Genomic DNA, 57671 nt, shown 5'->3' on the forward strand with positions numbered 1-57671 from the left:
ATGCACCAAGCCAACTCATTCGAGCCGCACGCTCGCGTTCCTCAGAACGACCGACCGCGCCCCCTCCACCAAGAGACGGGCGCGGCGAGCGTGGACGGTCCCGCGCTCCGCGCCGAAGCTGCAGGCGAGCTCTCGATCGAAGGGCTTCCCGGCGGTGATCCCCACGGCGCACACGACCACGATGGCGGGCAAGTCCCCGCTCAGCACCTCGACGCGATCTGGGCCGACATCCAAGGCGTGCTCCAAACGTTCATCCAACGGGAGCAGTTCGACACGTGGTTCCGTCGCGCCGAATTGCGTGGCCTCGATGCGAAGACGGCCACGGTTGCCGTGCAGAACGGCTTCACCCGCTATTTCATCGCCAACTTCTACACCGACGTGCTCGAACGTGCGGTGAGTGAGGTCGTGGGCTCGTCGCGCGAGGTCATCTTCGAGGTCGATGCCGAGTTGACCATCACTCCCCGACGTGCCATGCCCCCGACGGGTGACGGCCCGGCGCCGCCAGCACACGCCAGCGGCGCTGCGGCCGTCCTCCCGCCCTCGCCCGAGACCCCCATCGACGGGATCCGCGCGGCATCGACGCAGAGCCGACAGCGCGGGGCCGCATCGCCGCGGCGGACCGATGGGCCCGAGCAGCCCGACCGACCGTCGACCGGTCAGACCCACACGCGCGCGTCGTTCGAAATGACCCCGGCGCCGCGCCGGCATCGCGGTCTGCTCTCCGCCAGCGACGTCGGTCTGAACCCCGGCTACCGCTTCGACGCGTTCGTGGTCGGGCCGTGCAACCGCTTCGCACACGCCGCCGCGGTGGGCGTCTCCGAGTCGCCGGGTCAGCAGTACAACCCGTTCTTCATGCACGGCAACGTGGGTCTGGGCAAGACCCACCTGATGCAGTCCCTGTGCCACGCGCTCCTGGAGCGGAATCCGGACGTCCGGATCCTGTACCTCTCCTGCGAGACGTTCGTGAATCACTTCATCAGCGCGCTCGAGAACGGCGACCTGCACGAGTTCCGCAACAAGTACCGCAACGTCGACGTGCTGGTCGTGGACGACATCCACCTGCTCGCGAACAAGGAGCGAACCCAGGAGGAGTTCTTCCACACCTTCAACACGCTCTACAACGCCGGCAAGCAGATCGTGCTCTCGTCGGACAGTCCGCCGAAGGACATCCCGACCTTGCAGGGCCGCCTGGTCTCGCGCTTCAAGTGGGGCCTCGTCACCGAGATGGAGCCGCCCTGCTACGAGACACGCATGGCGATCCTCAAGCGCAAGAGCCGCGAGCGCGGGCACGAACTCCCGGAAGAGGTCGCACGTCTGTTGGCCGAGCACATCGACACCAACATCCGCGAGCTCGAGGGCGCCGTCACCAAGGTTCTCGGCTACGCCGCCCTGGCCCAGCGACCCGTCAGCGAAGAGTTGGCGCGCGAGTGCCTCAGCGAAGTCTTCGACGCGCGGCCGAGTGCCCCGAACATGGAGGACGTGCTGCGGGTCGTCACCCAGCACTTCAGCATGCGCCTGTCGGACATCCAGTCCCGCAAGCGGACGGCGGCCATCGCCTACGCACGGCAGGTCGGCATGTACCTCGCGCGGCGCGTGACGCGCCTGTCCCTCGAGGAGATCGGCGGATACTTCGGCGGTCGCGACCACTCCACGGTGCTCTACGCGATCCAGAAGATCACACGCCTGTCGAAGACCGACGCCGAGTGCCTGTCGTCCGTCCGCGAGCTGCAGCGTCAGCTCGACTCGCCCGCGTCCCGTTGAGCCCGTTGGCTGATCGAGAGCCTGCTCTGGCCTTGGAGATCCCGGCGGTCGCCAAGGTCGGCCCTCGGGGCGGCTGAGGCCCCTGGACGGCTCCAGGCTCCCCCCACGCGGCCCCTGGGAGCCGCCAACAGGATGTCGCCGCAGTCATCCACTGGCCCCTGCCTCTCGCCCGCCCTGCCTCGCCTCAGCTCGGGTCCCACTCGCTTCCAGGCGAGCTGCGACAGTCAATCTGCCTGACTCTCTCTGGGCTCTCCCTGACCGAGCCCACCCACGGTGCGAGCGCACGGGGACGGCTGTGGTACGCCGTCCCCGCCGTTCCCCGCCGCGGCAACGGGGTTCGATCTCGATCAGCCCTGACCAAGCCTTACGCGGGCCCTTCGAGGCTCGCCATCGGCCGCGCGCCGACAGGCCCGAACAAGGCCTCGATTGGCTGCCTCCCGGGCCTGCCGGAGCCCCCTGCGAGCCGCTATGATGGGCCGACGTTAATTCAGGGGACCTCCCACGCGGTACGCCCGTCCCCCCGTCAGACAGGTCGAGCCCGAGCAACGCAGACCCCCCAACCGAGGCGCGGCTCCGGTCCAACCTGCGCTCAACGTCGAGTCCCCACTGCCGAACGCGCAACCGATCCACGCGCCACCGCCCGACACTGGATGTGAACAAGTCCGGGAGAAGACCCTGACAACCGACTCACAAGCCGCTCACGGGCTGCGCGCAAGCCGTTGACCGATCGACGATCTCTCCACTGCCGTCCACCAAACTCCGCCAGCCGCACGAAGCGGCCTTGAGAACTACCCCGGATCTCCACACTTCGTCCACGCGACTGAACAGCCCGCCGGCTGTTACCAAGGCGCCTGCGACCGATCCAAGTCTCTCGAGAAACAGTGGTTACAAGCACGACCCTGCACTCTCTCCCCGATTCGAGTCGTCCCTTATTAAGACGAAGAAGAATACAACTGCCTCCGAGCACCCCTGCGCGCGTCGGGGCCCCGGCTCCGATGGGCCGGGCCCCGCGCGAGGAAGCAGTCCGAGAGAGCGACACACCACCGTCGAACGCCTTGCGCTCGACAACAACCGCATCAGCCCCGAGACGACGAAGCGATGAAAGTCCTCTGTGACCGAGAACGCCTGCGCGAAGGCCTCGCGCTCGTGCAGAGCATCGTGCCGACCAAGAGCACGCGCCCGGCCATCGAGAACATCTACCTCGCCGCGACGGACGATGCTCTCGAGCTCGTCGGCACGGACTTGGAGGTGTCGATGCGCTACCGCCTCGACGATGTGAAAGTCGCCGAGACAGGCACCGCCCTCGTGCCAGGACGAGTGACTGCCGACTTCGTGCGCGATCTGGCTAGCGACACCGTCGAGCTGAGCACCGACGGTGAGCACCTGACCATCGTCGGTGGTGCCGACACCTGCACCCTGTCCACGACGGACCCGGACGAGTTCCCGACCGCCGCCCTCGTGCGCTTCGAGAGCACCGGCGCCCTGTCGATCCAGGGCGGCAACTTCGCCAAGTTGGTCAGCCGCACCTCCTTCGCCGCCGCGAAGGAGCAGGGACGCTACGCCATGCACGGGATCCTGACCCTGGTCGAGGACCAGGTCCTGCGCATGGTCGCCACCGACGGTCGCCGACTGGCCGTGGCCTCGACGCCCATCGACGACACCGGTGCGCCCAGGCGGGCGATCGTCCCCACCAAGGCCATGCAGGCCATGTGTCGGGTGATCGACGACACCCTCGAGCAGATCTCGCTGCAGTTCTCGGACAACCAGGTCGGCCTCAAGACCCGCGCGGCAGAGATCTTCGCGCGAGTCATCGATGGTGAATTCCCCCGCTACGCCGCGGTGATCCCCGCCGAGACGAGCAAGACCGTCGAAGCGGATGCGGACCTCATGGCCAAGAAGCTGAAGCTGGTCTCCAACGTGACCACCGCCGACGCTCGCGCCGTGAAGCTCACCGTCGCCGAGAAGACCATGTCGATCCGAGGACGGTCTTCGACCAGCGGCAAGGCCGAGTCTCAGCTCGACATCGACTACAAGGGCGAGGAGGCGGAGATCGCTTTCAACCCCGACTTCCTGCTCGACGGTCTGCGCAACTGCGAAACCGACCTCGTGCGCCTGGAGTTCAACGACCGGACCAGCCCCGGCAAGTTCACCCTGGGCGAGAACTACATCTACATCGTGATGCCGATCACGGCCGACGCCTGACGGTTGCGACAGGGCGATCCGTCCGCAGCCTGACCGACCGCAGCGTGTCGCTACCGGCACCTCGATCACTACGGAGCCTGACTTGACGAACGGAAGGCCTGGACGGGGTGGCTCCGAGCCCACGAGCTTCGGTGAGCTCCTGGGTGAGATCACCCACGCCGCCGGCCTCGATCGACCCAAGCGGACCGATCCCGTCTTCGACGCCTGGAACGAAGTGGCGGGCGTCTCGCTGGCTGCGGTCGCCCGTCCCGTCCGCTTCCGACAGGGCGAGCTTTCCATCGACGTCTCCTCTGCCAGCCACTACCACGAGCTCGTCGCCTTCCACGGCGAGGGGTTGCGCAAACGCCTCAACGAGGTCCTCGGCGACGAGCGCGTGAAGCGCCTGGTCTTCAAGCACCAAGCCGGAACCTGAACGCGGTGGATCCCGAGCCGATCGGGACCGCCTGTACCGACACCGACTGCATCGAGCCTGCCCGCTGCGTCGTCGACGCTCAGCCTGACAGCACTGTCTCTCGCTGAGCCTCGGTCGACTGGGTCTATTCCGACTGACCCCCGTCCGCCCGCGCCCAGGCGCACCCAACCATGAGCGAGTCCAAGCAACCGACCGAATACGGCGCCTCCGCAATCACCGTTCTCGAGGGGCTCGAGGCAGTTCGAGTGCGTCCGGCCATGTACATCGGTGACACCGATGTGCGCGGGGTTCACCACCTGATCTGGGAGGTCGTCGACAACTCCATCGACGAGGCCCTGGCGGGCTTTGCCACCCGTTGCGACGTGACCATCGAGGTCGACGGTTCGATCCGAGTTTCCGACGATGGGCGGGGCATCCCCACGGACATCCACGAGAAGGAGGGCATCTCGGCGGTCGAGCTGGTGCTGACCAAGCTGCACGCTGGCGGCAAGTTCGACAGTGGTGCCTACAAGGTCTCCGGCGGCCTGCACGGCGTCGGCGTCTCCTGCGTCAACGCCCTATCCGAGTGGCTCGAGGTCGAAGTCCACCAGAAGGGCAAGGTCTTCGGCATGCGCTTCCAGCGCGGCAAGCGACAGGGACAGCTCGAAGTCATCGGTGAGTCCGACAAGACCGGCACGGTGATCCGCTTCAAGCCCGACGCGACGATCTTCACCACGGTCGAATTCGAATGGGACCGGATCGCGCGGCGCATGCGCGAGACCGGCTACCTGATGGGATCCCGCGGCATCGCCCTGTTCCTGCGCGACGAGCGGACCTCCCAGGAGGAGGAGTACAACTTCCCCCAGGGTCTGGTCGCCTTCGTCGAGCACCTGAACAAGAACCGCACGGCTATCACAGCCGACGTGGTGCACTTCAGCCGTGAGGTCGAGGTCCCTGACTCCGGTGGGAACACCTACTTCGTCGAAGTCGCGCTGCAGTACAGCGACGGCTACCAGGAGTCGGTCTCGACCTTCGTCAACAACATCAACACCCACGGCGGCGGAACCCACTTGGCCGGTTTCCGCGCGGGTCTGACGAGCACCCTGAACACCTACGGCAAGAACTCGAAGCTGTTCAAGGATGACAAGGTGCCCTCCGGCGACGACTTCCGTGAGGGACTCTCGGCGGTGGTCTCGCTCTACATCAGCGATCCGCAGTTCGAGGGTCAGACCAAGGACAAGCTCGGCAACCGCGATGCCCAGGGCATCGTGCAATCCGTCGTGTCCGAAGCCCTGGGCACGTACCTCGAAGAGCATCCGCAGCAGGCCAAGTCGATCCTGCAGAAGGCCCAGCGCGCCATGCAGGCGCGCGAAGCGGCCAAGCGGGCGCGAGACCTGGTCAGGCGCAAGACGGCCTTGGCCAGCGGCAACATGCCCGGCAAGTTGGCCGACTGTCAGAGCACCGACAAGGAAGCGACCGAGATCTACCTGGTCGAGGGTGATTCGGCCGGTGGTTCCGCGAAGGAAGGTCGCGATCGGCGCTTCCAGGCGATCCTGCCGCTGAAGGGCAAGATCCTGAACGTCGAGAAGGCCACGCCGGACAAGATGCTGGCCCACTCCGAGATCCAGATCATCATCTCGGCCCTCGGTTGTGGCATCGCGGACGAGTTCGACCTCGAGAAGCTGCGCTACGGCAAGACGATCATCATGACGGACGCGGACGTGGACGGCTCCCACATCCGCACCCTGCTGTTGACGTTCTTCTTCCGCCACATGCGCGAGCTGATCGACAACGGTCGCCTCTACATCGCGCAGCCGCCGCTGTACAAGGTGACGCACAAGAAGAACGAGCGTTACTTGGCGACGGACTCGGAGCTGCGACGGCTGCTGGTCGAGTACGGCCTGGGTTCGACGGTGATCGAGGACCGGGTCGCCGGTCGGACCTTCTCGGGCCCCGAGCTGCGGGAAGTGGCCGACGACCTGCGCAAGGTCGAGGACCTCTGCGATCGACTGCTGCCCATCTGGGCCGGGGTCAACGTGCGCCAGATCATCGCTAGTTGGGACGGTGTGCAGGTCCCCGAGCATTGGGCTTCGGTCGAAGGCGTCGACCACTTCTTCGAAAACGGTCAGGAGCTGCGCAACTTCATGGAGCTGCGCAAGGGTCTCACCGATGGCGAGCTCAAGGTCTACCGCGGACCCGAGAGCAAGATCGACCGGGCCGACGCTCACGTCGCCACGCACAACCTGATCGGGTACAGCGAGCTGGCCGCCGTACTCAAGCGGCTCGAGGACCACGGATTGAAGTTCCGCGGCGGCGGAGACTGGCTGATCAGCGGCAACAAGGCCGAGCAGCAGGTTCCCGATCTCCTGAGCCTGGCGCAGGCCGTGCGCGAGGGTGCCCAGGGCGAGGTTGACATCCAGCGCTACAAGGGTCTGGGTGAGATGAACCCCGACCAGCTCTGGGAGTCGACGATGGACCCGACGCGTCGGCGCCTCTACCAGGTGCGACTCGAAGACGACATCAAGGCCGACGAGATCTTCACGATCCTGATGAGCACCGGGGTCGAGCCGCGGCGCGAGTACATCGAGCGCCACGCACTCGAAGCGACGAACCTCGACATCTGACGGCCTCGACGGTCGGTGGGAGCGGCGAAACGCCCGTGCCGGGAGCCTCGACCTTCGTCGGGGCTTCCGCGCGCGGAGGGGTCAGAGGTCTTCTTGCACCGCTGCGTCGCCGGCGTCGAAGATCCCGCCCCACTCACCACCCTCGGCCACGTCGCCGAACTCGCTGGAGAGGTCCGCCAGCGACGCCGCGGGGAGGTGGCGCTCGAGCCACGACTGGTTGCTGCCGACCGAGCCGACCAGGCCGAGGATCTTGACCTTGTGGCGGTCCTCGAGCTCCTGAAGGATCTCGGAGGGAACCATCGCCGGCATGGCGATCGTGACCAGGTCGCCGAATCGGTCCAGAGGTACCAGGCAGTACTGGCGCAGGTACTCCGAGTCGAACAGCCCGATCAGCTCCTCGTTGGGCTCGTAGAGGTCGACCGGCACGAACGCCAGGTTGAAGACCTCCGAGGCGATGCGGCACAGCTCCCAGTCCGAGAGCAGCCCCTGTCGCACGAGCAACTCGGTGAACAGAGCACCGGTCGACAGGGCTTCGTGGAGCGTGTGACGAATGGTCTCGCCGTCAATGATCTGACGGTCGCGGATACTGTCCGCCAATCGCTCGTAGTCGAGGCGCTGAGTCTGCTTCACGGGGACGCCCCCTTGGGTACAGGGGACTCCGGTCCCTTCGGTCGTCGCCCCCAGGCCCCTGAAGGAAGCTCTGTCCATTTCTCGAGACGAGGGGCGACCCCGGGACCCCCGCCGGCAAGAAGATCCGGTCTGGGGTGTAACCGGGGGCCCATCGAACCGTCCAAATCGCTGGGCCCACCCGGGCGGGTGGGGGCGGTGGTGGCCGACGACAGGGGTGTTGGCGAGTCCGAGGACAGAGGCTCCGAGGACAGAGGCTCCGAGGACAGAGGCTCCGAGGACAGAGGCGAAGGCAGAGGAGGAAGCCGAGACCAGGACCTACCTCGCGAAGCCCCTCGCCATGAAGCGCCGGGGAGGCGCCATGAGGCCCCGGGTGTTCAGGAAGCCAGGAGGCCGAGCCCCGGAGGCCAGGCCGAGTTCCCGAGCCGGGAGGCTAGGGACGGCTCGCGAGGTCGCCGTCGTCGCCGGACTCCTCGCTGGAGGAATCCTCCGAGCCCCCGTGCGGGCCGTCGTCGGGGCCACCGGGGGGCGGGACTGCCGGCTCCTCGAGCTTGTCGCCAACGCGATCGTTCGCGCGGCCCCGGTTGTCCATGTCCCGGGGATCGATCACGGTCGTGCCCCCTTGGGGGCCGTTGGGATCGAGGATGCCGCGCTCAATGCCTCGGCCGGCGGGGTCTTCGAGGCCCCCGGGCAGGTCGCCTCGAGTTCCCGATGCGGCGCTTCGGCCCACGGCGCCGCCGGAGCTGGGGGGCTGGATACGCGGTGCGGCGGGGTCTCGTTCCGCGGAGAACTTGGCGTCGTGGATGGCGGACTCGAAGTTACGCCGCGCCCTACGCATCTCCTCGTCGATGCCGGTCTCGCGTTTGAGGTCGTTGAAGGCACGCCGGGCCTGCTGGACTCGCCCGGCGACTTGGCCGGCGACCTCGGGCAGGCGGCGCCCGAAGATCAGGACCGCGACCACGGCGATCAAGAGCAGCTCGGTCGGGTTGATGTTCTGGATGAACGCGAGCACGGCGGTCACATGCTATCCGGCTGGGGGGGCGCCAGGTCAGTCGGCGAATTCGCCCGAGGGCAACAGGACGGGCGGGCGGCGTCTGGCAGTGATCGCCGGGGAGAGGCTGATGCCGAAGGAGGTCCCGCCCTCGCCGGAGCGCTTGTAGACGAAGAACTCGACCACCATGTCGTGGCCGTAGCGGCGGATCGTCCCGCGCGCGCTCAGGGACTTCGAGCCCTGCAACTCGAGGGTCTGGCGGGCTTCGAACTCCCACTTCGGGGTGAAGCGGTAGAGGGCGCCAAAGGTCGCCGCCTCGAAGACCTTCTGGTTGCTCGGCGGATCATCGCGGGCCATGGTGAAGCCAGCCTCGATGTCGAGCAGCTCGATCGGGCTGAACTTGAGCCTGGTGCGCGAGTACTCGGTCAAGCTCGACGCGAGGTCGTAGCGTCCGTCGTGGATCACGGCCACGGGCACCGGACCGAGCTTGGTCGTCATGCCCGCCAAGACGTCGACGGACTGCCAACTCGGGCCCTCGACGTCGGGTGAGTCGAACACTCGCCGCGATCGCACCTCAGCGTCGAGGTTGAAGGGAAATCGAGCCGCTTCGAGCCGCGCCCGCAGTCCAACGTCAAGGAAGGTGCCCTCGATCGGCTGCTCGAGCTCATCGATCGGGATCAGCGACCCGCCCCCGTCGGCCACCGCGACGTCGCGGCTGACGCCGATCGTCGGCGCGAACTCGGCGAGCCCACCCTGACGGCTACGCTTCCAGAGGTTGGACGTCAGCTTGGCGCCGACGATCAGGGCGCTGCGCGAGGGCGCATCGCCGTCGTCGGCCGCGTCGGTCCAGGCCGCGCCTTGGATGTCGGCGTAGGGAATCAGCCGGGCCGCCCCCTGCGCGACCGGGATCGGAAGCTCGAAACGGTGGGTCATGGCGACCCGCGCCGTCTCCTTCTCGCCGAACCCGTCGGTGAATCCGACCTCGTACTCGGGGTCGCCCTCGAGTCGCCGGTACCAGCCCGAGCTGGCCTGGGAACTCCAGACCAGGGGCGCGGCGGCCACGTGACCGATGGTCGTGCGCTGGCGGGCGTACAGCGCCTCGGGCAACTCCTCCACGTCCGTGCGCCAATTGTCGACCAGGACCGAAGCGCTCGCGCTGGCGTAGTTGGCGCCCCAGGCCTTACGCCAGTGGACGTAGGTCTCGCGTTGTTCGAACTGCAGATAGTCCTTCTCGAAGAACTCGGCCTGGACCCCCGGATCGCTCTGCTTGGAGACGACCACGTCGATCCACTCGCCGGGATCGATGTTGAATCGGCCGCGGGTTCGGAACCAGGTCCGCAGGGTCTCGCGATCGGCCTCGTCGACCCGCACCAACCCGCGGTCCTCGGCGCCGTCGGGGATGATCCCGAAGTTGGTGTCGATGCGGTAGTGGCCCTCGGACTGCAGGCGCAGGCCCAGGTCGAGCAGCAGGCCGCGCGAGCCCAGGTAGGAAGCATCGACCCTGAACTTGGCCCGGAAGTTGTCGGGATCACCAGACAACCAACGGTTCACGCCGCGGCCGAACTCACGCAGGTCCCTTGCGTAGCCCACACCTACCGTCGGACCGTAGCGCGCCGAGTCCCCCACCGTCAGGTTCCGCAATGCCGGCTCGCCGTCCTCGTCCGCCACGTAGTTGATCGGCGGCAGGGGCAGGGTCAAGCGGTCCGCGATCCGCAGGCGGTTGCCCTTGAGGCTCACGCGCCAGGGGTACTCCGGATCGCCGGTGGGCGCCATCCGCAGCTCGTCGGTGCGCAGGTAGTAGTGCGGGACCTCGTGCTCGCAGGTGGTGATCTGCGCGTTGTCGGACCGCAGGGAACCGTCCGAGCTGATCCGCAGCCAGTCCGCGCGAACCTTGAACACGAAGCGGCTGCCGCCGATCTTTTCACGCACATGGATCCGGCCCTCTGAAACCCAGCCGTGGCCATCGATGCGGTCCACGTACAGGGCGCCGGCCGAAGCCACTCGCTGGCCCCCCTGGTAGAACTCGACCGGCCCCTCCAGGTAGAGCTCGCGTACGGAGGACAACTCCGGCCGCTTCAGCATGTCGCCGAAGCTAGTCTGGGCCACCGGGCCCTCCTGCCCCTGCTCCACCGCAGCCGGGGCGCCGACCCTCAGGTCGCCTGGCTGTTGCGGGTTCCACAACTCGCCCCCATCCCGGTCGAGCCAGGCGATGGCCCAGGTGGCGTGGACCTCGCGATCGTCGTAGCGAAAGACGGGCGATTGCATGACCACCAACCGCGCATCGCCGTCGAGCAGGTTGCGCGTGTAGTCGTAGGTGATCGGCGGGAGACCGACCACGGCCGGATCCTGCTGGACGGGGCCTCGGGCGAAGGCGGACGTCCCCGTTGTGGCGGCGAGCGTCGCCGCTAGGGCCACGAGCCGACCCGACCGCGGTGCTGCGCCACGGCCTCTGGCCTGGTGGTGGGCGATCACCGCTGTGGCCTCTGCTTCCCGCCGATGCCGTCCGCCCACCCGGTGCCTCCCGGACCGGACTCGATCAAGTACTCACGCGCGTCGATCTTGAACCACTCGGCTTCCGAGCGGAGGCCGCCAGGTTGTTGGATGATTGCCGGCCGGCCCAAGAGGTGAATCACGCCGGACCAGGTGCGGGCGGTCAAGCGATCACCCTCGGCAGTGGGTCCATCCGAGAACGCCAGTCGCACCGCGCCATCGGCCACCATCCGCGCCAGGCGCGGCTTGGACGGGTCGCTGGATGGATCGCCGATGAAGTCGGCCTCGTTCGCACGCAGGGTCCAGGTGGATCCGCTCGGCATGCGCCCGACGAAGGTCACGTTGCCCTTGAAGGACAACTTCTCCGGTCGCGCGACCAAGCGCGCGGCGGTGGCCTTGAGCCCGTCGAGGGGCGACGGCTCGAGGCCGGCGTCGGGCATGTCCAGCACGAGATTCGGCCGGTCGGCGATCAATCCATCGGGGGCGAACTGCAAGGCCAGGGCCTCGAGTGCAAAGGGGCGACCTGTGCCTGGCAGGCGCCCCTCGGCCAGGACGATGCCGTCCTCGCCAGGGTCGAGGGTGCCGACGCCGCCTTCGAGCAGCACCAGGCGTCCGCCCTGCGCGGTCAGCTCGGGAGTGCCCAGGCTCTCCAGGTGCACGTGACCCTCGGCCACCAACTCACCCTGCGAGTCCTGGCCCACGCCTTCCTCGAGGGCCTCGCCGTCGCGGGCGTAGAGCAAGCCGTCGAGCTGGTCCGAGTGCAGTTCGTAGTCGCCGTAGGCGCCGCGCGTGATCGCCTCGACCGACCCGGTGACCCGCAGCTCGGTCATGACCAAGTCGGGTTCCCCCACCGGCACCCGCAGGATCCTCAGGGCGTCGCCCGACAGGTCGAAGTGCGAGCCGCTCTGGTCCAAGCTCGCGCTCACCGCACCGGCGGCGTTCAACTCGGTCCGCCCCAAGCTCTGGACGGTCGTGTCGCGGTCGAAGTCGCCCAGGATCTCCACGCGCCCGGCCAGGACGCGACCGGTGAGGTCATCGAGGGTGAGCTCGGCGTCCACGTCGCCTTCGGCCAGGATGCGCCCTGGGACGCGCGTGATCTGATGGGCAAGCACCTCCCCGCGGTCGGAGACGTAGACCACCCGTTGCTCGCCGCCGGAGCTGATCGTGATGTCGTCGATGCCCTTGGCCACGACCTTCTCGCCCCGCAGCAAGTCGCCCCGAGTGATCAACTCCACGCTGCCGTCGGCGACGAAGTCGAGGGTCTCGGGGTCGAAGCCGGTCAGGTGGTCGGCGCTGGCAGCGACCGGCGGGTCGGAGAGCAGGCTCAGGGCGATGCGGCCGGCCGAGGGCACGGTCCAGCGATCCTCGCGGGCCTCGAAGGTCAGGCTCTCGTAGGCGATCAGCTTCAACTCCTCGCCCTCGCGCGTGACGCCGGTGACCTCACTCTCGCCCAGGGTCGTGACCTCCAGTCGCTCGGCGTCGATCTTGCCGTCGAGTTCCAGGGTCTTCAGGGTCCAGCCGGCGAAGTGCACCTCGACCCCCGACCAGGCCCGGAAGCTGGCCGGAAGGTCGTCGGTGGCCGGCCTTCCGGCGAGGCCGCCGGCAGCCCACAGCTCCGTGTCGCGCCAATCGAGCTGCGCCGGCCCGGCCACCGTGACGGAGACATCGGGCGAGAGGGTCAGGTCCATGGAACTCTCGCCCCAGACCCGCAGGATCTCCGGCTCACCGGCTGGCCCGGCACCCTCGGTCGGCGGCTCGAGCGCCAGGTGGGCCTCGGGTCCGCCGGTCAGGCGCGCCGACCCCAGCCGACCATCGGGGGACATCTGGAAGTCCACCCGCTGGCCCTGGAAGCGGTGGCCATCCATTCGCAGGGTGCTCTCGCCCTCGGCGAAGAGGGACTCGAAGACCAGGGCCTCGTCCTCTTCGGTGTCCGCGTCCGCATCCGCGGTGCCCTCGGTCGTGTCGGCGTGGCCGACGATCTCGATCCGGCGCGCGTCCAAGGACAAGGCGTCGTCACCCTCCACCACCAACAGGGCGCGCCGCTGGGCAACGACCTTGAGCCGAGTCTCGTCGCTCGGGTCGAAGCGCTCGATCAACATCGGACCCGAGCTGACCAGCCGCCCGCGACCGTTGGGACCGGCCACGACGGTGCAGCGCGCGTCGCTCGCGAACTCGATTCGCCCAGTGCTCAGGTCCAGGTCGAGGGCCGAGCCCTCGGCGTCGAGCCCGCTGCCCTTCACCAGGGCCCGCGTAGTCGTCGTGAAGCGGCTCCGTTCGAGGTCTCCCACCAGGTGGTCGGAGGTCATCACCAGCGGCACCAACCGCGATCCCCGCACCAGCTTGACCTCCACGTCCTCGAAGGAGATCTGGTTCGAGAGGCTCGGCTCGACGCCACCGTCGTCGGATTCCAACCGCGTGCGACCCCGCGCCGCCGTCAGCAGGACCGTCAGCTCCCCGTCGTCTTCGTCGAACAGTTCGAGCACCAGGTCCTCGAGCACCACCGAGCCGTCGTCGCTGGTCTCCGAGTCCTGGGCCACGAGCCGGTAGAGCGGGACGCCGCGGCCGCCGAGCGGCACGTAGCTGCTGAACACCGTGGCCCCGCTGAGCAGCAGCCTGGCAGCGCCGAACTCCTCTCCTGTGACCACGGCGCCGCTGCGGCCGCGCTCGGGGAACGAGCGCTGGGGTTTGGACCAATCAGCCACGAGCTCGACCCCGAAGAACTGCCTGAGGGCCAGCAGGCCCCCGCCGAACAGCAGCAGGAAGGCGATCGTTCGACGGATCACCGGGTGTACCGTCCGACGATGGCCGGCCACTCGCCGCGGGCCTTCAGGAGAGCCTCGCAGACCTCCCGCGCGGCTCCGCGACCACCGGGCAGGCTGCAGGGCAGGTTGGCTCGCTCGATCAACTCGGGCGCGGCGTCCACCGGGCAGGCCCGCACGGCGGCCCCCGCGAAGAGCGCCAGGTCGGGCAGGTCGTCCCCCATGGCCAGGGTCGCCTCGGGGCCGACGCCCGCGCGACGCTGAACCTGTGCCAGGACCTCGGCCTTGCCCCCCCGACGCAGGTGCACGTGCGTCACGCCGAGCTCCGCGGCCCGTCGCTCGGTGGCCGCACAGCCCCTACCACTGATCCAGGCCAGCTCGATCCCCGCTTGACGCAGCCACACCAGGCCCTGGCCGTCTCGCACCGAGAAGGACTGCAGCTCGGTCCCATCGCCGTAGACCACGGAGCCATCGGTCAGGGTTCCGTCCACGTCGAAGACTGCGAGCCGCACCCCGGCCAGGGTGCGTCGCAACTCGGGTTCCAGTTCGGGATCCGTGGCGGTCAAGGGAAGGGCTCGACAGGTCAGAGGCGCAGGTCGAGCACGTCCTGGACGTCCAGGAGGCCGACCGGGCGACGGTCGTCGTCGAGCACCGGAAGCTGGTCGACCTTGTATTCGTGGATCAAGTGCATAGCTTCTTCCACCAGCTGGTCGGGGTGGACCGACTTGGGGTTGCGACCCATATGGGCTGCAATGGGCTCCGCTCCCGGAGGCCCTCCAGCGGCCAAGAGCAAGCGCCTGAGGTCCCCATCAGTGAAGATGCCGACCATTTGTCCCTCATCTCCAACCACCAAAGTGGCCCCCGGGTGGCGGCCAGGGACTTGACTCGCCAGCTCGAGCGCCTCGGACAGGGTCGCCGACTCCTTGATGAGTGGAAGTTGATCCCCCGAGCGCATGACTTCCGCCACGCGCAGCAGCTTGCGGCCCAGGGCCCCGGCCGGGTGGAAGCGGGCGTAATCCTCGCGGCTGAAGCCACGCGCCTTGGCCACCACCATCGCCAGGGCGTCGCCGATGGCCATCATCGCCGAGGTGCTGGCCGTGGGCGCCAGCCCCAAGGGGCAGGCCTCCCCCACCGGGCCCAACTCGAGCACACAGTCCGAGCGCTGCCCCAAGGTCGACTCGCGGCTCTCGGTGATCGCCACCAGGTTGGCGCCGATGCGCCGCGCCGCCGGGATCAGGGCCTTGATCTCCGCCGTCTCGCCCGAGTTCGACAGGGCCACGACGACGTCGTCGGCGCGGATTCGCCCCAGGTCACCGTGCAGGGCCTCGCCCGGGTGCAGGGTCAAGCTGGGCGTGCCGGTCGAGGCCATGGTGGCGGAGAGCTTGGCGCCAACCAGGCCGGCCTTGCCCATGCCCGTCACCACGACCATCCCCTTGCAGCCCAGGATCAAGTGCACGGCTTGGACGAAGTCGGAGCCGAGGCGATCGGTGAGCCGCGTGATGGCCTCGGCCTCGGTACGGATCACCTCGGCGGCGTGGGCCAACAGATCCGCTGCCGCCCGCGACCCGTGGTCGGGATGGTTGGATCCGGGCTCCTGCTGACGGGCCTCGTGCATGGTGGTCGTTCCTCGCAAGCGTCCTCGTGCGGCCTGGCGCCGGGCAATTTACGGGCTGCGGGGCTCTCGCTCGACGACCACCCGTGCCAAAGACTCGGGGCGACTCGCCGGTCCCATCGACGGGGGTCGTGGGACCGCCGTCGCCCGCGCGCTAACCTGCTCACGCGCCCGGCCCAGGTTCGGCGCCCAGACCCTCAACGTGGCAACCCTCTCCATCCATCTCGCCGGCGCCCTCGACCCCCTGGGGCCGGTCGCGTTCATCTCCCAGAGGCTGCGCGACTACCCGGCCGGACTGGTCGTGGTGATCGCGGCGCTGGTGCTGTCCCTGGCCTTCCACGAGGCCGCCCACGCCTGGACCGCCCACGCCTTGGGCGACGACACCGCCAAGCGCATGGGTCGCCTGACCCTGAACCCGATCGCTCACATCGACCTGGTCAACACGATCCTGCTGCCGGCCGTGATGATCGCGACCATGGGTTGGATCTTCGGTGGCGCGAAGCCGGTCCCGGTCAATCCGGCGAACTTCAAGAACCCCCTGCGGGACAACGCGATCGTCGCCATCGCCGGCCCGGCCTCCAACCTGCTGTTGGCCTTCCTGACGATGATCGCGCTCCACGGGGTCCTGAAGTCGGGGGCCTGGGAGGGCAAGATGCTGCCGGACCTGTTGGCCGCGATCGTCGGTTTCAACGTCCTGCTGGCGGTCTTCAACCTGGTTCCGATCCCCCCCCTCGACGGCTCGCGGGTGGTGACCTGGCTGCTGCCCCGCGACGCGCGCCACCTGTACGGAGCGATCGAGCAGTATGGGATCCTCGTGATCTTCGGCCTGATCCTGTTCGTGCGCCCGTTCCAGGTCGCGCTGTGGAACACGCTCAATTTCGTGGAGTCTTTCCTCTACGAACTCGTGACGCTGTGGGGGCTGTGGTGATGCTCGAGGGCACCGACAAGCCCGAGGACGACGAGCTTCGAACGCAAGAGGCGTCGGAGGCAGAGGCCAGCGGGGGAGCGGAGTCGACGTCGGAAGCGTCGGTGAGGGACGATGTCGCCCAGGGTGAGGTCGTCGACGCGGTAGAGGCTGGCAATGCTGCGGAAGCGGCGCATCCGGGCGATGCGGGCAGTTCGGATGAGTCTGCCGCCACCGCTCCCGCCGCGGATTCTCCGGCCGATTCCACCCCTGCGGACACCGCGGCCTCGGCTGCAACGCCGGCGGCAGCCACCGCCAGCGCCGAGCAGGGTCACGACTACACGGTGCGCCTCGAGCGCGTCTTCTCGGGCCCCATGGACCTCTTGCTGCATCTGGTGCGCGAGCAGGAGGTGGAGATCCACGAGATCGAGATCCACACGATCGTGGGGGACTACCTCGGCTACCTGAGAGCCCTCTCGCAGGTGGACATCGAGTCCGCCGGGGACTTCGTCGTGATGGCCGCCACGTTGATGGCGATCAAGTCGCGCTCGCTGCTGCCCAAGGAGGAGCTGGACCTGGAGGCCGAGCTCGATCCGCGCGACGAGTTGATCCAGCGCCTGGTCGAGTACCGCCGCTTCCGCCAGTCCTCCGAGCTGCTCGAGGCGCGTTGGGTCGATCGCAACCTGCTGCACTCGCGCGGCTGGACCGGCGAGCTGGCCCGCTCGCGCGTGGAGCCGACCCTCGACCTGGGCGAGGTCACCGTCTTCGACCTGCTCGCGATCTGGTCGCGCCTGCAGCGTGAGACCCTGGCCAACAGCCCGCACCGGATCGCCGGCGACCCGCACCCGATGCGCTTCTACGTCGACCGTTTGGTCGATCGACTGCGTTCCGACGGCGGCTTCTCGCTGCGGCGCATGGTCGAGTCGGGCTACGACGAGCCCGCCACCCGCGAGCACCTGGTGGGGTCCTTCTGCGCGATCCTCGAGCTGGTCAAGTTGGGCGTGGCCAGCGTGATCCAGGAGAGCACGGCCGGGGACATCGACATTCGCATGCGCGACGACCTGGAGGCCCCGATCGAGGACCTCCTGGCCGGGGTCGAGTTCGAGGAGCTCGACGAGGCCCGCGCCGCCTCGGCCGAGGCCGAGCTGGCCGCTGCCGGGATCGAACTGCCCGGCGAGGGCGCCGACGCCCCCTGAGTCCGGTCCCAGTCCTGCCAGATCGCCGTACTCCCCTGACCGGTTCGAGTCCCGGGGCCCGCCGTGGACCCCGCCCGCCAGATAGACTCTGCGGCCCGAACCCGACTCCGAACCCTTCGAGAGCCCTACCGGTACCCACCATGAGCAACGCAGCCGACGTCACCGACGCCCAGTGGAAAGAGACCGTCCTCGACAGCGAGACTCCCGTCCTGGTCGATTTCTGGGCCGAGTGGTGCCAGCCCTGCAAGGCCATGAGCGAGCCCATCGATCGGCTCGCCGCGCAGTTCGGCGATCGCCTGCGGGTGGTCAAGATCAACATCGACGAGAACCCCAAGACGCCGGCCGAGTACGGCGTGATGAGCATCCCGACCTTCCTGGTCGTCAAGGGTGGCAAGGAAGTCGGCCTGACCCGCGGCGTCCAGCCCTTCGACAAGCTGGTCGAGCTCGTCGAGCAGCACCTCTAGGCCCCGCGGCTCCGTCCCGCTCGGCACTGCGTCTTGACCGCTCCCATCCGCGTCGTCTTCTTCGGCTCGCCACCCTTCGCGACACCGATCGTCGAGCGGCTCTTGTCCAGTGAGCACCGCCCCGTGGCGGTGGTGACGCCGCCCGATCGACCCGCCGGCCGCGGGCGCGCCGCCCAGAGCTCGCCTGTCGCGGTCCTGACCGACGCCGCTGGAGTCGAGCTGCTGCGGCCGGAGTCGACGCGCGAGATGGAACTCCGCGCGCGCCTGCGCGCCCTGGACGCCGACGTCTTCCTGGTGGCGAGCTACGGCGAGCTGTTCGACCAGGAGCTGCTCGCGATGCCCGCCCGCGCCTGCCTGAACGTGCACGGCTCCCTGCTGCCGCGCTGGCGCGGCGCGGCCCCGGTCCAAGCGGCGATTCTGGCCGGAGACTCGGTGACGGGCGTGAGTGTCCAACGCATGGTCCGCGGTCTCGACGCCGGCGACGTGCTGCTGTCGCGCGAGACCCCGATCGGTCCCGAGACCACCGGGGGCGAGCTCTTCGACCGCTTGGCGCACCTCGGGGCGGACGCGGCCATCGCGGCCCTGGACCTGATCGCGGCCGGGGACGCGCACTTCACGCCCCAGGACCCCGAGGCGGTCACGCGCTGTCGCAAGCTGGACAAGCGCTCCGGGGTGCTCGATTGGAGCGACGACGCCGCGGCCCTGGAGCGGCGCGTGCGCGCCATGAATCCACGCCCCGGTGCCCGCACGACCCTGGCGGACGGTCGGGTGCTCGGCGTCAAGCGAGCGGCGGTGGTGGGGGGCTCGAGCGGTGCCCCTGGCACGCCCGACCCCGCAGCCCTGGACCAGGGGCGCCTAGTGATCCACGCCGGCCGCGGTGCGCTGGAACTGCTCGAGGTGCAACCGGCCGGCAAGCGTCCGATGCTCGCCGCCGACTTCCTGCGCGGCGCGCGGATCGACCCCGAAGTCCCCCTGGGCCAGGAGCAAGAGTGACCCGACGCGACGACGACCCCGGCTTCAAGGTGCGACTCGCGGCCTGGGAAGTGATGCGCTACGGCGGCACCGCGCCCCTGCGCGAGCTGAATCGCATCGCCGCGCAGCACGAGCTGGAGGACCGCGACCGGGCCCTGCTTCGCAACCTGGTGGCGACCACCTACCGGCGCCTCGGCACCCTGCGCGCCCTGGTCGACCAGTTCGCCCAGCGCAAGCCCAAGCCGGAGGTGGCGACCGCCCTGCACCTGGGCCTGGCTCAGCTCTTCTTCCTCGACCGCGTTCCCGACCACGCCGCCGTCTCGTCCACGGTCGACGCCACCAACGCTGTGCTCGACATCGCCCGCGGCCGCTTCGTGAACGCGGTGCTGCGCAGCGCCATTCGCGCCCGACGCGAGGGTCACTGCGGCGATCCGCGCCGCGACATCCCGCTGACCAACTGGCACCTGGACGAGCCGTTCATGCGCGATCCCCAGGGCGCGAATCCGCTCCTGTGGGTGACCGACGCCCTGTCGATCCCGTCCTCCCTGGCCAAGGCCTGGGCCAACCGCTTCGGCGACGAGACCATGCGTCGCTTGGCCACCGACGCCCTGCGTGAGCCGCCCCTGTCGGTGCAGGTACTCGACGAGGACCTCGAGTCGGTGCTGATCGAGCTGCAGACGGACGATCTCGAGCCCCTTGCGGTGGGCGGCCACTCGCTGTTGTTCGCGCCCGAGGCGACGGGGGCGATCGTCGCCAGCGACCTCTTCCAGCGCGGAGCGATCACGATCCAGGGGGCCACCGCCGCCCGGGCCGCGGCCCTGGTCGGAGCCGCCGAAGGCGAGCGCATCCTCGACCTCTGCGCGGCACCGGGGGGCAAGACCGCCGTGATGGCCGCGGCCGGTGCGCACGTCGTGGCCTGCGACGTGGATGAGTCGAAGCTCGAGCGCCTGGCGTCGACCGTCGCGCGCTTCGGACTGACCGAGCGCGTCGAACTGTGCCTCACGGACGGCACCTCGTCGTTGGGGGAGTCCGGCTTCGACGCGGTGCTGATCGACGCGCCCTGCTCGAACACCGGCGTGCTCGCAGCGCGGCCGGAAGCGCGCTGGCGCTATGGCCCCAAGACCATGCGCGATCTGCGCGAGCTCCAGGCGCGGCTCCTGCGCGAGGGGGCCGAGCGGGTCCGTCCCGGCGGTCGCCTGGTGTGGTCGACCTGCAGCCTCGAGCCCTCCGAGAACGTGGGTCAGGTCAAGGGCTTCCTCTCCGAGCGCAAGGACTGGCAGCTCGAGGAGAGCTTCGAGTCGCTCCCCGATCTGACCGACGGCCCGGCGGATGGCGGCTGGGCGGCGCGCCTGCGCCACTCGGGCTGAGTCTCGACGGGCTGTGGCCATCAGGCCCAACGGATCGGGCCGCCGCGCTCCTCCATCGCGGCGGCCCGTTCGCTGGTCGGCCCGGGGTCAGCTGTAGACGACCTCGCCCGCTTCCACCCGCGCTTGCAAGGCCTTGGCGGAGACCGGCTCGATCTCGGTCCAGACCTCGACGACCACGGTGACCGTGGCCGCGTTCTTGGTCACCTTCATCGGCGTCATGTCACAGCAGACCCAGATGATCCGACCGGTCTCGTAGTCGAATTCCTCGCGGTAGATCGTCGACGATTGGCCGTCGGTCACCGTGCCGGCGCCGATCACACCGGTCAGTAGGCTCTTGATCAGCCCGTAGCCCTGCTTCGGATCGGCGATCGAACTCAGGAAGGGCCCGATCGCGCAACCTACCTGGAGCATCAAGGGTTCAGTGAGCTTGGCAGGGTCCGAGGTATCGGCTGCGAGGCAGCGGACAAGGAGTTTGCTCATGGCGTGGGGGAGTCGTCCAAGGGCCGCAATCGGCCCGACGTGATGAGAGCCGCGGACGGAATCCCGCTCGAAGTCGCGAGCTCCGCAGCCCAGCGGGCCGCACCGGGTTCGGTGTAGGGGCCGCCGCCGACACGAACGGCAAACAATCGTCGGTCGCCGGGACGATTCCCCTAGCATTGGGCCCAGTCGTTAGTTGATTCCCAGATCGCGCTTCATTCGACTCCCCGATACCGGGCGAGCGGGTGCAATCGGTCTCGGCCTACTCGAAACGGCGGAACGTCGAACTCTCGAGTTCCGCCCGCGTGGCACGCGTCAGCGCCAGCCGGAACGTCTGCCCGGCCAGTCCCCTGTAGGCCACGCGTGGTTCGGGGATCTGGGCTGCATCGACAGATTCTCCCGCCATGCAGGCGACATCAGCCCATTTGATGAAGTCTGACCGGAGAGCGCCCAATCGACCTCCTGAGGTTGATTCGACTCCGTCCTTCTTGAACTTGCTCCAAAGGAAGTACTGAGCCATGTCGATAGCACCCGGAGCCGCAGGCAGGTTGCAAACCCATTCACCGTTGGCCCAGATCGTCGATGGAAACAGGTCTTCTCGTCCGCGCTCACCGACAATTTCTAGCTCTTCCGAACTCGGAAGTCGGCATCCGTACCAGGCCGCGAAGTCATTGGCCTGGTCCCAACTGACGAAGGCTTCAAGATCGTCGTTCGGAGCCCGCCCCACGTCGGCTGGCACCTCCCTGCCTGACTCCTCGCAATAGCGCTTGTAGCGGCCCGCGGTAACCGTCTCCGTGACCTGAAAGGACGGCACTCCGAAGTACAGCCGCCGTAGATCGGGAGGGTCCGAGCGCAAGTTGAACCATTGGGTGCGCTCGCCCCCTTCAAATGCCGTCCATTCGAACTCGCCGTCCGATACCGTCCTGAACCCGATTCCGTCTCTGGACTTGCCGGTGCCGCGGTGAGGGAACTCGATCTCGCCCAGCAGTGGCGCGTCCACTGCGTCACTCTCGAATTTGCGTAGCCGGTAGTAGGCCGGCACGGCCGCGTCGTAGGGGTCGACCGCGACGTACTCGAAGGCGTTGCTCGACCACGAAGGCAGCTCGGGCCTTCGATCTCTGAATGGAGCGGGAGACACCATCTCCACGCGATGATCCGAAACCAGCGAGCCGAGCCAAGGAAGCGGACCCTGACGTGTCAGCTCCGAGACCCCTTCGTCAGAGAGAATGTCCTCGAGATCGAGGAAGAGTTGAAGCCAACGAGCCTTGCGATCGAGGCTCATTCCCTTCTTCTCCGATGGCAAGTAGATCGCATTCACATCCGTTCGCAGCTCTCGTGCGCGGCTTCGGATCGAGTCCAAGACCGACTGCACGGCGCCATCACCCAGCCAAGGGTTCGCGATCGATGTTGTCGCCACCTGAAGACTGTTCAGCTCGGAGGCCGATTCGCGCATGGACTCCAGACTCGGCTCCCAGGCCACGACGTCGACCCGTCTCTCGAGCGCCGACGCCTCTGCGCGCCGCACGAGCATCGCGAGGGTCACGAACAGCGCACCGGCGGCAGCAGCGAACCACGGCAGTTTGCGGCGGTGCTCGCGCCACAGCCGGCGTGCCGACTCGACCGCGCCCGGTGCGCCGATCGACACCGGCCGCCCGTCAAGCACCGCCCGCAGGTCGGATGCCAGGTCGTGGACGGTGGTGTGGCGATCTTCCGGGCGCTTGGCGAGCGCGGCTCGCAGCACGCGGTCGAGGGTGATCGGCGCAGTGGGGGAGGCCCGCAGCACCGATGGGACCTCGTCCTTCTCGATCGCCGTCAGCATCTCGCCGACGGTCGGACGCTCGAACGGGCGCTCGAGGGTCGCGAGTTCGTAGGTCAACGTGGCGAGCGAGTACAGGTCGCTGGAGGGATCCGCGCCGGTGCGCTTCTGGCCCAGTTGCTCCGGCGCCAAGTAGGCCGGCGTGCCGTGCAGTCCGCCGGTGAGACCCATGCGCTGCTCGAACTGGCTGGCGGTGTTGTGGGCCAGGCCCAGGTCCACCAAGCAGGGCCGACCCTGGGCGTCGAAGACCACGTTGGCCGGCTTCAGGTCGCGGTGCAGCACGCCACGGTCGTGGCAGTAGGCCAGGGCCTCGGCGATCTCCGCCGCGCACTCGAGCCGCGCCCGCTGTGACGACAGACGCTCGACCAGGACTTCGAGTGAGGCGTCACCGTTGCCCAGGGGCCCGACGGTCACGGGCGCGCCGCGCAGTCGATCGAGCACCCGCTCCAGGTTCGGCCCCGGTAGGAACGCCATGGTCAGGAACGGCCGCGGGCCGAGGTTGACGTCGTAGACGCGAACGACCCCCGGATGGTCGAGCTGAGCCAGTGCGGCGGCTTCGCGCTGCAACGCCTCGCGTGAGTCGTCGTCGACCTCCACCCGCTTGAGCGCCACGTCGACCCCCAGGTGGGTGTCATGGGCCAAGTGGACCGTCGCCTGGCGGGTGCGCCCCAGTCGGCTCAGAATCCGATAGCGCCCGGCGACCAGATCCTCGGCGTCGGCCGTTGTCTGGGGTGGGCCGTCCGGAGAGTCCGCAGTTGGCGCGCTCGGCTCCGCCTCGACACCGCCTGCTCCAGGCCCTTGCTGCTGCCCGGCGATCAGCATCGTCGTCTCGTCGACGGCACGCTGGGTAAAACCGCGCAAGGCCAGCCCGAGCCTGCGCAGCTCCAGGTCGATCGAAAGCTGCACCTCGAGGTCGTCATCGCTGACGACGTTCAGCAGCTCATTCGCGGCGCTCTCGCGATCGCCTGCGTCCAGGTAGCTCGCCAGATGCCGCTCTCGCTCAGCTCGTTGAATGGCCACGGTTGAGTCGTTGAAGGTGTTCGAGGGACCTGGCGTAGCGGTCCTTCACAGTCGATTCACTGATTCCGAGAGCCATTGCGATCGCCGCGAAGCTCTGCTCCTCGAGGGTGTGGCGGATCACGATTTCCCGCTCTGCATCCTTCAGGGCCGAGATCTGCAGCAGAAGTCGGGCCCAGGCCTCTACGCGCTCCACGACTTGCTCCGGATCCGCGCTCTTCTCGCCGTCGGCAATGGCCGGAAAGACCTCGTCGCCGCGGCATTCGCGGCGCACATCCCGCCGCTGGGCCGTGTGCTCTCGGGTCATGTCGGTCAACGCGTTTCGAAGCAGCGCGTGCAGCCACGCCCGTGCGCTGCCGGGTGCGCGCGGTTCGAACGCGGCGGCCTTCTGTGCAGCCCGCGCCAGACCGATCTGGATCAGGTCATGAGTGTCGACCCGACTGCGGAGTTCATTCGGCATGCGGCCGTGGAACAGTCGCATCAAGGAAGGCTGCAAGTAAGCCACCAACTGTGACCAGGCTTCGTCGTCCCCGTCGCGGGCACGAACAAACAACTGCTCCGTGTGACCGACCGGTTGTTCCCTGCGTGCTACTTGTTCTATCTCTTCAGCCAAGTCTCTTTACCGTCGACAATTGCCTCCCGCTGATCCCCATCGCGATCCCGAGCTGGGGAACAGATGAACTCGCCGTCAGAGACGGGCGCACAGCGCGGCGCCAGCCGATGGTCGAGCCCAGTAGGTGCGAGACTAACCTCACGGATCCAAAGGTGTTGGCCCGTGGGAAGCTGTTGTTGAAACCTCGCAGTTGCTCACACGAAGAGCGCGATCGAGTCGTTACCAACGAAGAAAGCCCGCCGGGACGCGAGTTCCCGGCGGCCATGCCTTTGGAGCTTCGAGTCAGGCCGATCGACCGCTGATGAGCTCCTCCAGACGGGCGATGCGGCGTCGGATCTCCTCCGGGGCAAGGGCCAGGGAGGCCAGGATCAGCAGCTCCGAGGTGGACTTGGCATCGAGCCAGGGATCCAACTCCGAGTCCGAAGGAAAATCTCGATCTGAGCCCCGACTCCCATCGGCGGCCGGGCACTCGCCGGCTGTCCCCGCTCGATCGGACCCCGTGCCCTGACCGAGCCTCCCCGGAGCGCCGGGGCGGGGACCCGCACCGCTCGGGTCGGCACCGCTCGGGTCGGCACCGCTCGGGTCGGCACCTCCCCGACCGCTCGAGTCGCGAACGTCGTCAGGTTCGGAGCCATGTTCGACCGGTCCCCGGGAGTCCGCCGGACGGATCGGCCAACGGGGGGTCGCGGGGTCGCTCGAGAATCGACTATCAGGGCTGATCATGGCCGTCTTGGGGCGAACCGCCCCAGGTCTGCATCAACGTCGGGGATCCAGGCGTCGCCGGAGAGATCACCCGAGAAACCGTCGATTCCCGCCCCTCGACCCCTGGAACAGTCTTCCAGGGGTCGCTTCTGCGCCTCAGTGAGCCGCGGCCAGCCGACTCACCAACGCCGCGCGCCCGCGCAGGTGCTCGTCCGTCTCGTTGACCATGGCCCGCCCGTGGCCGAGGCAATCGCGCAGGAACTCGGCGACCCCGGCGGCTCGCCGCTCGACTTCGATCGGGTCGAACTTCGCGTCGTGGTCAAAGAGGCCCAAGGCCAGGCGCCCGCCGTCCGGGTCGTACTCCCACAACCCGACAATGCGCCCCCCAGCCACGATCGTGCGCGCGAACGCATGCTTTACGTCCCCCAGGGTCGACCCCTTGCCGCGTCCCCAGACCGGTACGGCGATGTCGTGGAAGGCGGCTTCGACCATGCGCGCCGGACCGCCGCGCAGGGCCACCAGGTTGTCGGCGCAGGGCAGGAAGGCCACGGGGCCCTCGGCCCCCGCCAACCGCGCTGCGTCCTCGAGCAGCCCAGCATCCGCGAAGGCTGGCCCGGGCTGACCCTCGAGCTCGACGGGCGTAGCGCTCGCGGCAACGAGGGCGGCCTGGGCGGCGCGCTTTCCGAGCCCCGACCATTCCACGAAACTCGCCGTGGAGCAGACCCCGGAGGCCCGCACGAACAGTTCGGCCAGGCGTCGATGGGCGTCCGCGTCGTCGGCCGGGCGGCCGCCGCGCTCCAGAGGGTTGGCGTCGGGGATGCGCCACAGGTAGCGCTCGTGGTCGATGCGGTCGGTCTCCGGCGTGCGTTCGACGCGACCTGCGAACTCGAGTTGCCGCAGGGCCGGAGGCAGGGTCGAGGCCAGGCCGAGCTTCTTGCCGACCTCGCCCAGGCCGCGCACGACACCGGCCGGCAAGGCCTTGCGAAGCCCCTGGGTCGACAGGGCGCCCCGTGCCCCGAGCAGCTCGACGATCGCCGCTTGGACCTCCAGCAGCTCCTCGGTCTGCACGCCGGCCCGCGCGAGCTCGCGGGCGTTGCGCCCGCGCGAGAGGGACTCGGCCAGGTGCAGGGCCAGGGCGACGTGGCGCTCGGCGACCAGGTAGATGCAACCGCGGACCGCCGGCACCACCCGCAGGGCCCCGCTGGCCAGGGCCGCGTCGACGGCTTGCCGCCGCAGCCCCGGCATGCGGGCGAGCAGGGCCAGGTAGGCGTCGGCGCCGCCGAGGGTGCGTACGAAGCCCGTGCGCGCGACGAGCTCCTCGAGCTCCTCGCCCTCACGACCCCCGAGGCCCTGGGCAGCGATCGCGGCGCGGCGCTCGACCGACCGCGGAATCGACGCTGACGCCGCCTCGCTCATTGATCCACCAGGTAGCCGAAGGCGTAGCCGACCAGCTCGTCACCCTGCATCCGCACCGTCAGGCGCGAACCGGCCTCGACCACCCAGCCGGGACGAATGTGGTTGGCGCCGCTAGAGGGGTCGAGCAGCAGTTCGACCTCCCCGTCGATGTCGAGGGACACGAAGTAGGCGAAGGTGAAAGGTTGGTCGCCCTTGAAGCCGACGCTCTGCACCACCAGTGCCTTGCCCTCGGGCACCTGGTAGGGGAAGCCCTCCTCGACCCGCACGATGTTGCGCCAGTCGCCGTTGGCGGTCGTCAACTCATTGGCCGTCGATTGCACCGCCGGGCCGGGGTACAGGAACCCCAGTCCGAGCAGGACAGCGGCGCCGAGGAAGAGCGAGGGAACGTGGACGCGGAACTCGAGCGTGCTCATGGACATTGGCGTTGGGCGGAGGCTGGGGCCTTCCGCGGGGGGGGCGAGCATATCGACCTGCGCCGGCCGGAAGCGCCAGCGGTGGCCCAGCTCCCAGCGATGTCCACGATTCGCACGGATCGAGCTGCATTGCCATGGATCCGAGCCGCGCTTTCGCCCTGGACCCGCCGGATTCCGCGCAGGGGGCCCAGCAGGCCGCCGCCCGCGGGACTAGGCTGATACGCGGTCCGGGCCGCGCTGGCCCGCTGCTTCGACGCCGCCGATTTCCAAGACCATCCATGCCCGCTCGAGTCTCCCGCCGCCACAAGGCCCGCAGCGATTCCCCCGGCACCTTCGTCGCCCTGGCCCTGGGCCTGATGGTGGCCGGCGCCGCTTTCCTCAGCTACACGGTCATCCAGGGTCAGCAGGAACCCGAGCCGGCCAGGGTCGCGCCCCAGCCCGATCGCGCGCCCGTCGATCGCAACCCCTTCGAGCTCGCCGACGCCCTGTCTTCGTCTTCCTCGAACATCGCCGCCCCGGTCGCGACCGAGCTCAAGTCCCAGGTCGCGCTCGAAGTCATGCGGAGCCACTCGCGCGAGGCCATTTGGGCCCTGGCGGTGGACTCGGCGGCCAAGGCCTACCCGCTGATGGTGAAGTTCCGCGAGCAGCGCGCTGCCGACGCCGACAACCAGTCCTACCTCTGGATGGAGACCGGCCAAGACGCCCTGGCCCTGTTCGTCAAGGCCGTCGAATACGGCGGTCGCATCGAACAGCGCATGCGCGACGAGCGCGAGTTTGGTCCGCACTTCGAGGGCGTGCGCGAGGCGCGGGCCGAGTGGGGGCGCTACCGCGACGAGCTCGAGAGCCACGTGGGACCGATCGATCGGCCCCTGCCGCGCCCTGGCAGCGACGAATGAGCGCCGGCCGCCGCGCGTTGATCACTGGCGCCTCCTCGGGGATCGGCGCCGCCACGGCATTGGTCCTGGCGCGTGCCGGCTACCGCGTCGCGCTCCTGGCGCGGCGTTCCGATGCCCTCGAATCGGTGGCCGCCGGACTCCCGCCGCCGCCGACGGGCGCACACCTCACCCTCATCGCCGACGTGCGCGACGAGCAGCAACTGCGCACAGCCCTGGCCCGGGTCCACGCGGCCTTCGGCGGCCTCGACCTGCTCGTCAACAACGCCGGCATCGGCTACCGCGCGCGGGTCGAAGAGCTCGAGGTCGAGCGCGTGCGCGCCCTGATCGACACCAACGTCGTGGGGCTCTTGGTGGCCTGCCGCGAGGCCCTGCCCCTCCTGCGCCACGGTGTCCGTCCGGTCGTGGTCAACGTCTCCTCGGTCGTCGGTCGCCGCGGCATCCCCGGCCAGTCGGTCTACGCCGCCAGCAAGGCCGCGGTCTGCTCCATCTCCGAGGCCCTGCGGATCGAGTGGGCCGACGAGGGCATCGCCGTCACCAACCTCGAGCCGGCCCTGACCGCCACCGGCTTCTTCGAGGCCCAGGCCAACCCCGGCGGCCTGCCGGACCCCGACCTGAGCGACGCCGCCGGACCCGAAGAGGTCGCCGAGGAGGTCCTGGCCCTCGACCGCCGGCCGCGCCCCGAGGTCAACCTGCGCTGGAAGTGGCGCCTGCTGGCCGCCCTCTCGGTGCTGGCCCCGCGCCTCTCCGATCGCCTCCTGGTGCGGCGCCTGGGCGGCGACTGGCGAGTGCCGCGGCGTTGAGAGCTGGGTGATCGGGGGCGCCCCTGCCATCCGCCGCCGCCGCGCGGCACACTGGGCCTCGTGTTCGCCGAACTCGAAGCCTGTGAGCAACTCGCCGTCCGCATGGCGGATCGTGCGCGCGAACTGGTCGTCAAGCGCTACCGCTCGCCGCTCGCAGTCCAGACCAAGGACGACCGCTCGCCAGTCAGCGAGCTGGACCAACAGATCGAGCGCGAGCTGCGGGCCATGATCCAAGCCGCTGCGCCGCACCACGGGATCATCGGCGAGGAGTTCGACGACCATCAGCCCGATGCGGAGTTGATCTGGGTCATCGATCCGATCGACGGGACCAAGGCCTTCCTGGCCGGTATCCCGACCTTTGTGACCCTTATCGGGCTGTTGCGCGCGGGGCGGCCCGTGCTCGGCGTGATCGAGCAGCCGGTGGTGCGCGACCGTTGGATCGGCGGCCCGGCGCGCCAGACGCTCCACAACGGGGTGCCGGCGATCGTGCGCCGCTGCCACGACATCTCCCAGGCCTGGCTCGCGTCCACGTCGCCGTCGATGTTCAAGGGAGTGGACGCCACGCGCCTGGGCGCGGTGACGGCGCGCGCGCGCCAGACGGTTTGGGGCGGAGACGGGTTCCTGTACGGGCTCTTGGCCTCGGGGCACTTGGACCTGGTGATCGAGAACAGCCTCGGGCTGCACGACTTCGCCGCCCTGGTGCCGATCGTGACGGGAGCCGGCGGATTGATGACCGATTGGTTCGGGCGCGAGCTCGGGCGCGACTCGGCGGGCGATGTGGTGGCGGCCTCGGACCAGCGTCTGCACGCGCAGGCCCTGGAGTTGTTGCAGGGCTGACGGCGTCGGCGGGGCCGGAGCGTGGGCGCACACCCCGCTGGCCACCGGTTCGATCGCCGACGCCGATGGGTTGGAGGCAAGGACCGATTCGTCGGCGCACTACCGCTCGGACGGCACGCGAACGCCAGTCCTGTCGGTCCAATCGAACGCTGTCGAGAGCGTCAGATGACGACGCCGGGGCTCCCGTCTCGATCCGCGGACCGGGCGCCGGCGAACGAATGTTCTTCTACGTTCGCGCGGGTCGGCGGCGCCTGTCGCTGGTTCATGAAACTACTGTCGCTGGTTCATGCAACGACTGCTCTGGGCTGTAGTGCATGGTCTCCATGGAGACCGCTCCAAGAGGGAGCCAGCCCCCATCCCGACACTCCGTAGCTCACCCACCAGTCCGTAGCTCACCCACCAGTCCGTAGCTCATCCACCAGGAGGTGGAGACCATGTTTCACTGCACAACTGCTCGAGTCAGTGCCTGCGCGGTCGCATTCGGCCTCACCACGTCGATGGCATCCGGCCAAGTTCTTTTCCGGACAATCGACGGGACCTACAACAACCTCTTCTTCCCGGAGAACGGGAGCGCGGGGGTCCCTCTGTTGAGGCTGTCCACGGTTGGCTACTCCGACGGGATTTCGACGCCAGCCGGCGTGGGCCAGCCAAGTGCGCGGGAGATCAGCAACGCCGTCTGCGCGCAGTCGGGCTCGATCCCGAACGCCAGGCCGGTGACCGACTTCGTTTGGCAGTGGGGCCAGTTCGTGGACCACGACATCGATCTCACCGGCGCAGCGGATCCGGCGGAAGCCTTCAACGTGCTGGTGCCGACGGGCGACCCGCAGTTCGATCCGAGTTCCACCGGGACCCAGGTGATCCCCCTCGATCGCTCGCTCTACGCGCCAGGCTTCGGACCGCGCCAGCAGATCAACCAGATCACGGCCTACATCGACGGATCGATGGTCTACGGCTCCGATCCGGTGCGCGCCAAGGCGCTGCGGGCCATGGACGGTACCGGCCGGCTCAAGACCAGCGCCGGCAACCTGCTGCCCTTCGATCCCGACGACCCGACCATGTTCATCGCGGGTGACGTGCGTGCCAACGAGCAGGTCGGATTGACCTCCCTGCACACGCTCTTCATGCGCGAGCACAACTTCTGGTGCGACGCGTTCAACATCGTCGCGCCCTACTTCGATGGCGACTTCGTCTACGAGCTCTCGCGGGCGATCGTCGGCGCCGAGATCCAGAAGATCACCTATGAGGAGTTCCTGCCGGCGCTGCTCGGCCCCAACGCCCTGCAGCCCTACGCTGGCTACGACTTCTTGGGGGACGCGGGAATCGCGAATTCCTTCTCGACCAGTGCCTACCGCTTCGGCCACAGCATGCTGTCGCCGACGCTGATGCGCCTGAATGCTTCGATGGACGCGATCCCCGACGGTCCGCTCCCGCTCAAGGACGCCTTCTTCAACCCGGCCGTGATCATCAACGGCGGCGGGATCGATCCGATCCTGCGCGGCCTCGCGACGCAACGACCCCAGGAAGTCGATCCGTTCGTGGTCGACGACGTCCGCAACTTCCTCTTCGGCGCACCCGGCTCCGGCGGCTTCGACCTGGCCTCGCTCAACCTGCAGCGCGGTCGCGACCACGGCCTGCCGCGCTACAACCAACTGCGTAGCGACTTCGGCCTGCCCCAGGCGGCGACCTTCGCGGACATCTCGTCGGATGCGGCCACTCAAGCGGCTCTGGGTTCGGTCTACGCGACTCCGGACGACGTCGACGCGTGGGTCGGGATCCTGTCGGAGGACCACGTCGGGGGTGCGTTGGTGGGTGAGCTGGCGCTGGTGATGCTGCGCTCACAGTTCGAGCGCCTGCGTGACGCCGACCGCTTCTGGTACCAGATCCACTTCGGCGGGATTGTCGACGCCGTGGTCAAGAACGAGACCCTGGCGCGCGTGATCTGGCGCAACACGTCGGTCGGCTTCGAGATCCAGCCCCAGGTCTTCCACCAGGTCGCTCCCTAGTTCGTCGGAGCGAGGCGCGCGCCCGGAGAGATTTTTCTCTCCGGGCGCGGCACGCTTTCAGCAGTCGTGCGTTCGTGACCCCGCTGTGAAGGACAACGACGTTGAGCAGGGAGTTGGGGGAACTGATCGAGCTGATCGAATTGATCGAACCGCGGGTGATGCCACGGAGTTCGACGTGGCGCACTCATCCGGGAGCGGCCGTGGGGGCCGAGGGACACCGCTGGTTCGAACGGCGAATGCAGCAGCTCCTCGAGCGGACGTAGGGACAGGTCGCACGCCTGGAGGACGAAGGCAGGTCGAACCAGGGGCATGGAATCCGCAGATCGCGGCCCCCGAGGTCGGCCGTGACGGCCTGTCACCGATTGGCGCTGGTGAGGTTCGCGGATTCCGCGACGGTGCAGATGCTCGCGACGGTGCAAGTGCTCGCGACGGTGCAAGTGCTCGCGACGGTGCAAGTGGTCGCGACGGTGCAAGTGGTCGCGACGGTGCAAGCCTTCGCAACGGTGCAATTGCTCGCAATGCGGGCCAGATCCGGTCTGGGAGCGGCGACGGGGGGCGTTTCACGCTCCTGCGATCGGTCGAGGAGTGGCGACCCGCCGGATCGTCCCTGGTGATTCGGCATGGTGCAGGGACGTCGACCTGCTCAGGCAAGGCGACCGTCCCGTTCAGCCCCTGTCTGGGAGTGCCCCTGCGGGTGGTCGACGTGCAGGGGCGGGCGGTGGTGGGTGCTCGCTTGAGCTTGCGCGTCCCGCAGATCGCGCAGCCCGTGGCACTTGCATCGTCAGGTGCCGATGGTCTTGCGACCTTCGGTCTGCGGCCGCCCGGTCACTACATCGTCGATGTGGACCACGACCGACTCGGTTCGCTCGTGGGCATGGACTTGACAGTCGTCGGCGATGGCGACGAGCTGGACTGGCACCCGTCGGCGGTGCCCTGCGTCGAGTTGAGGTCGGACGCATCGATCGTCCTGCGCTTTCACGACGGCCGCCATGCCCTGGCTGGTCTCGCGGTCTGGTTGCGGGCCTTCCCGGACGGGCCTTGGATCACCACCCTGAGACACACCGACGCCGAGGGCTGGCTCCGGGTTGGCGGGCTGGCGCCCGGCACCGTGCAAGTCGAGATCGCCGAGCTGGGGTGGTGGCCGGCGCCGATTCGTGTGGAGGCGCTGCCCGCGGACATTGCCCGTGCGACGCCGCCGCCGGCAGTTCGAATGGTCGGTCGTGGGCGTCTCGAGCTGTCCGTGCGCGGGTCCTTCGATCGCGATGTCGACGTGAACCTCTGGGCCGAGGGGCTCGGCGATCTCGACGCATGGCTTCGCAGCGGTCTCGTCAGGGTCTCCACGGCTGACGGACGGCCGGACCGCTGCGGTCGCCTGGTCCTGGAGGGATTGCCTGTCACTCGGGTGTCGTGGAGCGTGTGCGCGACCGTCGGGACGGGCACGGGCATCTCGAGAAGTGGTGTGGTGCAGGTGACGTCCTGCAGCGTGACTTGTCTGACGGTGGAGCTGGGCGACGCAGACGCGGTTGACCTCGGCAATGGTCGCGCTCGGTTGGACGTGAGATCGGGTGGCGTCGAGTGTGAGCTGGGGAGGAGGGGGGAACCGGGTTTCGTCTGTGCAACAGAGGGCAACGTGGGTGTTGCGCGGGGTCTGGTCACGGCGACGACGCGCGGCGTTGTCGAGGCGGGGGTGCGCGGTGCCATCGGGCGCACCTAGTGTCCTGGATCCGAAGTCCGGCGGCGTCGGATCGAGCTGCCCCCGACGTTCGAGATCGGATCCGGCGGCGCGGACAATCGGCGGACCGCGGGGTCCGCGCCCTGCCGGGGAGGGCGTCGATCGGCTACAACGGGCCGGTGAAGCCGATACTCGTTCTGGACGCCTATCTCGATGACCTGGGGGGTGCTCGCAACCTCGAGCCGCGCCTGGGCGGGCGGGCAGCGGAGGTGGCGCGGGTTGCGCGGACGGGAACCGCTCCGATCGACGCCACCAGCTACGCCGGGATCCTCATCACCGGGTCGTCCGCGAGCCTGCTCGAACCGCCGGTCTGGGTGCAGTCGGCAGCCGAGTTGATGCGGAGCGCCGCCGCGAACGACGTTCCGGTCCTGGGCCTGTGCTTCGGCCACCAACTGCTGGCCCACGCCCTGCTCGGACCCGACCGTGTGGTGCTGGCCGAGGTGCCCGAGTTGGGCTTCGTGGAGATCGAGCGTCGGGGTGGCGCCCTCGATCCGATCCTCGAGGGCTTCGATCGACGCTTCACGGCCTTCGAGTCCCATCGCGACGAGGTCCGCCCCCGTGGCGACGAGGTCGAGATCCTGGCTGCCAATGCAGCCTGCGCCGTGCAGGCCTTCCGCATTCCCGGTCAGCCCCTGTGGGGCGTCCAGTTCCATCCCGAGATGGGCCAGGACGAGATCCGTGCGCTGATTCGCCAGCGCGCGGCCCAGGACACGAGCGGCCGCTTCGATGCGGACGGCTTGCTGGCGGCTGCGGTGGACACGGACGCGCTGGGCGATCGCATCGTCGCCAACTTCCTCGAGCAGGTGGACGCCCGCGCGTCCGCGAACCGCTGACCGGGCGACCCTTGTACCGACTCGGCTACAACACCAACGGTTTCGCGCACCACCGGCCGGAGGAGGCCCTGGAGGTGCTCGCGGACCTCGGCTACGAGGGCGCGGCGATCACCCCCGATGTGGGCGCCCTGGACCCGCTTGCGGCCGATCTGGGGGCTGTCGAGCGACTGCGCGCCAGGGCGGAGGGGCTGGGCCTGACCCTCGACCTCGAGACTGGTGCGCGCTTCGTGCTCGATCCGCGCCGCAAGCACTTCCCGAGTCTGCTCGAGGAGTCGGGCGACGATCGCCGGCGGCGCGTCGACTTCCTGCTCGCCAGTGTGGACCTGGCCGCGGGCCTGGGCGCGCGGACCCTGTCCCTGTGGTCCGGGCGTGCGCCCTGCGGGACCCACGGTGACGCTCCCCCCGGGCCGGGCGAGGCCAACCGCCGCGAGGAGCTCTGGACCCGACTGGTCGACGGGCTGCGGCCCGTTCTGGCCCGCGCCGACCAGTGCGGGGTGCGGGTCGGCTTCGAGCCGGAGCCCGGCATGTTCGTGGAGCGCCCGAGCGGCTACGACGCCCTCCTCGCTCGCCTGGGAGCCGACGCCGAGGCGTTGGGCCTGACCCTGGACGTGGGCCATTGCCTGTGTACCGGCGACGTTCCGGTCCAGGACGTGATCGGCGCACGAGCCGATCGCCTGGTCGCCGTGCAGCTCGACGACATGCGCGCGGGTGACCACACCCACCTGATGTTCGGCGAGGGCGAACTCGACCTGGCCGCGACCCTGGCGGCCCTGTCCGCCGTCGGCTTCGAGGGTCTGGCCGCGGTCGAGTTGTCACGCGAGAGCCATCGCGCCCCCGAGGTAGCGGCCCAGGCGATGGTCCATTTGCGTGCGGCCCGGGGCGGTGGCAGGCGGCCGGAAGACCCTTCCAGCGGAGCCTGACGGACCCCTCGACGACCCCCGACCCCTCGAAGGGTCACGACTCGCAGACGTAGGAGCCCTCCATGACGACCACCCTCCTCGCCCTCCAACAGGCCCTCCCGGAGATCCTCGAGAACGCGTCGAACCGCGCCTTCGCCTCGGGCCAGACCGAGTACTACGCCGGCTGGGGCACCCTGGCCCTGATCAACGCCGGTCTGGCCCAGGGCAAGAATCGCAGCGGCCTGGGCTGGTTCCTGCTCTCGTTGCTGCTCGGACCGATTGCGACCTTCTTGCTGGTCGCCTTCTGCGACAAGCTCGAGGCCTGATCGGGAATCGCCGGCCTCGGCGTACCCGTGCCCACCGTCGACATCCCGTCGACCCCGCGCTGCTTCGCTGGCGCCCGCTTGGCCAGCCCGCGGTCGGCGCCCCTTCAGCCACATCGAGCAAGATTGGGAATTGGCTCCGAAAGCCGCCCATCTGGCCCTTGGGATTCGTTGTTGGTTTGTCGAACAGGGGCGAGTCGAGTTCTCCGGAGACACTCGGGCGCTCCTGAGGGGAGCGCCCGGGACCTGGATGGCCCCAGGACCAAGTCACCCGGATCGCTCGCCGAAGACAATCGAAGCAACGCCTCCGCGTGCCCCGGCGCGGCGGCTTGAGGAGACTCCTGCGAGCGGACTCGTCCACCCGCAGGGGTATTGACGGGGCTCGAGCGGTCGGACTCTTGCAACCGCGCCGGTCGAGGGATTCGAAGGAGTGGTCGGGGGCCCGTCAATCCGCTTGGCGGGTCCCCGGCTTTCTCGAACCTCCCCTTGCCGACCTTCATCGGGTCAAGGCGCCGATCGCCCGGCCCGCGGCTCACGCATGGACGGACCGGCCGCGAACCCCGGCCACCGCCGGTCTCAGAAGCTCGAGTCGAGCAGGACCTGGGTGCCGAACTCGCCCAGCAGCAGACCGCTCGGTCCGGGGCGCGCGATCTGGTGGAACAGGTTGATGCCCTGACCCGGAGGCAGCACGTCGCCGACCGCCGGGAGGGTCCCCACCCCATACTGCGCGCCCACCAAGGCGGGCAGCATCACGACCGTCAGGGGCTCGACCTCCAGCGGCACACCGGGGAACAGGAAGAGCGGCAGGATCGGCGCCGGATCGAGGCCGATGGCCCACAGGACCGGCTCGTCGGGCACGTTCTGATAGGTGATGACGAGGTCCGATTGCTCGCGCACCACGGCGTCCATGAAGAAGTTCGGCCGGAACTCTCCGAACGTCTGGAAGCCGATGCCCGCCGATGGGGCCTGCCCGATGGGGTCACCGGCGTCCGCGGTGGCCGGGCAAAGGAAGGTCTCCGCGTCGCGCGCGGGAGCGCCAGCTTGGCCTCCGACGAGGGCGCCGCTGGCAGTCACCAGGGACTGGGCGAAGCCCTCGATGTAGACGCCGTCGCCGCCGTCCGCGGGCGCCACGCAACCGACCGACGAGGTCAGGGCGCCGTCACCGCCGCGGCCACCGAGAACGAAGCTGTTGGCGACGCGCAGGTAGGCCCCGTTGCCGGTCAGCAGGATGCCGGGAGCGCCCGCCAGCGCGCCCTTGCCCAGGAGTGTCACCGGATCGACCCCGGCGCTCTGGCCGTCCGATCCGACCAGGCGACAGTCGTGGACGTTGACCCGGCTGTTGTCGACCACCAGGGCAGGTTGCGGATCGGCCGGCGGGAGCTCACCCGCCATCGTCGTCGAACCGACCAGGCTCTCGACCAGTCGGACACGCGAGCTGTCGCGAATGACGATCTGTTGACTCGGCAGCTCCTGGCCGGCGCCGACCGACGTCAGGGCCACGTCGAGACCCTGCAGGAACACGAGTCCGGCGCAGTCCTGGACCAGGACTTCCGGTACGCCGGCGCTCGCCGCGGAGGCGGGCAGCCGCACGCGCAGGCCATCGACGATGACGGTCCTGTCGGCCGGGAGGCCGACCACGCGCAGACCGGTCACGGTGGCGGTCTGGCCGTTGTCGACGACGACCGTCAAGCCGTCGATCAAGGTCAGGTCGCCGTAGTTCCCGTCCTTGACCAGGAGGATGTCACCCGTCGAGGCGGCGTCTGCCGCTGCCTGGAGATCGGTGAAGACACCGGGACCACCGTCGTCGTCCACGACGAGGACGTCGGCACGGGCGGGAACGAGGGGGGCGCCGCACACCGCGAGGAGTGCGAGTTGGGGGAGTCGCTGCATCGAATGGACCGAGAAGGGAAAGGGGGAACACGAGCTGCGCCGGCGGCGCGGTTGGGCGTCGACGTCGGCTCGCAGCGCGGGGGGGCGACGTCCCCCGGGCAAAGGTCATGCCGCCGCTCCCAACCTCAGTTCCGGCCACCCGGCGGCACCCGACGTGTGCGCGACCGCACGGGCGCGGTGGCGGCACCGCGCACCACGCCCGTGAGCGGGACGCGCCCGGTCAGCCCCGCAGCGTCTCCAGCGGCCGCGCGCGCAGGGGCTTGCCGCTCGCCGCCAAGCCGCTCAGGGCGGCCAGGACCGCCGTCCCGATCGCGCCGAGCGGCAGGGCCAACAGGGGCAGATCGGCGTCGAGGTCGACCACGCGATCGAGGAACGCCCAAGCAAGCAGCAATCCGCCCGCGGAGCCGAAGCCGCCGGCGATCAGGCCGCCGAGGGCGTATTCCACCGCGAACAGGCGCGCGACCCCGCCGCGTGTCACGCCCAGGGCCTTGAGCAGCGCTGCCTCGCGTGCGCGCCGCAGGGCGGTGCTGGCCACGCCACCGGCCAAGATGACGAGGCCCGTCAAGACCGTGAAGGAACCGAGGGCGCGCACGCCGAGGGCGATGCGGTCGACTGCCGCCGCCAGCTTCTCGAGCAGCGGACGCACGCGCAGCAGCGTGACATTCGGGAAGTCGGCGGCGACCGCGTTCTGCAGGTCCAGCTCCGCGGAGCTCGGCTCGACTCGCGCGGCCGCCAGTTGGAAGTGCGGCGCACCATCCAGGGCTCCGGGTTCGGCGACCAGGAAGAAGTTGATCCCGAAGCTCTCCCACTCGACGGTCCGGATCGACGACACGACCAACTCGATCGGCACGCCCTGCACGTCGAGGGTCAGACGCGAGCCGAGGCCGACGCCCAGGTCCTTGGCGAAGTCCTCTTCGACGCTGACCTCGAAGACGTCGGGCAGCGACCACAACTCACCGGCCACGATCTCGTTGTCGTCGGCGAGCGTCTCGCTCCAGGTCAGCCGCTGTTCGCGCGTGAAGACCCAAGCCGCTTCGCCCGCGTCGCGGCGCGCCCGCGCCAACTCGGCGGTTGGTCGTCCGTCGATCGCGCGCAGTCGGGCCATGACCACCGGGCTGGAGTTGATCGACCGGGCGCCGTGCTGTTCGAGCTGGGCGAGCACACCGGGCCACTGGTCCGGTTGCACGTCGACCATGAAGACGCTCGGTGCGTCGGACGGCAGGGCCCCGCGCAGGGTTGCGCCCAGGCGCGATTGCACCAGCCACATCGACACCACCACGGCGACGCCCAGACCGAGGGCGACGATCGCGCCGCCGGTTCCGGCCCCCGGGCGCGAGAGGGCTGCCAAGCCGTGCTCCAGGGTCGGTCCGAAGCGCCCGCGGGGGAGTCGGCCGGCGAGGGCCGCCGCGCCCCAGGCGCCGACCCACAAGAGGCCGGCCAGGGCCGCCAGGCCGCCGGCGAAGGCCAGGGCCTCGAGCCAGCCGCCGCCCTGGGCGCGGGCCGCGCCGACGACCCCCGCGGCCAGGAACGTCGGTCCGCCGAAGCGCACGATTCGGGGCGCCGCCAGGGGCGCTGCCTCGGCCCGCAGCACGGCGGCCGGCGCCACCCGCCACACCGCGCTCAGGGGCGGGAGGCTGAAGCTGAGGGCCACCGCCAGGCCCAGGCCCACCCCGCGCAGCACCGCCATCGGTTGGATCAGGGTCGCCGCGCTGCCCTGGAACAGGTCAGGCGCGAGCTCCGCCACGGCGAAGGGCAGGGCCGAGCCGAGGATTGCGCCGACCAGGGATCCGATCGCCGCGAGCAGGGCCACCGAGCCCAGGTAGATCGCCGCGACCTCTCCGGCGCGCAGCCCGAGGCAGCGCATCACGGCCACGCTCTGGGTGCGACCGGCGAGCCAGGCACGCACGATCTGCGACACGCCGATGCCTCCAAGCAAGAGCGACAGCAGCGCGACCAGGCCCAGGTACTGCTCCACCTGGTCGGTGGAGCGGCGCAGGTTCGGCTGGGCCTCGCCGTGGGTCTGGATCCGCAGGTAATCCGCGTCCGGCAGGGCCGCGCGCAACTCGTCCGCGAGGCGCGCCAGGTCCGCCTTGGTCAAGTCGCCGTCGAACGCGAACAACGCCGTGTGGCGCACGCGGCTCTGGGCCTGGTCGAGCTGCGTGCGCGCGTAGCCCTCGGGCGCGATCAGCACCCGCGGCCCGAGCGTCATCTGGAATTCGAGCCGATCGGGTTCGTCCAGCAGTAGTCCGCGCAGCTCGAACGGCGCGCCGCCGACGCTGAAGGTCTTGCCCCGCTCGAGCCCCAGGGCCGCCGCCAGCTCGGGCGCGACCAACGCGCCGCCCGCGCCGAGGCCCGCGACGCTGACGTCCGGCGGATCGACCCGGACCTCGCCGTAGAAGGGATAGCCGTCGCCCGCGACCTTGACCTCGACCAAGCGGCTCTGGTCGCCACGGCTGGCGGTGGCGGCCAGCTCGCGCAGGTCCGTGCGCCGGTGGGGGCGGTCCGCGAAGAAGTCGTCGAGCTCCGGTGGCAGGGCCCGGCGCGCGCTGACCCGCAGGTCGCTGGCGATCAGCGTGCGCGCCTCCGCACGCAGGCCGGCCTCGAAGGCTCCGGCCAGAGCCGCGACTCCCGTCACGGCCCCCACGCCCACGGCGAGGCAGGCCACGAAGAACACCAGCCGCGCGGGAGACGAGCGGGTCTCGAGCAAGATCGCGCGGGCGATCGCGCGCCACTGGGGCCCCTGGTCCGCGGCCCGCGAGTTGTCAGACCTCACGCGGGGCTGCGCGCCTCGTCGCGCACCAACCGGCCGCCGAACAGGTGCAGCTCGCGGTCGGTCCGCGCCGCCACCGCCTCGTCGTGGGTCACCAACACCAGGGTCGTGCCGTGGCGCGCCCGCAGGTCGAGCAGCAGCTCCAGAATCCGCTCACCCGTCTCGCTGTCCAGGTTGCCGGTGGGTTCGTCCGCGAAGAGAACCTCGGGCTCGGCCGCGAAGGCGCGGGCCAGCGCCACGCGCTGCTGCTCGCCGCCCGACAGTTGGGCCGGGTAGTGGTGGGCGCGATCGGCGAGGCCGACCTCCGCGAGGGTCCGCTCCGTGCGCTCGGCGGCGTCGGCGACCCCGGTCAGCTCGAGGGGCAGGGCCACGTTCTCGCGGGCCGTGAGGTTGCCGAGGAGCTGGAACGACTGGAACACGAAGCCGACCCGTCCGCGGCGCAGGCGCGCCAGGTCGTCTTCCCCCAGACCGGCGAGCTCGACGCCACACAGACGCACCGAGCCTGACGTGGGCCGGTCGAGTCCGGCCAGGAGGCCCAACAGCGTCGACTTGCCGCTGCCCGAGGGCCCCAGCACCGAGACCAACTCCCCCGCGCCGATGGTCAGGTCGACGCCCTCGAGAATCGTCAGGTCGCGCCCGCCGGAGGGGCGGGTCACGGTCAGTCCGCGGGCCTCGATCGGCGGCGGGGAGTCGGGGGCGGCTTGGGACATGGGGTCGTGCGCACTGCGGTGACGGGATCGCGAAGGGCTGCCGTAGCAGACGACGGCCGGGGTTCAAGGCATCGATCCGATTCGCCGGCCCCGACCCGGCGAGCGTTCGGGGCCTGGGGACGGCTCGCAGGCGACCGACCGAGGGCCTAGTAGTCTGCGAGCCGTGACCATCCGATCTCCTCGTCTGCTGATCCTCGCCCTGTCCCTTTCGCCGCTGGTCTGCTGCGGGGGCGAGTCCGAGCCCACCGGCGCCGCGGCCCTGCCGTCGCGTCCGCTGCTCGACGCTCCCGCGTCCGGCGTGCAAGCGCCTGCGGCCGAACTCACCGTCCCCGAGACCGCGCCGACGGTGCTGTTCATGGGCGACTCCATCGGCGCGGGCTTGCACCTGGCCGAGCACCAGGCCTTCCCGGCCCTCCTGCAACAGCGTCTCTCCGCGGCCGGGCTGCCCTTCCGCCTGGTCAACGCCAGCGAGAGCGGGCGCACCGCCGCCGGTGGCGCCGCGGCCATCGACTGGAGTCTGCGCACGAAGCCGGACCTGGTCGTGATCGAGCTGGGCGGCAACGACGGCCTGCGCGGCATCCCCGTGGAGGAGACCGAGCGCAACCTGCGCGCGATGATCGCAGCCAGCCGCGACGCCGGCGCGCGAGTGCTGTTGCTGGGCGTGCGCCTGCCCCCCAACTACGGCGAGGCCGCCGAGCGTTTCGACGCCCTCTACCCCGCGCTCGCGAAGGAGCTCGACGTCGCCTTCGTGCCCTTCTTCATGGAGGGCGTCGGCGGCGTACCCGAGCTCAACCTGGCCGACGGCTTGCACCCCACCGCGGTCGGCCACGAGCGCCTGGCCGACAACGTCGAGCCGACCCTGCGCGAGTTGCTCGAAGCGCTCCCCCCCGACTGACCCGCGCCCGCCCTCAAAGCGCCAAGGCGATCAACCAAGGCAAGGCACACAACCCGGCCATGCACGCACCGCGTTCGGAGGCGCTCAACTCCGCCGCCAGGGCCACGCGCGCCGCGCGCCAGGTCAGGGCCAGGTGCAGACCGAGGTGCGGGACCGCCCAATAGAGCGCGGGGAAGGGCTGCGGATCGAAGAGCCGTGCGAGATCGCCGCCGCCGCGCAGGAACGAGTGCCAGGCATTCAGCGCGTCGTAGAAGGCCCCGGCGAAGACCAGGATCAGCACCGCGGTGGCCCGGCGGCTGCCCGCGGGCGGCCGCAGCAACGCCAGCCCGGCCAGGGCGATCGCCACGTCGCCGAGGTACGGCGCGGCGGTGATCCAGGCGTAGGGCGGGTTCGCCGCCGCGGCGGGGAAGTCGTAGCTCACCCAGCCGAACAGCAACCGGCCCCCGTCGCCGACGCTGGGCCAGACGACGAAACGCTCGATGCTGCCCCCCGCGAGCAGGGCAGCCAGGGCGTGGAAGCTCTCGTGGACGGTGGTCCACAGCACCATCACCAGGGGGCTGAGGACCAGCCAGTACCAACGTCGCCCGACGGCAGCGAGTAGCCGCGCCGGCGCGAATCCGCGCGGGCCAAGGGCGTCTTCGCAGGCCCCGGGCCGCTTCACTTCCCGCCGGCGGCCGCGAGGACTTCCTCGTCGGTCATCAGCCTGGTGGAGACCTTGGCCTTGGCCAGCACCGCGTCGACCCGCGCGTCGGTCGGCTCGACGCCGTGGCGCTCGAGCACGAAGGTCACGTTGGACTTGCCGCTCATCGGCCCGACCTTGATCGACTGCTCGAGTCCGAACAGGTCCGCGGGCACGCCGGAGTAGACGCGGTTCGCGAGCCAGGTGTCGTTCATCCGGAAGGCCTTGATCACCGCGGAAGCGTGCACGCCGGTGCCGGTCTCGAAGGCGTCGGCGCCGAAGACCGGGTAGTTGGCCGGGAAGGGCACGCCCGTGGCGTCGGCGGCCTTGCGGCAGTAGTCGGCCAGGGCAGTGAGGTCGTTGTCGATCAGGCCCAGCAGCTTGAGGTTGACCAGCAGGAGGTCCATCTCGGTGTTGCCGGAGCGCTCGCCCAGGCCCAGGGCCGTGGCGTGCACCCGCGTCGCACCCGACTCGATCGCCGCCAGGGTGTTGACCAGGCCCAGGCCGCGATCGCGGTGGCCGTGCCAGTCGATGCCGACCTCGGGGTTCAGCTCGTCGACGATGCCCTTCACGAACGACACCAGCTTGCGCACGCCCGAGGGCGTGGCGTGGCCGCAGGTGTCGCACACGCAGACGCGCTTGGCGCCGGCCTCGATCGCCGTCGAGTAGAGGGCGCGCACGTGCTCCGGGTCGGCGCGGGTGGTGTCCTCGGTCACGAACATCACCGGCAGGCCGTTCTTGGTGCCGAACTCCACCGCGTCGCGGGACATCTGCACCATGCGGTCCATCTCCCAGCCCTCCGCGTACATGCGGATCGGGGACGAACCGATGAAGGTGCAGACCTCGACCGGACTGCCGATCTCCTGGACCAGGTCGACCACCGGCTCGATGTCGCTGATCACCGTGCGACAGGCGACGTTGGGGGTGATTCGCAGGCCCTCCATCTCGCGGCACAGGGCCGCGATGTGTTGCCGCGCCCGCGCGCCGGCCCCGGGCAGGCCCACGTCGGCGGTGTCGATCCCCAGCCGATCCATGAGCCGGATCAGCTCGAGCTTCTCGTCGAGCTCGGGGTCCCGGGCGCTGGGGCTCTGCAGCCCGTCGCGCAGGGTTTCGTCGTCGAACTGGATGCCACCGGGAGCGGTGGTGGCGTCGTTCCAGTCGTGAATCAGGTGCTGGCGATCGATCTCGGTCATGGCAGTTGGGCGTTCCCCTGGGTCTCGCGGGCCGCGCATTCTAGCCGGCAGTCTTGATCGACCGGCCCTCGGCCGGGGCTATGCTCGCTGGCTCGATGCGCCCCAGAGCTCGACGGACCCCCACCCTGCGCGACCTGCGAGCGGCCATCGTTGCCCGTCACGGGGCCCTGGGCAGCCTGACCGAGCGGGTCCACACCGCCGATCTCGCCTCCTGGATGAGCGAGCTCAGTGACGAGGAGGCCTGGCAGGTCTTCGAGTCCCTGGCAGCGGTCGAGCGGGCGCAACTGCTCGAGTACGCCTCGGATCGGGTGCGCCAGCTGCTGGTGTTGCGCTGCGAGATCGCCGATCTGACCGCGCTGGTGGAGATCCTGCCGCCGGACGAGGTGGTCGACCTCCTGGCCCTGGTCGACGAGGAGGTCTCCGAGCAGGTCCTGCGGGCCGTCGACTTCGAGCGTGCCGCCGGCCTGCGTGAGCTGGCCGGCTACGACGTCGACTCCGCGGGCGGGATCATGACGCCCGAGGTCGACATCTTTCCGGAGGGCACCCGCGTCGGCGACGCGATCAGGGCCCTGCGGAAGGATGGCGAAGACCACGCGGAGCTGGGACCAGGGGTCTTCGTCGTCGATGGCGGCGACCGGCCCGTGGGCTTCGTCACCGACCGCGAGCTCCTGACCACGCCGATCCACAGCCTCCTGGAGGAGGTCATGGATCGCGAAATCGTCACGGTCCACGCGGACGACGATCAGGAGCACGTGGCCCAGGTGCTCTCGAAGTACTCGCTCAGCGCCGTCCCGGTGGTCGACGACCGCGGCTCGTTGATCGGGGTCGTCACCGCCGACGACGCCCTCGACGCCTTCGAGACCGAGGCCGAGGAGGACTTCCTCAAGCTCGTCGGCACCGCGCCCGGCGAGCAGACGCGCCTGCCGATCCGCAGCCGCGTGCGCCAGCGCCTGCCGCTGATGGGCCTGACCGTCGTCGGCGGTCTGGCCTCGGCCAAGATCCTGGCCCTGGCCGGCGCCGGGGGCGGCGAGGGGATCACCTCCGGCGACGTGCTGCGCTATGTGCCGACGATCCTCGGCCTGGCCGGCAACGTCGGGATCCAGTCCTCGACCATCATCGTGCGCGGCTTCGCCACCGGCGAGGTGCGCGCCGACCGCGAGCTGTCGGTATTTGGCTCGGAGGTCGCCACGGGCGCGACCATCGGTCTGGTCTGCGGTCTCGCGACCGCCCTCGTGGCGACCTTCAGCGAGGCCGCGTCGGGCGAGCTGGCCCTGGCCTTCGCCAGCGCGATCGGGATCGGCATCGCCATCGCCGTGACCTGGGCCGCGGCCCTGGGTTGCGTGGTGCCCATGGCCTGCCATCGCATCGGCGTCGACCCGGCGGTGGTCGCCGGCCCGTTCCTGATCACGATGAGCGACGTGTCCGGCACGGCGATCTTCGTGGCGGTGGTGCAGGCCCTGGTCAACTGACGGCGCGCACCGCGGTCAGCGCGGCCGATGGTCCGTTCCCTCGCCGCAAGTGATGAAGATCGCCGTGGCGGGGTCCTCGGCGCTGGCGTCGGCGGTGTGCCAAACACCTGGCGGGTTGATGGCGTACTCGCCCGGGCCGAGACGCACGGTCGCAACGCCGTCCGCCAGCTCCTGATGAAGGGTCAGGACCCCGGCCACCACGAGCACCACTTCGGTGCCCTCGGGGTGGACCTCCCAGGAGGCCCAAGGCTCGCCGAAGGTGTGCCAGGCAAGCAGGCGTCCTTCCTTGCCGTCCGCGCCGTGCCGCGCGCCGTAGGCCACGTACCAGTCCATCTCGCCCGTGAACTCCGGTTGCACCACGGTCGTCGCGCCGAGCCCCAGGTGGGCCGGGTGCTGTGACAGCCGGAAGGGGCCGTTGCCTTTGAGGTCGCTCATGGGGCCATTGTTAGCCTGAGCGCCCCCGGCGCCCGTCGACTTCTCTCCAGCCTTGAAACCGGCTCCACTCCCCGAGCACTCCGCTCCGCGGCGCCATCGCCGTTGGTGGCTCCTGGTCCCTCCCCTCTTGGCCCTGGGCCTGGTGGTGGGGGCACGCGCCTTCGTGGCGGACGTCTACACGATCGAATCGGGGTCGATGCTGCCCACCGTGCGGGTGGGCGAGCACGTGCTCGTGCGCTACTCGCTCCCGGCGCATCTGGAGCGCTTCGATCTGGTCGTGTTCCGCCCCGAGGGCGACGGCCAACCGATGGTCAAACGCGTGGCCGGACTGCCCGGCGAGACGATCCTGATCGACGCCGGCGACCTGGTCATCGACGGACGCAAGCTGGCCGGGGACGCCGCGCGTCCGGACCCCACACCTCTGTTCGACGACCGGTTCCACGACCCACGACAGTTCTTCCAGTTGGATCTCGCCCCGGCCGGTCCTTGGACGGTCGCCGGGCCCCGCGACCCCGGGGGGTCGCGCATGGACGTCGATGCCAGTGGGGTGAGGCGCGGGAGCGACGCGGGCCTGGCTTTCTTCCACAAGGATGTCCGCGACGGCTACCTGGAGGCGGACGGGACGCGCGTGCCCGGCCTGGCGCAGGTCGGCGACGCGGTGGTCACGACCGACTTCAGCGTCCCCCGGGTGTCGCCCGAGGCCGGTGCCCTCCGCCTGCGCTGGCGACTGGTCGAGGCCGGCGACACCTTCGAGGTGGTGTTGGGCGAGGGGCGTGCCGTGTTGGTCCGCCGGCCTGGCCAGGACGCGCCGTCAGACGAGTTGGACGCGCGACCACTGGACCTCGAGGGGACCGGCGAGCACCGACTGCGCTTCGCCAACGTCGACGACCAGCTGGAGGTTTGGCTCGACGGCGAGCGGATCCTGGCCGCCGCCTACGGGGGCAACCGCCCGTTCCTCGGGGTGACTTCCGGCGGGGATCGCACCAGCGCGCCGCGGGTCGCCTTCGGGGCCGAGGGCGGGCGGGCCAGCTTCCGCAACGTCCGCATCGGCCGCGACCTGCACTTCACCGGGGCCGGGACCTACGGGGTCGAGCGGCCCCTACAGCTCGGCCTCGACGAGCTGTTCCTCCTGGGCGACAACTCCACCGACAGCGCCGACAGCCGCTACTTCGGCCCGGTGCCCCTGGAGCGGGTGATCGGGGTCCCCGTGGCCGTAACCCGGCCCTGGGCCCGCTCCCGCTGGCTCGGGAAGGGCCGCAGCGCCGCTGGCGACGGCATCGGGCGCGATCGATCGGGAATAAAGATCACTCAGGACTCTTGAGTCCGGTTTAGGGTAGGGCGCGCTGGCGCGGCGGTCGAACCGTCGCCCTTCGCCGTCCCCAACTACAGCGTCTCGGCGGCCGAGCCAACCGCGCCGCCGCCGGGTCGCACCGCCTGACCGGAGGAGTCCGATGGCACTCTCGAACCTGATCGGCCTGGCCTTGGCCGGCCTGGCCCTCGCCCCGCCGCCCACCCAGGAGTCCGACGTCCTCACCCGGCGCCTGGACCACCACGCCGAGCTCGCCCGCAAATCGACCGGTCTACGCGGCTTGACCCTGGGGATCGAGTTCGGTGGCGACGTCGTCGGCACCTGGGGCTACGGCCTCGCCGCCGCGCCCGACGCGCGAGCCTTGCCCGCCGGCGGAGCCTTCGACCTGTTGACGATCGCCGCCGCCCTCGCCGCGGCCCACGATGAAGAGCTGGAGCTCGACGCGGGCCTGGATGGACTAGTGCCCGAGCTCGGCGAGTTGGCCACGGGGCGCACGGTCCTGCAGCTCTTGCAGCACAGCACAGGCCTGCCGGACTACGGCGACCTCATCGACGGGGAGCCCGGCGAGGTGGCGGCCATGGTCGCCGCCCTGGCCGACCAGGCGGCGGTCTCCGATCCCGGGCACTGCTTCGGTTGGACGCCGAGCGACACCCTGGTCCTGGGTCTGCTGCTCGAGCGCAGCAGCGAGCAGGGTCTGCGCCAGGTGCTGCTCGAGTCGGTGTTCGCACCCCTCGACTTGCGCGGGACCTGGCCCGACGAAGCTCGGCAGAGGGGCGACGGCTGGATCACCACGGGCATCGACAGCGGCGCCACCAGCAGTGCCGACGCACGCGCCGCCGATCCTTGGAACGCCGCGGACCTGCGGTTGGACCCCGAACAACTCTTGACCCTCTGGGCCGGCTTCCGCGACGGCGACCTGTTCGGCCCGGGCCTCGCGCGGCGCGCCTTCACGAGCTTCGAGGAGGGTCACGGCCGCGGCGGCGACCACGGCTTGGCCGTGCACCGCGCGAGTCTCGGCGAGCTCGAGGGTTGGATCGCCGGCGGTCGGCTCGGCGACGACCACGTCAGCTTCGCCTGGTATCCCGAGATCGAGCTGTCGATCGTCGCCAGCGCCAACGGCGCTGACGCCGACCTCCCGGCCCTGGTGCGCGCCGCCGCCCGCGCCGTGCTCGACCTGCCCGAGCCCGCCACGATCGACCTGCCCCTCGACGCCGAGCGCGCGACCGCGTACGTGGGCGGCTACAGCATCGGCTGCAACAACGTTCTGATCTCCATGGGCGACGACGGGCACCTGTCGATGACCCGCGAGACCGAGAGCGTCGCACTGGCCTACCAGGGCGGAAACGTCTTCAGCGCCCTGGACGACCCCGACCTGAGGCTCAGGTTCGACGCCCCGGTCGAGGGCAACTCCCCGGGCTTCGTGCTCGACGACCACGGCTCTCAAGTGGTCGCGACGCGCTTTGACTGACCGTCCGCCTTCAACTGCCATGAACACGAATCCACTGGTTCAGGCGGACCGCCGCCTGTCCGACCTGGCCCTCGCCCTGCCCGGCGCGGCACGGGTCTTTCACCGTCACGGCCTCGATTTCTGCTGCGGCGGTCGCGCGACCCTCTCGGAGGCCTGCGCGGACCAGGACCTGGACCTCGAGCAAGTCCTGCGCGAGTTGTCGGTCGAACCATCCGCCGGTGAGCCCGCCGCCCGCTGGGTCGAGGCGCCCCTGGCCGAACTGGTCGAGCACGTCCTCGAGCGGTACCACGCCGGTCACCGCGAAGAGCTGCCGCGGTTGGTCGCCATGGCCGAGAAGGTCGAGCGGGTCCACGCGGACAAGTCCTCCTGCCCCCACGGCCTGGCCGCACACCTCCAACTGATCGCCGACTCGATGGAGGAGCACATGCAGAAGGAGGAGCAGGTGCTCTTCCCCATGTTGCTCGCCGGTCGCGGGCGCATGGCGGCCATGCCGATCACGTGCATGCGCGAGGAACACGACGACCACGGACGCAACTTCGTGAAGCTGCGCGCCTTGGCCCAGGACTACGCGGCCCCGGCCGAGGCCTGCGCGACCTGGCGCGCCCTCTACCAGGGCATCGAGCAGTTCGTGATCGACGGCATGGAGCACGTGGCCCTGGAGAACAACGTGCTGTTCCAGCGCGCTCTCTCCGGTTGACGCGTTCGATCACGGCGCGCCAATGGGAGCGCCCACGGGACCCGGCGGTCGGCCGAGTCCCGTGGGCGTTTCGCAGTGCGGACGGGTCCGACTACCGGCGGGCTTCGGCGACGATCGCCGCGTACTTGTCGGGGTCGGCCTTGACCGCGTTCGCACAGCCGGCGCAGCACAGGCGCACGAGGGTGTCGCCGGCCAGCACGTCGACCGGCTCGCCCATGGAGCCCAGCTCGGTCCCGGCCACCGCGCAGGTGGTCAGGGGGTAGTCGTCGACCTGGACTTCGATCAGCGACTGCTCGATCAGCGGGCCCCAGGTCGCGGGATCGGCCGCGGCCATCGAGGCGCAGCTCGCGCAGCAGAAGCGGGTCTCGTGGCCGGCGACGTTGGCGGTGGAGTAGCCCTCGGCGGGCAGGGGCTCGCCGCTGACGGGGCAGGCGGTCAGGACGTAGCTGTCGGCGGCGCTGGCCGCGAGGGCAGCGGAATCCTGGGCGTCGTGGTGGTCGTTGGTCGAAGCGCAGGCGGCCAGCAGCAGGGCGGCGGCCGCGAGGAGCAGTCGCGTCATGGGTCGATCTCCGGGTCCGGCGAGGTTGTGGAACGCGACCGGGCGCCCGGGGCCCGCCGGAGGGCCGCCGGGGCCTGAGGGGAGGCCGCGCGAGGGTCGAGGGGCCTCAGGCTTCGCCCGTTGCCTCGTCGATGGGGTCACCATAGCGCTCGGCCGCCCCCATTTGGCCCCCGCGAACCGCCCCGTGGAGTTCATGGGAACCTGTCGGGGAGCGACCGGTTGAGACGACCACCGCATGACGGGATCAGACACGGATCAGGGCGCGGCCTGGATGGCAGCTTGGCAGGCGGGCGACGAGTCCGCCTTCGAGGCGCTCGTTCGGGCCCACGCCGACCGCGTCCACGCCCTCCTGACCCGCTTCCTGGGCCCGGTTCCCCAGCGCGAGGACCTGGTCCAAGAGGTCTTCCTGCGGGTCGTCCGTGCCCGCGAGACCTACGTCCCGACCGCCCGCTTCACCACCTGGCTGTACCGCATCGTGTTCAACCTGGCCGCCAACGAACGGGAGAAGCTGCGCCTGCGCCGCACCCTCTCCCTCGACGCTTCCGCGCCCGGGGATCCCGACTCGCGGGGCTTCGACCCGGCTGACGAGGACGGCCCCGATCCCGAGGCCGACCTGGCCCGCCTCGACGTGGTCGAGGCCGTGCGCGCGGCGATCGAGTCCCTGCCGGAGCGCCAACGCATGGCGCTGGTGCTGGCCAAGTACGAGGGGCTCTCCTTCCTGGAGATCGGCGAGGTGCTCGGGGTCAGCGAGAAGGCCGTCAAGTCCACGGTGCACCGCGCGCGCGAGACCCTGCGCGAGCGCCTGGCGCCGTTCGTCCGGGAGGAAGTCGCATGAACGAGCGGCACGATCGAGAACATCGGCGCGAGCTGGATCGCGTCGACGAGCTGTTGGACCTGGTGCCCGCGCCGGAGACGCCGCAGGGCTTGGTCGAGGGTGTGTTGGCCTCGTCCCGCGCCGAGCAAGAGCGCCGCGAGCGCGAGTTCCAGCGGCTCGACGCGCTGCTCGACCGGATGCCGGCGCCCGAGCGTGTGGTCGGTCTCGCCCAGCGCGTGATCGCGGCCACGGCCGCAGAGCGCGGGTGGATCGCCGGAGCGGTGGGTGGGCCGGATTCAGAGCAGAGCGGCGGAGAGGTCTTCGACAGGGCGTCAGGACGTACCTCCGCTGGATCGTCCGTCGGTCGCAGTTGGGTCCTGGCTGGCCTTCTGTCCGCGGCCGCGGCGGTGTTGCTTTCGGTGGCCCAGGGCCTGTTCGGCGGTTCACCCGGGGATTCGGGCACGGAGTTCGTGGCGAGCAACGACGCCGAGCTCGTCCCGATCCACAGAACCGATGTGGGGGCCGACAACGATGCCGGACAGGTGACGAGCCCCGGGTCCTTGCCGGACGACTCGACCCGTGTCGAGCAGGCCGACACGACAGCTGCCGCTGACGCGGAGCTGCTGGCGGACCTGGCCGTGTTGGAGGAGTGGGAGCTCCTGATGGACGAGGACCTCGAGGTCCTGCTCGCAGAGCTCGAAGAGGTCGACGAATGGCTCCTGCAACTGCCCGAGGACGAGAACGGATGAGAGCTTCTGCGAGCATCGCGACCCCGCGTTGGGCCGCTGCAATCGCCTTCGCGGTGGCCTTGGTCGGGCCCGGTTGGACGGCTCCGGCCGTGGGCCAGGAGTCGAACCGTAAGGGGCCCGAGTGTGGACCCGACGAGGACGCGGCGAGCCGTTGGGACCGCATGGATCCCGAGCGGCGCGCCGAGATGAAGCGACGCTTCGAGCAGTTCCGATCCCTCGACGACGACCAGCGCCAGGCCCTGCGCGACCGCACGCGACAGCTGCGCTCGGAACGGGACCGGCTGCGCGACGGCCTCTCGGAGGAGGAGCGCGCCAAGCTCGACGGGCTCGGTCCCCAGGAGCGCGACGAGCTGCTGCGCCACCACCAGGAAGCCGTCGCCCGCGCCCGCGGCGAGCGCCTGCTCGGACTCCTGCCCCCGCCGGTGATCGAGGAGCTGGAGGGCGTCCATCCGGCCGACCGCCCCGGCGTGCTGCACCATTGGCGCGACGACTTCCACGACCGCAACCTGGGTCGCGCCCTGGAGCGCGCGGGGCGGGACCTGGGGCTCGACCCGGCGGCGATCGGGGCGGTGCGCCTGGCGCCCCCGGAGATCCAGGCCCAGACCCTGCGCGAATGGTCGAGCCGCCTCGGCGGCGAACGTCCTCCCTGGGCCGGCGCCGGACCGCCCCTGCCCGCCGGTCCCCTCGGGCAGCACCCCGAGCTGTTGCGCGAGCTGCAGGACCTCGCGCGCCCGACCCTCGAGGACGGGTTGGCGGTGGGCGGTCTCCAGCGGCGCGAGCGCATGGAGGTCCTCGATGGGCGGATCAAGGCGCGGTTGCTCCAGCACGTGATCGAATCGGGGTACCTGGCTCCGGCCGAACTCGAGGCCCTGCGGGCGGCGGATGCCCACGAGCTGCTCCAGAGTCTGCGCGGCGGCCGCCGCAGCTTCGACCGCCACGGTTGGGGTAGCGGCGGCGGTGATCCGAGTGGTGGTGACCCCGGCGGAAGGTGGAAGAGCGGCGATCCGGACGGCCGTTGGCGACCGGGGGGCGACGGCCCGCGCGGGCCGGAAGGCCCCGGCCGCTGGTCGAAGGACTGGCACAAGGACTCGAAGGACTGGGACAAGGGCAGGGACGATGCCGACCGCGACGGCCGTCCGAAGTGGCTCCAGGACGCCGATCGCTGGCGGCAGCGCAGGGAGGGCGTTGCGCCCCCGCTCGACCGGCCGGCCGGCGAGCGGCCCGCCGAGGGGGACCGGCGCGGACCCGATGCCGAGGGCCAGCGCCCGACTGGCGGACCGGGCACGCCGGGAGGCGAGCCCGGGCGCCCCGATCGCGGATCTCGCCAGACCCCATGACGGTCGACCGGCTCGAAATCACGGGACTGGGCGTTCGGGAACCGCACTCGCCGCGGCTGCTGGGGTTGGCCGCGCGAAGGTCACCGATCACCGGTTCCCCCTCACCGCGACCAACCTTCTCCTGGGTGTCACGGTCGACAGCCGCTCCTACTTCGGGGCGGCTGTCGCCACAATTGGGCGTTCCAATCGAGCGCAGCCGGGCCAACCCGCGCCCACGAGCGCAGCTCGGCCCGGGCGCTTTGGCCCCGCGGCCCTTACGCTCTGCGGTCCCGTGACCGTGGTGCAGAAGATCCACCTACCCAGCGCGACCGCCGAGCAGTTGCTCGAGTCCGCCGACCTGACCGTCGTCGACCTACGCAGCCCCTCCGAATTCGCGGAGGACCACGTGGTCGGCGCCATCAACGCGCCGCTGTTCGACGACGCCGAGCGGGCCATCGTCGGGACGCTCTACCGTCAGCGCGGCTCGGAGACGGCCTTCGAGGCGGGCCTGCAGATCACCCGCGCGAAGATCGCGGCCCTGGTGGGGCACATCGCGGCCAGTGCCGGCCGGCCCCTGGTCCCCGAGGACCTCGACGAGCACGTGCGGACCCTGGGCGAGGGCGGCATGGGCGACATGCGCGCGCGGCTGGTGCCCGAGCTGGCGCGCGAGCTGCCCGACGGGGCGCTGGTGGTGGCGTGCTGGCGCGGCAACCTGCGCTCCCAGAGCGTGGCCGCGCTGCTGCGCCGGGTGGGCCTGTCCGACGTGTACTTCCTGTCCGGCGGCTACAAGGCCTGGCGGCGCTACATCCGCACCCGCCTGGACACCTGGTCGCCGCCGCCCAGCTTCACCCTGCGCGGTCTGACCGGGGTGGGCAAGTCACTGGTGCTGCGCGAGCTCGAGCGCCTGCGTCCGGGCTGGACCCTGGACCTCGAGCTGCTCGCCGGCCACCGCTCGTCGATCCTCGGCATGGTCGGCCTGGAACCGGTGGTGCAGAAGGTCTTCGAACGACGCGTGGTGGAGCGCATCCACCGGGGCTTTCCCGGGCGCCTGGTGGTCGAGGGCGAGAGCCGCAAGGTCGGCAACGTGATCCTGCCCGATCGGGTTTGGCAAGCGGTTCGAGGAGGTATCGCGATCGAGCTCGTGGCCGACGTGCCGCGTCGTATCGACGTGCTGACCGAGGACTACCTGGGCGAGGTCGACAACCGCGAGCAACTCCTCGCTCAGCTGCCCTTCATCGAGAAACGCCTGGGCCCGATCAAGTACGACGGCGTGCTGACCGGCCTGCTCGAGGCCGGCCGCGAGGACGAGCTCGTGGAGTTGCTCCTCGAGAAGTACTACGACCCGTTGTATCGGCACTCGGAGAAGGGCATCCGCTACGCCGCGACGATCCGCTCCGACGAGCCCGAGGTCGCGGCCGCCGAGATCGCGGCCTGGGTCGAGACCCAGGGCTGAGCTGACGGCCGCAAGGGGGGGGCTGTCCCCCCGGTTGGGACACCGAGCGGGTCGATGCGGCCCCCGGGACGGCGACCGGGCGCTGCGTACCGCAACGGGTTCATTCGAGCCCGTGTTGCTGCCCCGTGACCAAATATCTCGGAAGGTCCGAGCAATCGGGACGTACGTGACGTTCTACCGATTGCAGCGGGGCCGACGGAGAGAGCGTCCCTCGCTGCATGGACCACTTCCGAACCGGACTCTTCCGTCCGATCCAGCTCGAGGCGCGCCAGGGGAGCGCGCACACGACCATGCTGAAGCTCGCTCAATCGAAGCGTTTCCGTCCGACGTACGTACTGACCCTGGCCGCGCTCGCCGCGGTCCTCACCGCGACGCACGGAATTGGAGCCGCCGCCACGTCGGCGACCGCGATCGGCCTCTGGACCGGCGGTAGTTCGAGCGACGGGAGTTCGAGCGACGGTTCGATCGCCTCTGCCGCGATCGACGCCGTTCCCGCACCCTACGGCCTCGCGACGATCGCCGGGCGAGTGGTGGACGCCGACGGCCGGCCCCTCTCCGGTGTGACCGTCGAGTTGCGTGGCGGTGGTGAAGGTAGCGCGAGGTTCGCGTTCGTCGACGGCCATCGCAACTCGCGGCCAACCGGCCTGCTGGTCACGGATTCGACCGGCGAGTTCGAACTGCACTTCGTGCCTCACCCGCACCGGCCCTACGCCCTCGCCCTGGAGGCCGAGGGCTTCGCCGCGCCCAGTTGGAACTGGCGCGCGATCGGCGCGGCGGACGTGTTCGACCTCGGCACCGTGGCACTCCCCAAGGCGGCGACCGTCCGAGGACAGGTCGTCGATGGTCAGGGGCGACCCCTGGCCGGTCCCTGGCGCGTGACCGTCGCGAGTGCCTGGTCGTTACCCGTTGCCGGGCCGCGCGCACATGCGGGACCGACGTGGGTGCGCGAATGGGTCGACCCCGAAACCGGCCGCTTCGAGATCGTCGGCCTGCCGCCGGGGAAGGCCGATATCCGCCTCGACGCGGAAGGCCTGCCCTTCTTCGACGGACCGATGGTGAACGTCCCGGCCGGCGGCGCACTGGAACTTGACTTCGAGTACACGGGTCCCATTCCGCCGAGCGAGTGACGTCGCCGAGCGCGCGCGGGGGTTGATCGATCGCGAGGTCGTCCTGCGCGGAGCTGTCACCGCGCGGTATCTGGACCCAGGGGGTGTTGACCAGGCGGCAGTCCGATCGGCTACAACAGGTCGCGTCCTCCAGACCCGTCCGGTTATCGCCTGATGTCGAATCGCCTGCTTGCTGTCCTCGTCCTCCTTGTCGTCGTCGTTGCGGTCCTGTTCGAGTACAGCGGGACCGACGTCGAAGCCCCGCACGGATCGCCCGGCTCGGCGCCGACGGAGAACTCGAGTGCGCCGATCACGTTGACAAGGCCCGACGCCACGCGCGAGCTGGGCCGATCCGCGGTCGTGGAGGAGTCGACCGGCGAGCGTCCCATCGCCTCGGACTCGGCGATCGAGCAGGCCAATCTCCCAGACGGCCGCGCGCGCATCGTCGGACTCGTCGTCGACCAGAGCGGCGACCCCATCCCTGGCGCTGCCTTCATGCTCCACGGATGGGGCGCGAATAGCCGCCGCAAGGTCGAGTTCGGCGATCCCGGCACCATCGATCTACCCGGGACGACGACGGACGCTGGACGGATCGACCTGCCCTTCGAGCCCCACCCCGCGGCCCAGTACACCTTCGACCTCGAGCCCCAGGACTTCGGTCGAGCGAGTTGGCGCTGGAGCGAGATCGATGCCGGACAGGTCGTCGACCTGGGGACGGTCGTCCTGCGCGCGGAGGGTCGCCTGGAGGTGCGTCTGCGAGGCCCCGACGGCAAGGCACCATCGGGCATCTGGAATGTCTACGCCGTCCCGCATCCGACCATGGGCGCGAGTCCGGGCGCCGCCAGCCGCGACTATGCAGACTGGGATCCGGCGGGCGAGCGCTGGTCGATTCGCGGGCTCCCGCCGGGCCCGATCGAGGTCGGCGCCGACGGGCCGCTGGACTCGCGGGTCCGGGCGATCCGAGTGCCCCTCGCCGCCGGGGAGACGCGCGAGGTGGAATTGGTCTTCGAGGGCCGCGACCAATCGAGCGATCTCCGAGTCAGCTTCCTGATGAACCTGCCCTTCACCACCCAGCTCGCGGCCGATGCCGTGACCCTGTGGTCACCGAGCGGCCAGCGAATCCCCGCCCAGGTCCGCAGCAGCAACTCGATCGAGATCGCCGAGGCGGTGTCGGGCGAGTACCGCGTCGAGGTGGACGACCCCCGTTTCGAGCGAGTCGAGCGAAGGCCGCTGATCCGTGGTCGGAGCTATGGAGTGCGGCTGCGGGGCAGCGTCGGCTTGGCCCTCGATCTGATCGACGAGGTCAGCGGAGCCGCGCTCGAAGAGGCCAGGGTGGAGGTCACCTACCCCGAGCTGCCGGATGGGGCCGAGCGGAGGTCGACCAGCGTGCAGGTCATCCACGAAGGCGGACCCCTTCCCGAGGGTGGTGTGGTCGGCGGCATCTACCCGACGACCGCTCGCCTGCGCGTGGTCGCGGACGGCTATGCCCCCTCGGAGGTCGTGCTCGAGGAGCTGCGACCTGGCGAGGTGCGCGCAGTGCGCTGCGAGCTGGGCCAGCCCTTCACCCTCCGCGGCCGACTGACCTGGCCCGACGGTCGGCCCGTCGACGCGGACGTGACCCTGTTCCCACCGACGGAGTTCTCGCCCCTCGATCGCGCGCACCACCAGGTCTTCATGATGCCCGACCACCTGGGGACGACCCACACCGACGCGGACGGGCGATTCGAGCTGCCGAACCTCTCGCCGGGGACCTTCGGCCTGCAGGCCGACGCCTCGGTGTTCTTCTCGACCTGGTTCCCGAGCGTCGCGGCCGATCGTGGGGCAGAACCCGTCCAGCTCGTCATGGAGTCGGCGGCCTCGATCGTCGGGCACATCGACCTGCCCGCCGACTCGGCCGGACGGCTCCTGGTGCAGGCCGTGGTCTCCGAGATCTCCACGATCGCGCCGCTCGCGAGCCTGGCTCGGCTTCGCTACTGGGGGCCGCACCAACGTGTGACCTCGCAGGACGGGCGGTTCGACTTCGCAGGCCTGCGCGCGGGCACCTACCGGCTGCTCTATGCGGTCGACGAGGACCCCGACTTCGGCGCGACCGGGCTCGAGTTGGCCACGGTCGAGCTGGCGGCGGGCGAGCGGCGCAAGCTCGACCTCGACGGGACCTCCCTGGTCTCCGGCGCCATCCACGCCCTCGTCACGGTTGACGGCGCCCCCGGAACCGGGCTCGTGCTGAAGCTCGCACGCCGCGGCGACGACGGCTCCGCGATGGACCGGGTCGAGGCCGACCTCGGCCCCGATGGTGAAGCCCTGCTCGAGCTGTTGCCGTCCGGCGAGTGGTTCGCGTCGATCGAATGGCGGAGCAACAGCTTCCAGCACTGGTCGGCCGCCTGGCCCACACCCGCGATCGTCGCGGATGGTCAGGTGGCGGAGCTGCACATCGACCTCGAGGTCGCATCCGGTGCCCTGCAGGTCGGCGATGCCGAGGACGACCGCGCGGAGCTGCTCTACTCCCTGCATCCCGACCCCGCCTCCGACCCCCTCCGCCTGGGTCGGTACTTCCACCAGTTCCTGCCCGCGGACGGGCGCATCGTCTGCGAGCAGATCAGGGGCGAGCTGCGCCTGTCCGTCTTCCGCGACGGTGAGCCGCCCCTGATCAACGACCTGCCGATCGCCTGGCCGCCGGCGGGGGGCGAGCTGAGCGTGGAGATCCCCTGACGACGCTCAGACGTTGCGCCGCAGCAGGGCCAGCCCCTCGCGGAACTGGGCTCCCAGCTCCCACAGGCTGCGCACGCCCGTGACCCGTCGCCACAAGTACGACGGGCGCAGGTAGAAGCGGCGCACCATGGCCTTCTTCATGGCGACCATGCGCGCGCGGTCCAGGGTCTGGGTCGGCAGGAAGGCGTCGGCGCCGCCCTGGTCCATGACCAGGTCGCTGGCCTCGGCGAGGCCCAAATCGAGGGCTTGTTTGCGGAAGGGCGTGCCGAAGCGCGGCACGGCCATGTTGAGGGACATGAAGTCCATCTCGAGC

The 57671-nt window shown here is 70.0% G+C and carries 51 protein-coding genes (1 of these 51 running past the window's edge); 29 read left to right on the plus strand and 22 right to left on the minus strand.

The window, feature by feature from the left end; all coding sequences use genetic code 11:
* Nucleotides 1–15: 15 nt before the first annotated feature.
* The gene (locus Pla133_RS25715; RefSeq protein WP_419195415.1) at nucleotides 16–258 is read right to left on the minus strand and encodes a hypothetical protein; all 243 of its coding nucleotides are present in this window, start codon (nucleotides 256–258) and stop codon (nucleotides 16–18) included.
* On the opposite strand from Pla133_RS25715, the gene dnaA reads away from it, so the two are divergent.
* The 4 genes from dnaA to gyrB all read left to right on the plus strand — a co-directional run bounded on the left by dnaA (nucleotide 238) and on the right by gyrB (nucleotide 6978).
* A complete protein-coding gene (dnaA, locus tag Pla133_RS00005; RefSeq protein ID WP_419191966.1) occupies nucleotides 238–1761 on the plus strand; it encodes a chromosomal replication initiator protein DnaA in 1524 nt (507 codons plus the stop codon). The two genes, Pla133_RS25715 and dnaA, sit on opposite strands and share 21 nt — an antisense overlap.
* Nucleotides 1762–2859: 1098 nt before the next feature.
* On the plus strand, nucleotides 2860–3963 hold the full coding sequence (gene dnaN, locus Pla133_RS00010) for a DNA polymerase III subunit beta (protein WP_145061101.1): 1104 nt from the start codon (nucleotides 2860–2862) through the stop codon (nucleotides 3961–3963).
* 82 nt (nucleotides 3964–4045) lie between these two features.
* Nucleotides 4046–4375 carry a DciA family protein gene (locus Pla133_RS00015; RefSeq protein WP_419191967.1) on the plus strand — a complete coding sequence of 110 codons (330 nt, stop codon included), beginning with the start codon at nucleotides 4046–4048 and terminating at the stop codon, nucleotides 4373–4375.
* A gap of 170 nt (nucleotides 4376–4545) precedes the next feature.
* Nucleotides 4546–6978, plus strand: a complete 2433-nt coding sequence (gyrB, locus tag Pla133_RS00020) for a DNA topoisomerase (ATP-hydrolyzing) subunit B (RefSeq protein WP_145061105.1) — start codon at nucleotides 4546–4548, stop codon at nucleotides 6976–6978.
* A gap of 81 nt (nucleotides 6979–7059) precedes the next feature.
* Here the strand turns inward: gyrB and Pla133_RS00025 are convergent, their stop codons facing one another.
* From Pla133_RS00025 to Pla133_RS00055, 7 genes are all read right to left on the minus strand, one after another.
* Entirely contained in the window at nucleotides 7060–7608 is a 549-nt protein-coding gene (locus tag Pla133_RS00025) for a GspE/PulE/PilB domain-containing protein (protein ID WP_419191968.1), read from the minus strand.
* A 430-nt stretch (nucleotides 7609–8038) separates the two neighbouring features.
* Nucleotides 8039–8617, minus strand: a complete 579-nt coding sequence (locus tag Pla133_RS00030) for a Sec-independent protein translocase subunit TatA/TatB (RefSeq protein WP_419191969.1) — start codon at nucleotides 8615–8617, stop codon at nucleotides 8039–8041.
* 36 nt (nucleotides 8618–8653) lie between these two features.
* Entirely contained in the window at nucleotides 8654–10933 is a 2280-nt protein-coding gene (locus Pla133_RS00035) for an LPS-assembly protein LptD (RefSeq protein WP_145061111.1), read from the minus strand.
* Between the two features lie 131 nt (nucleotides 10934–11064).
* Nucleotides 11065–13869 carry an LptA/OstA family protein gene (locus tag Pla133_RS00040; protein WP_145061113.1) on the minus strand — a complete coding sequence of 935 codons (2805 nt, stop codon included), beginning with the start codon at nucleotides 13867–13869 and terminating at the stop codon, nucleotides 11065–11067.
* Nucleotides 13866–14411 (minus strand): KdsC family phosphatase, encoded by a 546-nt coding sequence (locus Pla133_RS00045; RefSeq protein WP_145061116.1) that lies wholly within the window; start codon nucleotides 14409–14411, stop codon nucleotides 13866–13868. Before Pla133_RS00045 ends, Pla133_RS00040 begins: the two co-directional genes overlap by 4 nt.
* A 17-nt stretch (nucleotides 14412–14428) precedes the next feature.
* Nucleotides 14429–15460, minus strand: a complete 1032-nt coding sequence (locus Pla133_RS00050) for a KpsF/GutQ family sugar-phosphate isomerase (protein WP_145061118.1) — start codon at nucleotides 15458–15460, stop codon at nucleotides 14429–14431.
* Between the two features lie 420 nt (nucleotides 15461–15880).
* Entirely contained in the window at nucleotides 15881–16021 is a 141-nt protein-coding gene (locus tag Pla133_RS00055) for a twin-arginine translocation signal domain-containing protein (RefSeq protein ID WP_145061119.1), read from the minus strand.
* A gap of 88 nt (nucleotides 16022–16109) precedes the next feature.
* Here Pla133_RS00055 and Pla133_RS00060 point away from each other — a divergent pair, with 88 nt between their 5' ends.
* The 5 genes from Pla133_RS00060 to Pla133_RS00080 all read left to right on the plus strand — a co-directional run bounded on the left by Pla133_RS00060 (nucleotide 16110) and on the right by Pla133_RS00080 (nucleotide 20360).
* Complete coding sequence (locus Pla133_RS00060) at nucleotides 16110–16385, plus strand: site-2 protease family protein (protein WP_419192465.1); 276 nt, start codon at nucleotides 16110–16112, stop codon at nucleotides 16383–16385.
* Nucleotides 16385–17557 carry a segregation and condensation protein A gene (locus tag Pla133_RS00065; RefSeq protein WP_145061123.1) on the plus strand — a complete coding sequence of 391 codons (1173 nt, stop codon included), beginning with the start codon at nucleotides 16385–16387 and terminating at the stop codon, nucleotides 17555–17557. Before Pla133_RS00060 ends, Pla133_RS00065 begins: the two co-directional genes overlap by 1 nt.
* 140 nt (nucleotides 17558–17697) lie before the next feature.
* Complete coding sequence (gene trxA / locus Pla133_RS00070) at nucleotides 17698–18021, plus strand: thioredoxin (protein WP_145061125.1); 324 nt, start codon at nucleotides 17698–17700, stop codon at nucleotides 18019–18021.
* 33 nt (nucleotides 18022–18054) lie between these two features.
* Nucleotides 18055–19014 carry a methionyl-tRNA formyltransferase gene (gene fmt / locus Pla133_RS00075; protein WP_145061127.1) on the plus strand — a complete coding sequence of 320 codons (960 nt, stop codon included), beginning with the start codon at nucleotides 18055–18057 and terminating at the stop codon, nucleotides 19012–19014.
* Nucleotides 19011–20360 carry a transcription antitermination factor NusB gene (locus Pla133_RS00080; RefSeq protein ID WP_145061129.1) on the plus strand — a complete coding sequence of 450 codons (1350 nt, stop codon included), beginning with the start codon at nucleotides 19011–19013 and terminating at the stop codon, nucleotides 20358–20360. The genes fmt and Pla133_RS00080 overlap by 4 nt, the downstream gene beginning before the upstream one ends.
* A gap of 87 nt (nucleotides 20361–20447) precedes the next feature.
* On the opposite strand, the gene Pla133_RS00085 is transcribed toward Pla133_RS00080, so the two are convergent.
* The 6 genes from Pla133_RS00085 to Pla133_RS00105 all read right to left on the minus strand — a co-directional run bounded on the left by Pla133_RS00085 (nucleotide 20448) and on the right by Pla133_RS00105 (nucleotide 26814).
* Complete coding sequence (locus Pla133_RS00085; protein ID WP_145061131.1) at nucleotides 20448–20840, minus strand: hypothetical protein; 393 nt, start codon at nucleotides 20838–20840, stop codon at nucleotides 20448–20450.
* 259 nt (nucleotides 20841–21099) lie between these two features.
* Nucleotides 21100–23673, minus strand: coding sequence for a bifunctional serine/threonine-protein kinase/formylglycine-generating enzyme family protein (locus Pla133_RS00090; RefSeq protein WP_145061133.1), 2574 nt, complete (start codon nucleotides 23671–23673; stop codon nucleotides 21100–21102).
* Nucleotides 23654–24283 (minus strand): RNA polymerase sigma factor, encoded by a 630-nt coding sequence (locus Pla133_RS00095; protein ID WP_145061135.1) that lies wholly within the window; start codon nucleotides 24281–24283, stop codon nucleotides 23654–23656. The genes Pla133_RS00090 and Pla133_RS00095 overlap by 20 nt, the downstream gene beginning before the upstream one ends.
* Nucleotides 24284–24565: 282 nt before the next feature.
* Nucleotides 24566–24694 carry a hypothetical protein gene (locus Pla133_RS25720; RefSeq protein WP_419191970.1) on the minus strand — a complete coding sequence of 43 codons (129 nt, stop codon included), beginning with the start codon at nucleotides 24692–24694 and terminating at the stop codon, nucleotides 24566–24568.
* A 447-nt stretch (nucleotides 24695–25141) separates the two neighbouring features.
* The gene (locus Pla133_RS00100) at nucleotides 25142–26401 is read right to left on the minus strand and encodes a DNA glycosylase AlkZ-like family protein (RefSeq protein WP_145061137.1); all 1260 of its coding nucleotides are present in this window, start codon (nucleotides 26399–26401) and stop codon (nucleotides 25142–25144) included.
* On the minus strand, nucleotides 26398–26814 hold the full coding sequence (locus Pla133_RS00105) for a hypothetical protein (RefSeq protein WP_145061139.1): 417 nt from the start codon (nucleotides 26812–26814) through the stop codon (nucleotides 26398–26400). Before Pla133_RS00105 ends, Pla133_RS00100 begins: the two co-directional genes overlap by 4 nt.
* A gap of 278 nt (nucleotides 26815–27092) precedes the next feature.
* Here Pla133_RS00105 and Pla133_RS00110 point away from each other — a divergent pair, with 278 nt between their 5' ends.
* The 9 genes from Pla133_RS00110 to Pla133_RS00150 all read left to right on the plus strand — a co-directional run bounded on the left by Pla133_RS00110 (nucleotide 27093) and on the right by Pla133_RS00150 (nucleotide 35140).
* Nucleotides 27093–27710: a hypothetical protein gene (locus Pla133_RS00110; RefSeq protein WP_145061142.1), complete on the plus strand. Its 618-nt coding sequence runs from the start codon at nucleotides 27093–27095 to the stop codon at nucleotides 27708–27710.
* Complete coding sequence (locus Pla133_RS00115) at nucleotides 27707–28510, plus strand: SDR family NAD(P)-dependent oxidoreductase (RefSeq protein ID WP_145061144.1); 804 nt, start codon at nucleotides 27707–27709, stop codon at nucleotides 28508–28510. The genes Pla133_RS00110 and Pla133_RS00115 overlap by 4 nt, the downstream gene beginning before the upstream one ends.
* 60 nt (nucleotides 28511–28570) lie before the next feature.
* On the plus strand, nucleotides 28571–29347 hold the full coding sequence (locus tag Pla133_RS00120; RefSeq protein WP_419191971.1) for an inositol monophosphatase family protein: 777 nt from the start codon (nucleotides 28571–28573) through the stop codon (nucleotides 29345–29347).
* A 497-nt stretch (nucleotides 29348–29844) separates the two neighbouring features.
* On the plus strand, nucleotides 29845–31350 hold the full coding sequence (locus tag Pla133_RS00125) for a peroxidase family protein (protein ID WP_419191972.1): 1506 nt from the start codon (nucleotides 29845–29847) through the stop codon (nucleotides 31348–31350).
* A 395-nt stretch (nucleotides 31351–31745) separates the two neighbouring features.
* A complete protein-coding gene (locus Pla133_RS00130) occupies nucleotides 31746–31964 on the plus strand; it encodes a hypothetical protein (protein ID WP_419195416.1) in 219 nt (72 codons plus the stop codon).
* 152 nt (nucleotides 31965–32116) lie between these two features.
* Complete coding sequence (locus Pla133_RS00135; RefSeq protein ID WP_145061150.1) at nucleotides 32117–33064, plus strand: hypothetical protein; 948 nt, start codon at nucleotides 32117–32119, stop codon at nucleotides 33062–33064.
* Nucleotides 33065–33201: 137 nt separating this feature from the next.
* Nucleotides 33202–33915, plus strand: coding sequence for a type 1 glutamine amidotransferase (locus tag Pla133_RS00140; RefSeq protein WP_419191973.1), 714 nt, complete (start codon nucleotides 33202–33204; stop codon nucleotides 33913–33915).
* A gap of 11 nt (nucleotides 33916–33926) precedes the next feature.
* A complete protein-coding gene (locus tag Pla133_RS00145; protein WP_145061153.1) occupies nucleotides 33927–34835 on the plus strand; it encodes a sugar phosphate isomerase/epimerase family protein in 909 nt (302 codons plus the stop codon).
* A 104-nt stretch (nucleotides 34836–34939) separates the two neighbouring features.
* Complete coding sequence (locus Pla133_RS00150; RefSeq protein ID WP_145070680.1) at nucleotides 34940–35140, plus strand: hypothetical protein; 201 nt, start codon at nucleotides 34940–34942, stop codon at nucleotides 35138–35140.
* A gap of 573 nt (nucleotides 35141–35713) precedes the next feature.
* On the opposite strand, the gene Pla133_RS00155 is transcribed toward Pla133_RS00150, so the two are convergent.
* The 3 genes from Pla133_RS00155 to Pla133_RS00165 form a co-directional block, all read right to left on the minus strand.
* Nucleotides 35714–37027: a right-handed parallel beta-helix repeat-containing protein gene (locus Pla133_RS00155; protein WP_145061155.1), complete on the minus strand. Its 1314-nt coding sequence runs from the start codon at nucleotides 37025–37027 to the stop codon at nucleotides 35714–35716.
* 220 nt (nucleotides 37028–37247) lie between these two features.
* Nucleotides 37248–39800, minus strand: coding sequence for an ABC transporter permease (locus tag Pla133_RS00160; protein ID WP_145061157.1), 2553 nt, complete (start codon nucleotides 39798–39800; stop codon nucleotides 37248–37250).
* A complete protein-coding gene (locus Pla133_RS00165; protein ID WP_145061159.1) occupies nucleotides 39797–40507 on the minus strand; it encodes an ABC transporter ATP-binding protein in 711 nt (236 codons plus the stop codon). Before Pla133_RS00165 ends, Pla133_RS00160 begins: the two co-directional genes overlap by 4 nt.
* A gap of 298 nt (nucleotides 40508–40805) precedes the next feature.
* On the opposite strand from Pla133_RS00165, the gene Pla133_RS00170 reads away from it, so the two are divergent.
* A complete protein-coding gene (locus tag Pla133_RS00170; RefSeq protein ID WP_419192466.1) occupies nucleotides 40806–41402 on the plus strand; it encodes an arylesterase in 597 nt (198 codons plus the stop codon).
* Nucleotides 41403–41415: 13 nt separating this feature from the next.
* Here the strand turns inward: Pla133_RS00170 and Pla133_RS00175 are convergent, their stop codons facing one another.
* Both Pla133_RS00175 and Pla133_RS00180 read right to left on the minus strand, forming a co-directional pair.
* Nucleotides 41416–42063 (minus strand): hypothetical protein, encoded by a 648-nt coding sequence (locus Pla133_RS00175; RefSeq protein ID WP_145061161.1) that lies wholly within the window; start codon nucleotides 42061–42063, stop codon nucleotides 41416–41418.
* Nucleotides 42060–43274 carry a LeuA family protein gene (locus Pla133_RS00180; protein ID WP_145061163.1) on the minus strand — a complete coding sequence of 405 codons (1215 nt, stop codon included), beginning with the start codon at nucleotides 43272–43274 and terminating at the stop codon, nucleotides 42060–42062. Before Pla133_RS00180 ends, Pla133_RS00175 begins: the two co-directional genes overlap by 4 nt.
* Nucleotides 43275–43369: 95 nt before the next feature.
* Here Pla133_RS00180 and Pla133_RS00185 point away from each other — a divergent pair, with 95 nt between their 5' ends.
* The gene (locus tag Pla133_RS00185) at nucleotides 43370–44743 is read left to right on the plus strand and encodes a magnesium transporter (protein ID WP_419191974.1); all 1374 of its coding nucleotides are present in this window, start codon (nucleotides 43370–43372) and stop codon (nucleotides 44741–44743) included.
* A gap of 15 nt (nucleotides 44744–44758) precedes the next feature.
* On the opposite strand, the gene Pla133_RS00190 is transcribed toward Pla133_RS00185, so the two are convergent.
* Nucleotides 44759–45178 (minus strand): cupin domain-containing protein, encoded by a 420-nt coding sequence (locus tag Pla133_RS00190; RefSeq protein WP_145061167.1) that lies wholly within the window; start codon nucleotides 45176–45178, stop codon nucleotides 44759–44761.
* Nucleotides 45179–45230: 52 nt separating this feature from the next.
* Here Pla133_RS00190 and lepB point away from each other — a divergent pair, with 52 nt between their 5' ends.
* The 3 genes from lepB to ytfE all read left to right on the plus strand — a co-directional run bounded on the left by lepB (nucleotide 45231) and on the right by ytfE (nucleotide 48652).
* Nucleotides 45231–46499, plus strand: coding sequence for a signal peptidase I (gene lepB, locus Pla133_RS00195; RefSeq protein ID WP_145061169.1), 1269 nt, complete (start codon nucleotides 45231–45233; stop codon nucleotides 46497–46499).
* 130 nt (nucleotides 46500–46629) lie between these two features.
* Nucleotides 46630–47955, plus strand: coding sequence for a serine hydrolase domain-containing protein (locus tag Pla133_RS00200; RefSeq protein ID WP_145061171.1), 1326 nt, complete (start codon nucleotides 46630–46632; stop codon nucleotides 47953–47955).
* Between the two features lie 19 nt (nucleotides 47956–47974).
* Nucleotides 47975–48652 carry an iron-sulfur cluster repair protein YtfE gene (gene ytfE / locus Pla133_RS00205; protein ID WP_419191975.1) on the plus strand — a complete coding sequence of 226 codons (678 nt, stop codon included), beginning with the start codon at nucleotides 47975–47977 and terminating at the stop codon, nucleotides 48650–48652.
* Nucleotides 48653–48743: 91 nt separating this feature from the next.
* Here the strand turns inward: ytfE and Pla133_RS00210 are convergent, their stop codons facing one another.
* On the minus strand, nucleotides 48744–49211 hold the full coding sequence (locus Pla133_RS00210; RefSeq protein WP_145061173.1) for a hypothetical protein: 468 nt from the start codon (nucleotides 49209–49211) through the stop codon (nucleotides 48744–48746).
* Nucleotides 49212–49446: 235 nt separating this feature from the next.
* Here Pla133_RS00210 and Pla133_RS00215 point away from each other — a divergent pair, with 235 nt between their 5' ends.
* From Pla133_RS00215 to Pla133_RS00240, 6 genes are all read left to right on the plus strand, one after another.
* Nucleotides 49447–50046: an RNA polymerase sigma factor gene (locus tag Pla133_RS00215; RefSeq protein ID WP_145061176.1), complete on the plus strand. Its 600-nt coding sequence runs from the start codon at nucleotides 49447–49449 to the stop codon at nucleotides 50044–50046.
* A complete protein-coding gene (locus Pla133_RS00220) occupies nucleotides 50043–50774 on the plus strand; it encodes a hypothetical protein (RefSeq protein ID WP_145061178.1) in 732 nt (243 codons plus the stop codon). The genes Pla133_RS00215 and Pla133_RS00220 overlap by 4 nt, the downstream gene beginning before the upstream one ends.
* Entirely contained in the window at nucleotides 50771–52111 is a 1341-nt protein-coding gene (locus Pla133_RS00225; protein ID WP_419191976.1) for a DUF3106 domain-containing protein, read from the plus strand. The genes Pla133_RS00220 and Pla133_RS00225 overlap by 4 nt, the downstream gene beginning before the upstream one ends.
* A gap of 277 nt (nucleotides 52112–52388) precedes the next feature.
* A complete protein-coding gene (mnmH, locus tag Pla133_RS00230) occupies nucleotides 52389–53543 on the plus strand; it encodes a tRNA 2-selenouridine(34) synthase MnmH (protein WP_419191977.1) in 1155 nt (384 codons plus the stop codon).
* A gap of 218 nt (nucleotides 53544–53761) precedes the next feature.
* Nucleotides 53762–54670 carry a carboxypeptidase-like regulatory domain-containing protein gene (locus Pla133_RS00235; protein ID WP_145061184.1) on the plus strand — a complete coding sequence of 303 codons (909 nt, stop codon included), beginning with the start codon at nucleotides 53762–53764 and terminating at the stop codon, nucleotides 54668–54670.
* A gap of 153 nt (nucleotides 54671–54823) precedes the next feature.
* Nucleotides 54824–57358: a carboxypeptidase-like regulatory domain-containing protein gene (locus Pla133_RS00240; protein ID WP_145061186.1), complete on the plus strand. Its 2535-nt coding sequence runs from the start codon at nucleotides 54824–54826 to the stop codon at nucleotides 57356–57358.
* Between the two features lie 6 nt (nucleotides 57359–57364).
* Here the strand turns inward: Pla133_RS00240 and Pla133_RS00245 are convergent, their stop codons facing one another.
* A protein-coding gene (locus tag Pla133_RS00245; protein ID WP_419191978.1) for a B12-binding domain-containing radical SAM protein crosses the window boundary here: on the minus strand, nucleotides 57365–57671 show its end. The gene runs 1079 nt beyond the window's last position; only the last 307 of its 1386 coding nucleotides appear in the window; its start codon lies off the right edge, out of view — the gene reads right to left on this strand; it ends in the stop codon at nucleotides 57365–57367.

It is taken from the genome of Engelhardtia mirabilis, from assembly GCF_007748095.1.
Classification (GTDB): Bacteria; Planctomycetota; UBA1135; order UBA1135.

Excerpts from the sequence above, each read along its gene's own strand:
- Pla133_RS00055 (WP_145061119.1), bottom strand. The coding sequence starts at position 16,021 with ATGGCGACGATCGCGTTGTCCCGCAGGGGGTTCTTGAAGTTCGCCGGA.
- Pla133_RS00240 (WP_145061186.1), top strand. The coding sequence starts at position 54,824 with ATGTCGAATCGCCTGCTTGCTGTCCTCGTCCTCCTTGTCGTCGTCGTT.
- Pla133_RS00100 (WP_145061137.1), bottom strand. The coding sequence starts at position 26,401 with ATGAGCGAGGCGGCGTCAGCGTCGATTCCGCGGTCGGTCGAGCGCCGC.
- Pla133_RS00185 (WP_419191974.1), top strand. The coding sequence starts at position 43,370 with ATGCGCCCCAGAGCTCGACGGACCCCCACCCTGCGCGACCTGCGAGCG.
- Pla133_RS00220 (WP_145061178.1), top strand. The coding sequence starts at position 50,043 with ATGAACGAGCGGCACGATCGAGAACATCGGCGCGAGCTGGATCGCGTC.
- Pla133_RS00165 (WP_145061159.1), bottom strand. The coding sequence starts at position 40,507 with ATGTCCCAAGCCGCCCCCGACTCCCCGCCGCCGATCGAGGCCCGCGGA.
- Pla133_RS00235 (WP_145061184.1), top strand. The coding sequence starts at position 53,762 with ATGGACCACTTCCGAACCGGACTCTTCCGTCCGATCCAGCTCGAGGCG.
- ytfE (WP_419191975.1), top strand. The coding sequence starts at position 47,975 with ATGAACACGAATCCACTGGTTCAGGCGGACCGCCGCCTGTCCGACCTG.
- Pla133_RS00225 (WP_419191976.1), top strand. The coding sequence starts at position 50,771 with ATGAGAGCTTCTGCGAGCATCGCGACCCCGCGTTGGGCCGCTGCAATC.
- Pla133_RS00155 (WP_145061155.1), bottom strand. The coding sequence starts at position 37,027 with ATGCAGCGACTCCCCCAACTCGCACTCCTCGCGGTGTGCGGCGCCCCC.
- trxA (WP_145061125.1), top strand. The coding sequence starts at position 17,698 with ATGAGCAACGCAGCCGACGTCACCGACGCCCAGTGGAAAGAGACCGTC.
- Pla133_RS00180 (WP_145061163.1), bottom strand. The coding sequence starts at position 43,274 with ATGACCGAGATCGATCGCCAGCACCTGATTCACGACTGGAACGACGCC.
- Pla133_RS00115 (WP_145061144.1), top strand. The coding sequence starts at position 27,707 with ATGAGCGCCGGCCGCCGCGCGTTGATCACTGGCGCCTCCTCGGGGATC.
- Pla133_RS00210 (WP_145061173.1), bottom strand. The coding sequence starts at position 49,211 with ATGACGCGACTGCTCCTCGCGGCCGCCGCCCTGCTGCTGGCCGCCTGC.
- Pla133_RS00200 (WP_145061171.1), top strand. The coding sequence starts at position 46,630 with ATGGCACTCTCGAACCTGATCGGCCTGGCCTTGGCCGGCCTGGCCCTC.
- Pla133_RS00105 (WP_145061139.1), bottom strand. The coding sequence starts at position 26,814 with ATGAGCACGCTCGAGTTCCGCGTCCACGTTCCCTCGCTCTTCCTCGGC.
- Pla133_RS00110 (WP_145061142.1), top strand. The coding sequence starts at position 27,093 with ATGCCCGCTCGAGTCTCCCGCCGCCACAAGGCCCGCAGCGATTCCCCC.
- Pla133_RS00215 (WP_145061176.1), top strand. The coding sequence starts at position 49,447 with ATGACGGGATCAGACACGGATCAGGGCGCGGCCTGGATGGCAGCTTGG.
- Pla133_RS00085 (WP_145061131.1), bottom strand. The coding sequence starts at position 20,840 with ATGAGCAAACTCCTTGTCCGCTGCCTCGCAGCCGATACCTCGGACCCT.
- Pla133_RS00065 (WP_145061123.1), top strand. The coding sequence starts at position 16,385 with ATGCTCGAGGGCACCGACAAGCCCGAGGACGACGAGCTTCGAACGCAA.
- gyrB (WP_145061105.1), top strand. The coding sequence starts at position 4,546 with ATGAGCGAGTCCAAGCAACCGACCGAATACGGCGCCTCCGCAATCACC.
- Pla133_RS00190 (WP_145061167.1), bottom strand. The coding sequence starts at position 45,178 with ATGAGCGACCTCAAAGGCAACGGCCCCTTCCGGCTGTCACAGCACCCG.
- dnaN (WP_145061101.1), top strand. The coding sequence starts at position 2,860 with ATGAAAGTCCTCTGTGACCGAGAACGCCTGCGCGAAGGCCTCGCGCTC.
- Pla133_RS00060 (WP_419192465.1), top strand. The coding sequence starts at position 16,110 with ATGCTGCCGGACCTGTTGGCCGCGATCGTCGGTTTCAACGTCCTGCTG.
- Pla133_RS00125 (WP_419191972.1), top strand. The coding sequence starts at position 29,845 with ATGGCATCCGGCCAAGTTCTTTTCCGGACAATCGACGGGACCTACAAC.
- Pla133_RS00050 (WP_145061118.1), bottom strand. The coding sequence starts at position 15,460 with ATGCACGAGGCCCGTCAGCAGGAGCCCGGATCCAACCATCCCGACCAC.